Origin of the sequence: Arthrobacter sp. YC-RL1 (assembly GCF_001454985.1) — a bacterium.
GTDB classification, from domain to species: Bacteria; Actinomycetota; Actinomycetes; order Actinomycetales; family Micrococcaceae; genus Glutamicibacter; species Glutamicibacter soli.
Window position 1 is genome coordinate 1417241 of sequence record NZ_CP013297.1, and the last position, 55102, is coordinate 1472342.

Genomic DNA, 55102 nt, shown 5'->3' on the forward strand with positions numbered 1-55102 from the left:
GCGCCCTGGATCTGGGCTACGAACGCACCACCACGCTGGCCTTCACCGCCGCGGGCAACAACTTCGAGCTGGCCATCGCGGTGGCCATCGCGACCTTTGGAGCCACCAGCGGCCAAGCCCTGGCCGGGGTCGTCGGCCCGTTGATCGAAGTGCCGATCCTCGTCGCCCTGGTCTACGTGGCGCTCTGGTCGCGCAAATTCTTCCCCGCCGCTTCTTCGCCGCTGAAAGGCTGACCCATGAATACCAAGCCCTCGGTCTTGTTCGTCTGCGTTCACAACGCCGGGCGTTCGCAAATGGCCGCCGCCTACCTCCACCACCTGGCCGAAGGCCGGATCGAGGTCCGTTCCGCCGGGTCCATGCCGGCCGATCAGGTGAACCCCGCGGCGGTGGAGGCGATGCGTGAAGAAGGCATCGATATGTCTGCCGAAATCCCGAAGATCCTGACCACGCAGGCGGTGCAGGACTCGGACATGGTCATCACCATGGGCTGCGGCGACACCTGCCCCATCTTCCCTGGCAAACGCTACGAGGACTGGAAGCTCGAGGACCCGGCGGGGCAGGGCCTGGAAGCGGTGCGTCCGATCCGCGACGAGATCCGCGCCCGTATCCAGGCCCTCATAGGGCAGCTGCTCCCGCAGCGGTAGGCGTCAGTCGAAGGCACCCATGCTTGTTCCGGGGAGGGAAGACTCCAACCGTTAGCGGCCGCCCTGCGCGAGCTGCGCGAAGTACTCGTCCAGGGTGCGGACCCCGTACGGCGTTGCGGCCGAATCGGTCTGCAGGCCTTCGAGGAAGAACCTGGTCAGCGACGCGGTCCTCGGCCCCAACCGGTCGGCGACCCAGACCGCCGGCGTCTGAATGCCCGGCGGGACGCGCAGATACCGCGGAGCGGTCCCGGCCGCGGCGAAGGCCAGATCAACCACGTCACGGTAGGTCAGAACCTGCGGGCCGCCCACGTCCCAGATCCCGCGCTCACCGCCCAGCTTGTCCACGCAAAACCGGGCCAGGTCCTCGCCGTGGATGGGGGACAGCCGGGTGCCGCCCTCGCCCAGCCCGAGGCCGACACCACGCTTCGCCAGGTCGAAGATTTCGGTCAGGTCCGAAAAATAGCCCGAGGGGTTCACGATCTGCGAGACCACCGCAGAGCGGCGCAGCACCTGCATGAACGCATGTTTCGCCCGCGCCACGGCGGAGGTCCCGGCCTCGGCCGCCATCACCCCGACGTACAGGAACGAGCCGACCTCCTGCTGCTCGGCTAGCTGCAGGTACTTCAGGTTCAGCCGGAAATCGACATCCCACGGGTCGGCTTTCTGGCGTGTGACTCCCAGCGCGGAGAAAACGTGGTCGACACCTTCCATGACCGAGGCATCCACGGTTCGCAGGGGATCAGGGGCGATGACCCATTCATCCACCAGCGCGCGCAGCGCGGGAGTCTGGTGCGCGCCGGGAGCCTCGGCTCGGTTGCGATCCCTGGCCACGGCGCGGACCCGGTAGCCGGAGTTCTTCAGCCGGGCAATCGCGAAGCGGCCGATGTAGCCGGTGGCCCCGATGACCAGCACGGTTCCGCGCACCTCGGGCGAAGTGCGGTTCTGGTCGGAGTCGAAGCCGTGTCCTGGGGAAGTCATCTGGTTGGCCAATCATCGCCGGGGAAAAGCGCGCACGCCGCGCTGCTGCCGTGGCCAGCCTACGCTTTTGCTCTTGCGTAGGTAACCCCGGGGCCGCACTGCTTTAGGGTTAACAGCATGAACGAGCACCTGACGCTCCGCCCGGTGGCCGGAAGCGACGAATACCCGAAGCTGGTGGAGATCTGGGCCAGCGCGGTGGACGCCACCCACGACTTCCTGGCCGACGCGGACCGCGAGCAGATCCGCGGCAAGCTGGCCACCGAATATTTCCCGCAAGTGCGCCTGACCGTGGCGGAACGCGACGGGGAACCGGTGGGGTTCTGCGGCACCGCCGAGGGCAACGTAGAGATGCTCTTCGTCCATGCCGGCTCCAGCGCGACCGGGGTGGGCGCCGCGCTGCTGCGCCACGCGGTCGCGCAGGAGGGCGCCGTCGCGGTGGACGTGAACGAGCAGAACCCGCAGGCGCTGGGCTTCTACGAGCATCTGGGCTTCGAGGTCGTCTCGCGCAGCGAACGCGACGGCCAGGGCCTGCCCTATCCGCTGCTGCACTTGCGGTTGCGCGGACGCTGAGCGGCGGCCGGGGCAGCCCCCGGCTAATCAGATAATCACCAATGGTTGGGGATGTACCGGCGCGCGGAGGCGGGCAGGCTGGGAGGCAATGACGCCGGAGCGCTGTTCCGGCGCGCCGCCTGAAAGGACGTTGCCCATGAGCCCGAGCCGCGAGGACCTGACTGCCTCCTACATCTACGCCTTCCCGTTGGTCTTCAACCTGGAGCAGGTGGCCCGCTACGTGTCCACCGGCGTCGGGAAAAACCCGGCGGCCCCGTGGAACAGCTTCAGCCACGCGCGTTCGCTGGCCGGCCCCGAGGACACCTTCGTGACCATCAACAACGACACGATCTATTCCGTGGCAATGCTGGATCTGGGAGTCGGGCCGGTCCTGCTCGAGGTTCCCGAGGCCGACGGCCGCTACTACGTGCTGCAGTTCGTCAGCGCCTGGACCGACAACTTCGCCTACATCGGCCACCGCGCCACCGGGACCCGGGCCGGACGCTACCTGCTGGTGCCCCCGGGCTGGGAGGGTGAAGCCCCGGCGGATGCAGTTGTAGTGCGGGTGCCGACGCGGATCGCCAGCATCATCGGACGCTGGGCCGTGCAGAACGAGGCGGACCTTCCAGCGGTCCATGCGCTGCAGGACGCCACCACGCTGACCGTGCTGGATGCGCAGGCGGTGCCGGCCGGTATTCCGCAGGTTTCCGCCACCGGCTCGGCGGCGCAGGATTTCTGGACGAAGTTCCGCGCCTACTCCCAGGCCTTCGCCCCGGCGCCACGCGATGCCCAGGTGCAGGCCGCGGCCATGGAACACAGCGCGCCCGGCCAGCTGCCCGCGGCGGAGCTCGAGGAGGCGTTCGCCCAGGGCCGAGCGGTCCTGGAGCAGGCGCTCGCCAGCGGCGGCGGCAACGCCCCGGTCAACGGCTGGAACCTGACCTACCACTCCTTCGACTACAACCTTGACTACTTCGAGGTCGGCTCGCCGGACGATCAGGCGTTCAAGATCGCCGATCCGCAGCAGCGCCTGGTGCAGCGCGCGGCGGCGGCGCTGGGCGGGCTGTGGGGCAACCAGGCCTTCGAGGCCGCCTACATCGCCACCTACGTGGACCAGGACCAGGAGCAGCTCACGGGCGAGCGCAGCTACCAGCTGCACCTGGCCCCGACTCCGCCGGTCGGCGCGTTCTGGTCGCTGACCATGTACGACGTGCCGAACTACTTCCTGGTCGAGAACCCCATCAACCGCTATTCGCTGGGCGACCGCACCGAAGGGCTGCAGTTCGAGGACGACGGGTCGCTGGTCATCCACATCTCGCACGCCGAACCGGCTGACCCGGCGCAGCGGGCCAACTGGCTTCCGGCCCCGGCCGGCGCCTTCCGCCCGGTGCTGCGCATGTACGAGCCGAAGCCGCAGATCCTTGACCTGGAATACACCTTCCCGGCGATCACCCGGATCGACCAGGCCTAGCGGCATCGGGTTCCGGCAGCCATCGCGCGGGATTTAGAATGTGCCCATGAACGAGCAAACTCAGCGCGAACAAGATCCCGCCGTGCGCAACGGGGACCGGTGCACGGTGGTGGCCGGAACCCATCGGGGAAAGTCAGGGACGGTGGAGGACCTGAAGGCCAGCAAGACCGGGGCGCTCACGCTCACGGTCCGCCAGGCCGACGGGGAGCGATTCAAGACGGTGGCTAAAAACGTGGTGGTCGAGGGCTGAGCCGCGCTGCGTTGGCGGCAGCCGAGGCTGGGAGAAGAGCCGGGCCCCTGCCTTCGGAGCGGCGCACGGCCTAGACTGGCTGCAACACGAACGCATCAGTAGCCAAGACCACCCAAGCGAAGGGGAGCACCATGTCCACCGTTGAAGAACGAGCCGCCGACCTGGCCCGCCAGCACGAATCCGGGCAGCTGATGGTGCTGCCCACCGTATGGGACACCTCCAGCGCCGGCGTCGCGGTCCGGGCCGGGTTCACCGGCCTGACCGTGGGAAGCCACCCGGTGGCCGATGCGATCGGCAGCGCGGACGGCGAGCAGATGGACCTGGTCGACTACCTGCAGGCGGTGCGCCGGATCGTGGATTCGGTGGACGTGCCGGTGAGCGTGGACATGGAATCCGGCTACGGGCTGTCCCCGGCGGAACTCTTCAACCGGGTGACCGCCGCCGGCGCGGTGGGCGCGAACATCGAGGACGTGGTGCACCGCGAGGGCGGCCGGGTGCGCGAGCGGCAGGAGCATGCGGACTACATCGCCGGCATCCGCCAGGCGGCCGACGCGGCCGGGGTGGACTTCGTGATCAACGCCCGCACCGACGCGGTGAAGTTGGCCGAGTTGTTCGCCGACCCGATGGGGGAGGCGATCGCCCGCATCCAACTGCTGGAGCAGGCCGGGGCGCGCAGCGTCTACCCGGTGGCGCTGCGCATCGCGGACCAGGTGCGCCAGGCGGTGCAGGCGGTCTCCGTCCCGGTGAACGTCACCGCGCATCCGGTCAACGGCCACGGCGCCGGGGATCTGGCGGCGCTGCGCGAGCTGGGGGTGCGGCGGGTCAGCTTCGGCCCGCTGTGGCAGAAGTGGCTCGAGGAGCTCTCCGCCGCGCAGCTGGAGCACTGGCGCTAGGGCAGCGACATGCGTCTGTTGCCGACGGTGCGCGCGTCGTAGGCTGGGCTCATGAGCCCGCACGCAGCAGCAGAACCGAACGTGGACCAGCCCGGGGCGCCGGGTCCGGCCTCCGAGATTGAACGGCTTTCCCCGGGCTACTTCGCACTGGTCATGGGCACCGGGATCGTCTCGATGGGCCTGCACGAGGCCGGGGCCGCGACGGCCTCGCTGGTGCTGCTGGTGATCGCCGCGCTCTGCTATGCGGTGCTGTGGGTGCTGTACATCTGGCGGGCGGTGAAATACCGCAAGGCCATGCTGCACGATTTACGCAGCCCCGAGACCGCCTTCTCCTACTTCACCGTGGTGGCAGGCACCGGCGTGCTGGCGGTGCGGCTGGCGGCCGAGGGCCTGGTCCCGGCGGCGATGCCGCTGGTGCTGTTTGCCGCGGTGCTCTGGTTCGTGTTCGGCTACGTGCTGCCCTGGCAGGTGCTGATGACCCGCGACGGGGAGCCGATCCTGGCGCGCACCAACGGCACCTGGTTCATCTGGGCGGTGGCCAGCCAGTCGCTGGCCATCTGCATGACGGTGATCCGGCCGCAGCCCGGCGTGAGCCAGGACATGGTCGGGTTGCTGGCGGTGCTGTCCTGGTCGGTGGGCGTGGCGCTGTACGCGGGGATCGCGGTGCTGGTGCTGCTGCGCATCGTGCACTTCGGCATCACCCCGCAGCAGTTCGAGCCGCCCTACTGGGTGGCCATGGGCGCGATGGCGATCGCGGTGGTGGCCGGCACCAAGATCGTGCAGATGGACTCCACCCCGATGATCGACGCGACCCGGGTGCTGATCGCCTCCACCGTGGCGGTGTTCTGGAGCTTCTGCCTGTGGCTGATCCCGATGCTGATCGGCGCCGGGGTCTGGCGCCACCTGGTGCGCAAGGTGCCGCTGGGCTACACGCCGACGCTGTGGTCCATCGTGTTCCCGGTGGGAATGTTCGCGGTGGCCTCGCTGAACCTTGGCCGCGTGGACCAGCTGCCAATGGTGGAGGCGATCGGGCACGGCGCGCTGGCGGTCGCGGTGATCGTCTGGGCGCTGGTGTTCACCGCGATGCTCCGCCACCTGCTGCTGGTATGGATCCGCGGGAGCCGGCGCGCCGCCTAGCCTCGCGGCGTCAGGCTTGGTCTGCGGTGAGCGCACCGGCCGCGTAGGCCGCCTGCCCGACGTGGGCGATGGCGTCGTCCACGATGGACACCAGCCGCACCCCGCGGGTGACCTCCGGAGTCCAGCGCCGGTCCACGATCTCGTCGAGCTCCTCGGCGCCCAAGTGCTCCGCGTAGTCGCCCAGCGCGGTCAGCGAGGCGTCCACGTATTCCAGCAGCAGCTCCTGGTCATCCACCCGGATGGCCTGCGCCTGGGCGGGGGTGTGGCCGTAGCCCATGCCGTCGCCGGCCTCGCCGAGGTTGAAGCGGTCGCGGTAGCGGTGCCACAGCTGCTCCTTGCCCGACAGCGCCGCCAGCTGGATGTCCACCTCGCGCCCGGTGTGCCACAGCAGCCAGGCCACCGAGTTGGGGTGGCCGCCGGGATGCGCGTTCAGCTGCTCGACGCTCAGCGCCGGCAGATTGCGGGCGGCGTCAATGGGGCGGTGGACCATGCCGGTGAGGATCTCGTTGATGTTCATGATCGCCATTCTGCTTGATGGGCCCGTTGCGTGCCAGTCCCCACAGGTGCTAGCGGGAAGGGCTGAAGGTTCGCGGCTGCGGCGGAAACCCACGGTGTTTTTCGTCCCGAGTGCTGCGACGAGCGGTTAGCGGTGAACGAAGTCGACAAGCACGAGCATGCGCTGCGGTCGATCTTCCCGGTAGGCGAACGCGGCAGATAGCAGGTTGCCTATGAATCGTGGAAAACGGAAAGCCGAATCTGCGCTACGGATTCTTGCCGCATCACGCAGTCGTCCACACGTTCGGACGGGACGCGTAGAGGAAATGCACAGCAAGCCGGCACTCATCGAGTGGTAGCAGATTCAAAGAATCCGCGGCGGAATTCAAGCCGAAAGGATAATCGTCATATCGGATACTGGCTAACGGTCAGCAGTTAGCTATCGTGGTAAAGAAAGCGTATTGTCCTTCGCCGAGCTGGATTACGGCGAGGATGGTCAATCGGGAGCAATCCAAAGGCAGTCACCCCATGGTTACCAACAGCCAACCGCAACTTGGAACGCTGGAGCCTGCGATCGATTCCTTGTCGACGATCAGCGCGCCATCCACTATAGGCACGGATGAAGCCGATTCAATGGCCCTCTCAGGACAGGGCTCGGCCGCCAGGACTGAGGCGGCCCCGTCGCCGGCTAAACGTCCCCGCTCGCCATTAACTGGGATGCAGCGCGGAGCTCTGCTCTCGCGCGGTACGGCTCCTGTAGCTCGGACACCGTGGGTGATTTCACTGCCAGCGTCTAATCCATCCGTTGTTTCTTGCCGCTCTGAACCTGGAATTCATTGGATCGATGCCGCGGCCTTACGACGTGATCGGCTTGTTCGGGGCCCAAGTAGCCGTTTCGTCGGGCGGTCCCTCAGCGATCTTGGTCCCTATGGCGGCGCTCCCGGAGTGGCAACGAAGGGGACGTCGTGATTCCCGGCACCCTCATGGCCAATGTCGTGATGCCCGACCCGGAACTTGGATCAAGCGTTGAGCCTGTTTCTTGCTGTGGTCAGGCATACGATTCTGGACCAGCAAATTTCAGCATGGATACTGCGTCCCGGCTCGAGGTTCGTAAACGGCCTCTTTCGGACAAGTGCCGATGCGCACCTCTGTGCTTCGGCTCTCATCGGACTTTCCTTGAAACCCTGAGCACCACGTAAGCCACCTACCGCTAGATCCACTCGGCCTCGGGACAGGAACACTCCAGCATTGGGGGCATGGCGGTCGCAGATGCGCACGCTACGAGACCACGTCCTTGGAACTGCCGAGTCGACGGTTCGTTCCATTAACAGTATTTTCCCCGGTAAACACTCACGAAGGATAAAAATGATATTCACGAATAAGGTTGCACTCGTTACAGCAGCGGGCGCGGGGATCGGCCGCGCAATTTCCTTGCGCCTGGCCGCTGAAGGAGCTGCAGTCATCGTCTCAGATGTGAACGACGAAGCTGGTAGGGAAACCGTCGCGCTCATTGAGGTTGCAGGAGGACGCGCCGCATACAAGCACGCGAATGTCGCTGATGTCGACGAGGTCGGGCAGCTGGTGCCGTTCGCCCTGGACGCCTACGGACGTCTGGACATGGCTGTGAACAACGCTGGACTAGGGGTGAGTCCGAAACCAGTTCAGGAAATCTCCATCCCGGAATGGGACCGCGCGGTGAATGTGACCCTGCGTGGTACTTTCCTGTCCATGCAGTCGCAGATTGCCCACTTCACCCAGCAAGGACATGGAGGAATTGTAAACATCGCCTCCCTTGCCGGAATTAGTGCGACCCCCGACATGACACCTTACGGAGCCGCGAAACACGGCGTGGTTTCGTTGACACGCAGTGTCGCCAAAGAGACTGCCAGTCTTGGTATCAGGGTCAACGCGGTAGCACCGGGCGCAATTGAAACTGCGGCGCTGGCATCCCTGCCGTCTGAGGTCAAGGCAGCACAAATTGCCCGGATCCCCATGAAGCAGATGGGAAAACCCGATGATATCGCAAATGCCGTTGCATTCCTTCTGTCCGACCAAGCATCCTTCATCACGGGAGTGGTACTGCGGGTTGACGGCGGAACCGAGGCATAGAGGATCGGGTCCCAAACTCCATGCCAATGCGTGAGGATTCCTAGACAAGATCCGAATCCACAGGTCCAACGGCTGTTGCAAAACCTGATTAAACAGGAACTGTAACGGCCGTGGCCTATTTAAGCAGGGGAATCAGAAACTTCACGTTTTGTTGGGTTGCACCGTCGCATCTCTACAACCGAGCACCGGTACTTAACAGGAGTCCTAGACCGGCCCACCTTGGTCCAGCTTGGCATGGCGCATGGGAATGTTGGTTAGTCGCGGAAGTCGTCTTCGGAGGGGCGGACCCGGTCATCGGCACGAGGGTAAGACTGAAGCAGGGTGGCAATGCGAGCAACCGCAGGAGGGCGTGAGTACCACCTTGAGAGAGGAGAAACTTTTGGAAATCAACGAGAACCTGGCTTCCGGCGTGCCGTATACCAAGGGCCAAGGGATTCCACTAGTCCTGATTCACGGGCACGGGGTCGACCACCGGATTCTCCTGGCCCTGGACGAGGTGCTGGCGGCGACCGGTGTTTTCCAACGGATCTACGTCGACCTTCCCGGCATGGGAGGCACCGCTGCACTGGACGGCGCCGGCGGCCTGCCGGAAATCGTCGACTGGCTTGAGCAGCTGATCCGGCGGCAGTGCGGGGAACGGCCGTTCGCGATGATCGGCAACTCGCTCGGGTCGCTGCTGGCCCAGGAGATGGCGGACCGCTTCGGCCCCCAGGTAGTCGGCATGGCGATGCTGGCGCCCTTGGTGTATCCCGCGCATTCGCAGCGGACCGTGCCGCCGCGGGAAATCCTGCTGCAGGATCCCGAGCTGCTGGCCGGGCTGCCGACGCAGGACGCGGATCATTATCAACAGATGTCGGTGCTCCAAACGGTGGAGAACTTCCAACGCTTCCGCACCCACGCGCTGCCCGGGATCCGCGCGGTGAACCTGCGTTCGCTGGCCAAGCTGTCCAAACGCTACTTCCTGGACGAGCTGCCGGTCGAGCGGACCTCCCAGCTGGCCTGCCCGGTGCTGATGCTGTGCGGGATGCAGGACCACGTCACCGGTTTCGCCGATCCGGGCAGGCTCGCTGCGAGGTATCCATCGGCCGAAATCGTTGTCGTTCCCGCGGCGGGGCACAACGTGCACCTTGACCAACCCGATATTGCGGCAGAAGAAATTACCGCCTGGAGCCGGGCCGTGCGTGCCTTTGCCGGGTCGTGAGTTGTAACAGTCGGAGATCCCGTGCCCGCTTTCACGGCACAGATGAGTCGGTACTTGTTACCAATCCGTGCTTCTCTGTGGCATCCCACTAGGAGAAAATCATGAGACAACACGCGGAGTATTCCACGGCTGGAAGGAGTTCAGATGTCTGAGAGGCTCGTTCTTCGCAACTGGACCAGCGTGGAGGAAGTACCCGAACTCCTGGATGTCTGGCGCAACTCGGTGGAGGGAGGACGCGACTTCCTCTCGGCCGCCGACGTGGACGCCGTTGCCAACGCTCTCGAAGCGGTCTACTCCCAGCGCGTCTCGGTGCGGATCGCCCAGCTGGGCAAGGAGATCATCGGCTTCGCCGCCTGGAGCGAAACACAGATCGAGCTCTTGTGGGTACGCCACCACGACCGCCACCACGGCGTGGGCAGCGCGCTGCTGAATGACATCCTCGCGCTGTGCCCGGCGGCCTGCATCCAGATCAATGGGCAGAACGCGAGCACCCTCTCGTTTTTTCTCGACCACGGGTTCCAGATCGAAAAGGAAGCCGAGCACACCGACCAGCTGGCCCGGATCCAGCTGCGCCATGTCCGGCTTTCGGCCCCGGACGTGTCACGATAGATCCATGAGCGAAAACACCCGTGAACTGCGTGAAGTCAAAGTCGAACGAGTAGAGTCCAAAAGGTACCGGGCGACCAGCGGCGAAACCGGTGCCAGCCTGGAATTCGGCCAGGGCGAAGGGCTGCTGACCCCGGTGGAGCTGCTGCTGGCGGCCATCGCCGGGTGCTCGGCCATCGACGTCGACGTGGCCACCACGCGCCGCAGCGAGCCGGAGAAGTTCGAGGTGGCCGCCAGCGGCTACAAGCTGAGCGAGGAGGGCGCCGGACGCATGGAGGACATCAAGATGTCCTTCGACCTGAAGTTCCCGGACACCGACGAGGGCCGCAAGGCCGCCGGCATGGTCGAGCGCATCGTGAAGCTCTCCCACGACAAGTACTGCACGGTCTCGCGCACCGTCGAGCTAGGGGCCAAGGTCACCAGCGAGATCGCCGACTAGCGAACCTCCGGCCGCGGCGGGAAGCCGGCAGGGAGCCGGCGCATCACAACGCCGCATCACAACATAGTCAACATGCAACTGCCCGGTGCAGCGGCTCGTGGGGCGGATTCGGGAAGACCGAATCCGCACGAGCGCTGCCCGGGCAGTTGCGCGTGCGCCGCCGCGCAGGGGAGCGTGCCCCGAGCGCGGACGGCGGAAGCCTAACGCTGGGCCAGGACCTGGAAGGTGATGGTTCCCTCGGCATCCACGTTCGCGTCGAGCACCTTGTCATCCAGGGCGTCGGTGACCAGCTCGTCGAGGAAGACGGGACTGCCCTCGCCCTGGATCACCTGGTCCGCCGGCTGCGGGCCGTCGACGACCCGCACGGCGAAACGCGCGGTCTGCTGGCTTTCGGTCTCGTCGGCGGGCTGGATGCGGAGCCCCGCCTCGTTGTCCTCCGTCTGGTTGGTGACCAGCGAGGTCACGATCGCATCGGCCTGATCGGTCAGTGTCAGCACTGTATTCTCCTTCCGGTTGCGGTGCCGCCCGGTTCCGGGCGCCTTCACGCAACGCTTCCGTACGAGCCGGGGCGCGGGCAAACGAACTCATGGATCTTTGAGGATTTACCCATCCGGCACCTTGGAACGAGGCGCGCCCGGGACTCCCGGACCGGCTGCGCCGCGCGCGAAGATGACGCGCCCGCGGCGCAGAGTTGGCATTTGTGGTGCAGCTCATGCCTATAATCGCTTCAACTCCGCGGGAGCCTGAACCGACCAGGCTGAGAGGGCACCGAGCCGACCGCTACACCTGATGCGGGTCATGCCGCCGTAGGAAGGAAGTGCCGTCGTTGCACGTTGCCATCATCGGGGCCGGGATCATCGGCTTGTCCACCGCCTTCGAACTGCGTTCGCGCGGCTGCGAGGTCACCGTCATCGACCCGGATCCCGGGCAGGGGGCCAGCCGCGCCGCGGCCGGCATGCTCGCCCCAGCCGCCGAAACCACCTGGGGCCACGGAATCCTGCACGAGCTGCTCGGCGCCTCCAACCAGGCCTACCCGGACTTCGTGCAGCGCATCGAGCAGGCCACCGGCCGGCGCCCGGACTACCTGCAGAACGCAACCCTGGTGGTCGCCGCCGAACCGGCCGACCGCGACGCCCTGCACGAGCTGGTGCAGCTGCAGACGTCCCTGGGCTTCAGCGCGCAGACCCTGCTGCCCAGCGCCGCCCGCCGGCTGGAACCGGCGCTGGCCAGCAACATCGCCGGCGCGGTGCGCTGCGCCGGGGACCACCAGATCGACCCGCGCTCCGTGGTGGCGATCCTGGCCGGGCACCTGGACGCCCAGCTGGTGCGCGAACCGGCCGTCGAGCTGCTGCAGCGTGCCGGGACCACCCACGCGGTGCGTACCCGCAGCGGCCGGATCATCGAGGCGGACCAGGTGGTGCTCGCCGCGGGCCTGGGCACCGTGGCCGGGACGCCGGAACTTCCGCTGCGCCCGGTCTACGGGGACATCTTCCGGCTGCAGGGCCCTGCGGGCCCGCGGCTGCTCACGCACACGGTGCGCGGGATCGTGCATCGCGACCCGGTCTACCTGGTGCCGCGCGCGGACGGCTCGCTGGTGCTGGGCGCCAGCAGCCGCGAGGACGGCAACGAGGCGGTCAACATCGGGCAGATGCACAAGCTGCTGGACAACGCCCGCCGCCTGGTGCCCGGGATCGTCGACTGCTCGCTGAACGAGGTCATCGCCCGCGCCAGGCCCGGCACCCCCGACGACCGGCCGCTGATCGGGCGGCTGGATGACGGAATGGTGCTCTCCACCGGCTATTCCCGCCACGGGGTGCTGCTCACCCCGTTCGGCTCCTCGCTGACCGCGGACCTGGTCCTGAGCCAGCCGCCGCACGCAGAGCACGCCCGGGCCGTGGACCCCGCGCGCTTCAGCGGCGGGAGTGCGCCGGACCCGGCAGGACTTTCCCGAGCTGAACCGTCCCGAACCGATCCTTCACGACTTGCACCGACCCGAATGGAGCTGCACCCATGACCATCGACATCACGCTGAACTCAACCCCCACCACGATCCAGCAGGGTTCCACCCTGCGCGATCTGGTCTCTTCGCACTTGGGCCGCGAACTTGACGAACAGGGCCAGGCCGCCGACGGCACCAAGCTGGGCCTGGCCGTCGCCGTGAACGGCGCGGTGGTCCCGCGCAGCGCTTGGGCGCAGCGGGAATTGGCCGCCGGCCACACCGTCGAACTCGTCACCGCCGCCCAGGGAGGCTGAACCAATGCAGCGCAGCACGCAGAACACCACTGAAACCACCGCCGCCGCGGACCTCACCGAGCTGGATGCCGTCAACGACGCCTTCGAGGTGGCAGGGCGCAGCTTCGGCTCCCGGCTGATCCTGGGCACCGGCGGGGCCACCTCGCTGAGCACCCTGGAGCAGGCGCTCGCGCTCTCCGGCACCGAATTGACCACGGTGTCCATCCGGCACTACTCGGCCGGCGGCTCGGCCAGCGTGTACGAGCTGCTGCAGCGCCACGGCATCGCCGCGCTGCCGAATACCGCTGGCTGCTTCACCGCCCGCGACGCGATCCTCACCGCCCACCTGGCGCGCGAGGCGCTGGAAACGAACTGGGTGAAGCTGGAGGTGATCGCCGACGAGCACACCCTGCTGCCCGACCCGCTGGAGCTGTTCGCCGCCGCCGAGCAGCTGGTCGCCGACGGCTTCGAGGTCTTCGCCTACACCAACGACGACCCTGCGCTGGCCGCCCGGCTGCAGGACGCCGGGGTCGCGGCGGTCATGCCGGCCGGGGCGCCCATCGGCTCCGGGCTGGGCATCCTGAACCCGCACAACATCGCCACCATCGTCTCCCGCGCCACCGTCCCGGTGATCCTGGATGCCGGGGTGGGTACCGCTTCCGACGCCGCGAAGGCGATGGAGCTGGGCTGCGACGCGGTGCTGCTGGCCAGCGCCGTGACCCGCGCCCACAACGCCCCGCTGATGGCCGCCGCGATGCGCGACGCCGTGCGCGCCGGACGCGCCGCCCGGCTGGCGGGGCGCATCCCGGTGCGCGACACCGCGCTGGCCTCCTCCCCGGGCGAGGGAATGATGCAGGCGCTGATCGGGGACTTCTCGTGAGCGGCCGCGCACCGCTGGTCGCACCGCGCACCGCGCTGGACCCTGCCCAGCTGGCCCGCTATTCCCGGCACCTGACCCTGCCCGGGGTCGGGGAGGAAGGCCAGCGCCGCATCGCCGCCGCGCGCGTGCTGGTCATCGGCGCCGGGGGACTGGGCAGCCCGATCTCCAGCTACCTGATCGCCGCCGGCGTGGGCACGCTGGCGGTCATGGACGACGACACCGTGGAGCTGTCCAACCTGCAGCGCCAGATCATGCACCGCCAGTCGGACGTCGGGGCGCGCAAGGTCGACTCGGTGCCCCGGCTGGCGGCGCAGCTGAACGACCAGGTCCTGGTGGTTCCCCTGGGGCAGCGGCTGACCCCGGACAACGCGCTGGAGCTGTTCGCCGGCTACGACCTGGTGATCGACGGCAGCGACAACTTCGCCACCCGCTACCTGTCAAACGACGCCGCCGAGCTGACCGGAACCCCGCTGGTGTGGGGCACGCTGTTCCAGTTCTCCGGCCAGGTCTCGGTGTTCGACCCGCGCACCGGGCCGATGCTGCGCGACCTGTTCCCGGAGATCCCGGACGCGGACTCGGTACCCAGCTGCGCCGAGGGCGGCGTGTTCGGCGCCCTGTGCGGGGTGGTCGGCTCGATCATGGCCGTCGAGGCGCTGAAGCTGATCACCGGAACCGGTGAAACCCTCTCCGGCAAGCTCTGGCTCTACGACGCGCTGAGCGCCGGGGTGCGCACCCTGTCCTTCGAACGCGACCCGCAGCGTGCCCGGGTGCGCAAGCTGGGGAACTACGCGCAGGAATCCTGCGCCCTGGCCCCGGCCGTTGGCCAGTTGGGCGCGGCGGAGCTGGAAACCCTGCGAGGCAGCCAAGCGGCGCCGGGCCGGGTGCTGGTCATCGACGTGCGCGAGGACTGGGAACGGCAGATCGCCGCCATCACCGGCAGCGTGCACGTGCCGCTGGATCAGGTGCTCTCCCGCGGCTGGGACGCGATCCCCGCCCAGGGCGCCACCCACGTGGTGCTCGCCTGCAAGAGCGGGGCCCGTTCGCTGCGCGCCGCCCAGGCGCTGGGCCCGCAGCCGGCCGGGGCGCAGGTGCTGAACCTGTCCGGCGGCACCCTGGAGTGGTACCAGCAGGTGCGCGGCGAGGCGCTGGCCTATTGACGACGCGGGCCAGCGGCCGGCTGGGATACTGGATCCATGGACGTATTGGGCGAACTGGCGTTTCGCGAACTCACCGACGCCGACGAGCAGCAGGCCATCGACGCGCACCACGCGCTGCTGGCCGACGACTTTGAATTCCTGCCCTCCTGGACGGAGAAGGGAAACTGGGCGGACTACGTGTACCGGATGAATGCCGGGCGGCGCGGGGAGCACGTTCCCGAGGGCTGGGTCCGCTCGGCCCTGTTCGTCGCGGTGGACCAGGACGGCTGGCTCCTGGGACGGGTGTCGGTGCGCTACGCATTGAACTCCTCCCTGGAGCATCTGGGCGGGCACCTCGGCTACGGGGTGCTGCCCGAGGCGCGCCGGCAGGGAGTCGCCGGGGCGCTGTGCCGTTTCGGGCTGGACGAGCTGCGCGCGGCCGGGGTCCAGAGGGCGCTGATCACCTGCGCCGCCGGCAACGTCGGATCGCGCGCCACCATCCTGCGCTGCGGGGGAGTTCCCGACGCGCAACGCCCTCAAGTCGTTGACGGGGACGGAACCGCCCACCTGCGATTCTGGGTGCCGATCGCCTGAACCCGCGGGTTCACCCGGATGCTGCGTGCTTTTTTCTGTATGTTTTGACACACCTCCCCGGTTGGCTTGCCATGAGAGCGTAGAATAAATAGCTGGGTCGACTTTGGCCCCGACTCCATTGACCCTTAACTCGAGCAGAAGTGAGCCTTCACGCATGTCAGATAACATCACGAGCCGCGAAGAACTGCGCAACGTAGCAATCGTTGCGCACGTCGACCACGGCAAGACCACCATGGTCAACGCAATGCTTCAGCAGACCGGCGCTTTCGACAGCCACGGTGAAACCGAAGACCGCGTGATGGACTCGGGCGAGCTGGAGCGCGAAAAGGGCATCACCATCCTTGCCAAGAACACCACCGTGTTCTACAGCGGCCCGGCCGCCAACGGCAAGCAGATGACCATGAACATCATCGACACCCCGGGCCACGCCGACTTCGGCGGCGAGGTCGAGCGCGGCCTGTCCATGGTTGACGGCGTGGTGCTGCTGGTTGACGCTTCCGAGGGCCCGCTGCCGCAGACCCGCTTCGTGCTGCGCAAGGCCCTGGCCGCGAACCTTCCGGTGATCATCGTGGTCAACAAGACCGACCGCCCGGATGCCCGCATCGACGGCGTCATCTCCGACTCCATGGACCTGCTGCTGGGCCTGGCCTCCGATCTGGCCGACGAAGCACCTGACCTGGACCTGGACGCCATCTTGAACGTCCCAGTCGTCTTCGCCTCGGGCAAGGCCGGCTACGCCTCGATGAACCAGCCAGCCGACGGCTCGCTGCCGGACAACGAGGACCTCGAGCCATTGTTCGAGACCATCATCAAGCACGTTCCTGCCCCGACCTACACCGAGGGCGAAGTGCTGCAGGCCCACGTGACCAACCTGGACGCCTCGCCGTTCCTCGGCCGCCTGGCACTGCTGCGCATCTTCAACGGCACCCTGCGCAAGGGCCAGCAGGTTGCCTGGGCCCGCCAGGACGGCACCCAGAAGCAGGTCAAGATCACCGAGTTGCTGGCCACCAAGGGCCTGACCCGCGTTCCAGCCGAATCGGCCGGCCCGGGCGAGATCGTCGCAGTCGCCGGCATCGAGGACATCATGATCGGCGAGACCCTCACCGATCTGGAGAACCCGAAGCCGCTGCCGCTGATCACCGTCGACCCGCCGGCAATCTCCATGACCATCGGTATCAACACCTCGCCGCTGGCCGGCAAGGTCAAGGGCGCCAAGGTCACCGCACGCCAGGTCAAGGACCGCCTCGACAAGGAACTGATCGGCAACGTATCGCTGAACATCCTGCCGACCGAGCGTCCGGATGCCTGGGAAGTCCAGGGCCGTGGCGAACTGGCCCTGGCCATCCTCGTGGAGCAGATGCGCCGCGAAGGCTTCGAGCTGACCGTGGGCAAGCCGCAGGTTGTCACCAAGATGATCGACGGCAAGGTCCACGAGCCGATGGAGCACATGACCATCGACGTGCCGGAAGAGTACCTGGGCGCCATCACCCAGCTGATGGCTTCGCGCAAGGGCCGCATGACCAACATGGCCAACCACGGCACCGGCTGGGTCCGCATGGAATTCATGGTTCCAGCCCGCGGCCTGATCGGCTTCCGCACCCGCTTCATGACCGAAACCCGCGGCGCAGGCATCGCCTCCTCCCTGGCCGAAGGCTATGAGCCATGGGCAGGCCCGATCGAGTACCGCATCAACGGCTCGATCGTCGCCGACCGCGCCGGCGTGGTGACTCCGTTCGCCATGATCAACCTGCAGGAGCGCATGAGCTTCTTCGTGAAGCCGACCGAAGAGGTCTACGAGGGCATGATCGTGGGCGAGAACTCGCGCGCCGATGACATGGACGTGAACATCACCAAGGAAAAGAAGCTCACCAACATGCGTGCGGCTTCCTCGGACTCGTTCGAGAACCTGACCCCGCCGCAGACCCTAACCCTTGAAGAGTCGCTCGAATTCGCCCGCGAAGACGAGTGCGTCGAGGTCACCCCGGAGGCCATCCGCATCCGCAAGGTGCTGCTGAACGCGAACGATCGCGCCAAGGCATCCCGTGCCCGCGCTCGCGCCTAGCAAGCGACCTGCCACTGGCGGCAGCCTCGGCGCGCTGTGGCGCGCGGTGGTTGCCGCCCTCGCGACCGGCTTGTTCGGCACCGGCATCCATGCCTCGCTGTTCTACGCGGGCGACACCCCGATCATCTGGGGTGTCGGCCTGGCCTGGCTGCTGCTGGGGCTGCTGGTCTACTGGGCCGTCGTGGCCTCGGGCAAGATGTGGGCCGGCGCGGTGGCATTCATCGGCTGCTATGTCACGGTGGGAGTGATCTCCTACGTCGGCAACGACCAGATGCTGCTCAGCGCGGGATACTTCAAGTTCCTGCCGGGCCCGACGCTCGCGTCGCTGCTGTGGATGTACGGCATGGTCATCCCGGCGGTCATCGCCCTGATGAGCGCGCTGCGGGTGCTGCGCAAAGCCAACCGCAAGCCATAGAAAAACGGTGTTCCTCCCCTCGGGAGGAACACCATTTTTTTTGGCGGCTAATCCGCGTCTAATTCTCGGTGCGGCTGTTGCCCGTCAGATCCAGATGATGGGCCAGGAAGAGCGAGGTAGGCACGCCGTCTTCTTCTGGCTCGCGCATCGCATAGTCCTCGATGACCGCGCGCAGCCGGGCCATCATTTCCTTCTGGGACTTCTCGCCGAGCTTCAGCCCCACGCGGACCACCTGCATCTCCTGCGGGGTCAGGCCGTTGATTTCCTGCAGGAACGTATCCACCAGCAGCGGGGCCGCGTCCGGGATGCGGGTGCCCCAGGAAAGCTTGGTGCTGCGGTAGGGGACTTCCTTGGCGCCGCGGTTGCCCTTGCGCGGCTCCTCGGCTTCCAGGAAGCCGCTGCTCACCAGCGTGCGCACATGGTGCAGCGAGGTCGCCGGATTCAGTTCGAGGAGGTCCGCGATTTCCTTGTTGGTCCGCGACTCGTGCAGGCACAGGCGCAGGATCCGCAGTCTCAGCGGGGAACTGAGCGCGCGTGCACGGGCCTGGGCAAGCTCATCGGTTGGCATGATGCCAGCATACGCGAAAACCGCTCAGTGATTGGCAGTTTCAAATCACATGTCGCGCAGCGGGCCAAGCCTGCGGCCTACGGTACCCGCGGGGATGCGCCCGGCGCGAGCGACTCGATCAGCTCTGCGGCCCTCGGCGCCCCGCCCAGCCGGTGCAGCTGGTCGCCCACGGCGGCGGTCCTGGTCCGGAAGCCTGGTTCGGCGAGAATCGAGCGCACCGCCCTCAGGATCTTCCGCGGCGTGGGAGTTCCGGTGCGCAAGTCGAGACCCAGGCCAGCACAGGCGACGCGGGCTGCGACCTCGGGCTTGTCCAGGGTGCCGCCGGCCACCACCATTGGTACGCCGGCGGCGGCCATCTGCAGCACCCCGCCCCACCCGCCGTTGGTGACGGCGCAGGATGCCATCGGCAGCAGGTCACCGAACGGCAGGAACTCGTGGACCCGGGCGTTCGGCGGGATCCGCTGCACGCTCCGGCCCGCCGAACTGGCCACCACCAGCAGGTCCTCGTCCCGCAGCGCGTCCAGGGCCGGTTGCAGCAGCTCTTGCGGGTCGGTGTTCAGCGTCCCCTGGGTCACCAGCACCACGGGCCCCTTGAAGGACCGGACTTCCCGCAGCCAGTCCGGCTCGGGGCCGGCGTGAACTATCGGCCGGGCCAGCAGCCCTGCGTAGTGCACGTACCCGGGAAGATCCGGGCGGGGGAACTCGATGCCGGGCGCTCCATGGGCGATCGTCAGCTGCGTGGAGAATCCTGCCTGTTCGAACAGCTGGTGCTCCGGCAGCCCGGCTTGCTTGCGCACTTCGGCCAGGGCGGCGTCCAACGGGCGCATCACCCGGCGGGTGACCCGGCGCAGGAGCGCATCCCTGGCATGGCCAAGGGCTCCGGGCAACGGCTGCAAGCCCAACCCCGACGGCGGCAGGTTCCGGCTGGGCAGCGACAGGGGAAGCACCGAGAGGCTGGCCCACGGCAGGGACTGGAGTTCCGCCAGCATTCCGGCGCCCAGCATCATCTGCTCGCCGACCAGGATGTCGAAGGGGCGCGCGGCGTGGGCCCGTCGCAGATCGTCGAGCTGGCCAGGGGCATTGCCGATGAACACGTGCTCCAGATTGGCGAACACCGCTCTGCGGCCGGTGGATGGCAGCTGGGGAAAGGACGCGGCGAGGTTGCGCTCGTCGTAGTCGGTGGCCGCCTGCCAGGGCAGGATGCGGCAGCCCAGCGCTTCGAAGTCCCGGGCGTAGCGCCGTCCGGTATAGGCGGTGACCCGGTGCCCGCGCAGGAGCAGCGCCTCGGCTACTGCGAGGGTGGGGCGGACATGTCCGGCGAACGGCGAGGACGCCACGAGGATATGCGCCATGCTCTGCTTTCGGCCTCCGGATCCTGGATGGCGGCAAGGAGCTGGAGGCGCTGCGCCGGGCTCCCGCTGGAATCACAGGGTACCGCGTAGCTCGGAGGGTTGCTAGGCTCCGGGAGTCCTGGGCGAGCGGCTGCGCCGCACGGGAGCCGGCGGGATGCGCTTGGCGTGCGTGATGGCTGAACGCCGCACCGCGACCGGGCCGCTGCGGGTCTGCAGGACGATCTGGGTGTCGGAGACCTGCAGGACCGTTCCCAAGGCGTCGGTCAGCGACTCTCCCGCATCGGTCTGCGTTGCGAGCCGGTAGCGCAGCACAATGCGATCGTCGGTGGTCAACTCGTTGAAATTCAGCATTTTGAAGTCACGATCCGTAAAAAGAATTCATCTACCGCGATGCTAGCCGAAATGTGAATCGTCGGTTACGTCACAGGTGAACGAGGGGGTCTTGGTTGTCTTGGCAACAGGACTAGACTGTAGTTTGAGCTTGTCCCGGATTCAATGAGCATCTTGTGATCCAACAGGCTTTTGTTGAAACCACTTTGTGCAAGGAAAGGTCGCAGCTCCCGTGACTTACATCATCGCTCAGCCGTGCGTCGACGTTAAAGACAAGGCGTGCGTCGAAGAATGCCCGGTTGATTGCATTTACGAAGGTGACCGTTCGCTTTACATCCACCCGGACGAATGCGTGGACTGCGGCGCCTGCGAGCCGGTGTGCCCGGTGGAGGCCATCTACTACGAAGACGACGTGCCGGACGAGTGGGCCGACTATTACAAGGCAAACGTCGAATTTTTCGACGAGCTTGGCTCGCCGGGCGGCGCCGCTAAGATTGGAAACACCGGCACCGATCACCCGCTGATCGGCGCCTTGCCACCACAGAACCAAGGCTAGGTTTCGCTTCATGCTTCAGCTCCCCGATTACCCCTGGAACCAGCTCGCGCCGTACCGCGAGCTGGCGGCGCAACACCCAGGCGGGGTCGTGGATCTGTCCATCGGCACGCCGATCGACGACACGCCGCAGATCATCCAGGACGCGCTGGCCTCGGCCGCGAATTCCCACGGCTACCCGACGACCCACGGAACCACCGAAGTCCGCCAGGCGATTGTCGACTGGTTCGCCCGCCGCCGCAACGTGACCGGGCTGGGACTGGACGACGTGATGCCCACCGTGGGCTCCAAGGAAATGGTGGCCTGGCTGCCGTTGTTCCTAGGCCTCGGGGCCGGCGACATCGTGGTGCGTCCGAAGATCGCGTACCCGACCTACGACATCGGCGCGCAGCTGGTGGGCGCCACCCCCGTCGCGACCGACGACCTGTCTGAATTGACCGACGAGCAGCTGGCCAAGGTCAAGCTCATCTGGGTGAACTCCCCGGGCAACCCGACCGGCAAGGTCCGCGATGTGCAGGACCTGGCCGACATCGTCCGGCAGGCCCGCGAGCTGGGCGCCGTGGTGGCCTCGGACGAATGCTACGCCGAACTGGGCTGGGACGACGTCCGCGGCCAGGTGCCGAGCATCCTTGACCCTCGCGTCAATGGGGGAAACCTCGATAACCTGTTCGCCCTGTACTCGCTGTCCAAGCAGTCGAATCTTGCCGGCTACCGCGCGGCCTTCATCGCCGGTGCGCCGAATCTCATGCCTGAGCTGGTCAACAGCCGCAAGCATACCGGGATGATCGTCCCGGGCCCGATCCAGCACGCAATGGTCGTCGCCCTGGGCGATGAAGAGCATGTCAGGGTGCAATACGATATCTATCGGGCGCGCCGCGAAGCGCTGGCGCCGGCGCTGCGGAACTTCGGACTGCAGATTGATGATTCGGTCGCCGGCCTGTACCTCTGGTGCACCGAGCAACGGCCAAGCTTCGAAACCATCCAGCGCCTGGCAGAGTTGGGAATTGTCGCAGGTCCCGGTGTTTTCTACGGCACCGCCGGCGAGCAGCACGTACGCATCGCACTGACGGCCAGCGATGAGAGGATCACCGCTGCCGTTGAGCGCTTGAATTCTTCCGTCAACCGCTGAACATGACACCCTGATTAGCGCCATGGGGACATATCACGGTATGTTCTAGGGTGACGACTGACCTTTCGGAACTACACGCTTTCCGGTTAGGAGATGCAATGACAGACACGACGTCTGCACAGCTACAATTCAACGGGTCCAATCTCGAACTGCCGGTTATCCCGGCTACCGAGGGCAACAATGGATTCAACGTAGCACCACTTTTGAAGACCACCGGTAACGTCACCTACGACCCTGGCTTCATGAACACCGCGGCTACCAAGTCCGCAATTACTTACATCGATGGCGATGCCGGCATCCTGCGTTACCGCGGATACCCGATCGAGCAGCTGGCAGAGCACTCCAGCTTCACCGAGGTCTCCTACCTGCTGATCAACGGTGAACTGCCGACCCCTGAGCAGCTGGCAAACTTCGATGGCAGCCTGCGCCGCCACACCCTGCTGCATGAAGAGCTCAAGGGCTTCTTCGGCGGCTTCCCGCGCGATGCACACCCGATGCCGGTGCTGTCCTCGGCCGTTTCGGCCCTGTCAACCTGGTACCAGGATTCGCTGGACCCATCGGACAACGAACAGGTTGAGCGTTCGACCCTGCGCCTGCTGGCCAAGCTGCCGGTACTGGCGGCCTACGCCCACAAGAAGTCCATCGGTCAGGCTCTGCTGTACCCGGACAACTCGATGAACATGGTCGAGAACTTCCTGCGCCTGTGCTTCGGCACCGCCGCCGAGCCATACGAGCTGGATCCGGAAATGGTCAAGGCACTTGACCTGCTGCTGATCCTGCACGCAGACCACGAGCAGAACTGCTCGACCTCCACCGTCCGCCTGGTCGGCTCCTCGGACGCCAACCTGTTCGCTTCGGTGTCCGCAGGCATCCACGCCCTGTCCGGCCCCGCCCACGGCGGCGCCAACGAGGCAGTGCTGCGCATGCTGCGCGACATCAAGGCCCAGGGCATCGCTCCTGAGACCTTCATGGAGAAGGTCAAGAACAAGGAAGACGGCGTCCGCCTGATGGGCTTCGGCCACCGCGTGTACAAGAACTACGATCCGCGCGCGAAGATCATCAAGCAGACCGCCCACGACCTGCTGGCCAAGCAGGGCAACAACGAGCTGCTCGATATCGCGATGAGCCTTGAAGAGAAGGCACTGAACGACGATTACTTCATCTCGCGCAAGCTCTACCCGAACGTGGACTTCTACACCGGGTTGATCTACACCGCGATGGGCTTCCCGGAGAAGATGTTCACCGTGCTGTTCGCCATCGGCCGCCTGCCGGGCTGGATTGCCCAGTGGCGCGAAATGATCAGCGATCCGGAAACCAAGATCGGCCGTCCGCGCCAGCTGTACATGGGCGAAACCGCCCGCAACTACCCGGGCGTCTAAGACCGCCAGGTAGCCTGTACCCAGCCGTTGGGCCGGGACTCCATCCGCAATGGGGTCCCGGCCCAACGCTGTTTTAACCCCGGAATCAGGCGTATTGTGTCGTTATGGGGATGCTTTCGACACGTCGGCATGTCAGGTGGTTTGGATGTATTTTCGTCGTGGTAATAACTGGTCGCTGAGCATATATACAGATCCTCATCTGCTGATGGCCCTGTATCTGCGGGAGCTGGCAGGCGTGAATCCCGCCGAGGTAGGTCCGAACTGCAGACTCGAACCGGACGTCAAGGAACGCACCGGTTCGCATTCAGAGCATGGGCAGATCAAGCAGGAATGGAGCTCATGGTGGGATTCGCTGACAACTCGCGATACCTCCCCGCAAACTCCGGTCCAGGTTCCTGACAATCTCTTGGAGTGGCTTGAGGTCAACGGGTATCCCGAGCTAGCCCGGCTGGCCCGGCCGCACTACGGCCAGGCAACGTTGTTCGCCCACCAGCATGCCGAAGACTTCGAACGGCGCAGCCAGGACTACATCCCGGACCGCATGGACGAAATTGAACAGCTGCTGATCGAACGGGGCATCGAGCATGCGCCGGTTGCGGAGGAAAAGCAGATCAACGTAATTGAGGTGCCCCTGAAGGAGCCGAGGGCCTGGCTGACCGGAGGATCCACGATCCTGGCCAGTTCGGCGCTCCTGCGCGACTCAACGGCATTTCAGGGTTTTCTCCAGCCCATGGTCACCATCATCTTTCCGATTTAGCCGAATGCGCTGCAGGAGAAAAGAGGCCGGAGAACCCGCATGGTGGGGTTCTCCGGCCTCGATATTCGGTGCAGCGCCAGCCTAGTTGGCGTGCAGCGCGTCGTTCAGCTCCACAGTCTGGCCTGCGCGCGGCAGGGCCTCGACGGCTCCGGAAATCGAGTTGCGGCGGAAGAGCAGATTCGGCACGCCGGAAAGCTCCAGGGCCTTGACGGTTTTCCCGCCGAGGGCGATACGGGTGCCGGCGGTGACGTACAGGCCGGCCTCCACCACCGAGTCGTCGCCGATGGAAATACCCACGCCTGCATTGGCTCCGAGCAGCACACGTTCGCCGATGACGATGCGCTCCTTGCCGCCGCCGGAGAGTGTGCCCATGATGGACGCGCCGCCGCCCACGTCCGAGCCATCGCCCACGACGACCGAGGCGGAAATGCGGCCCTCGACCATGGAAGCGCCCAGGGTTCCGGCATTGAAGTTCACGAAGCCCTCGTGCATCACGGTGGTGCCCGCGGCCAGATGCGCGCCGAGGCGGACGCGGTCAGCGTCGGCGATGCGCACACCCGATGGCATGACGTAGTCGACCATGCGTGGGAACTTGTCCACGCCGTACACGTCGACGTTGCCGCGGCTGCGCAGCTTCAGCCGGGTCATTTCGAAGTTCTCGACCTGGCACGGGCCGAAGTTGGTCCACGCCACGTTGGCCAGGTGGCCGAAGATGCCGTCCAGGTTGATGGTGTTCGGCTGCACCAAACGGTGCGAAAGCAGGTGCAGGCGCAGCCAGACATCGGCGGTATCCGCCGGGGCGACGTCCAGGTTGATGGTCAGGGACACGACCTTCTGCGTGGTGCCGCGGGCGGCATCGTCGGCCGCGGCGGCGGCCAGTTCGCCGGCGAGCTGTTCCGCTGCTGCGAGTTCACCGAGCGTCGGTGCCGGGTACCACACGTCCAGGACGGTGCCGTCGGCGGCGATGGTGGCAAGGCCGTGGCCTGATGCCAATCGTACGGAGGATTCGCTGGATGAGGTCACAGGTTCTGAAGTCATACACTGATCGTATCGCTGATGGGAAAGGTAACGTTGTTAGATGACAAGCTAGTGAAGCGATGATTGTAGGACCATGAATACCGTGAACGACCTAGACCTGCGGCAGGACGTTGCAGTGCTGACTGAGCAGCTCATGAACATCAATTCGGTCTCCGGCAACGAGCAGGAACTGGCCGACAAGGTGTACGCCGCGCTGCTGGAATTCGACCACCTCGAGGTGCATCGTGACGGGGACTCGATCGTCGCCCGCACCACCCTGGGCCGCGACCGCCGCGTCGTGTTGGCCGGCCATCTGGACACCGTGCCCTTGCCACGCACCGACGGAGCCAGGGGCACCGTCCCGGCGCAGGTGATCGACGGGGTGCTCTACGGGCGGGGCGCCACCGACATGAAGGGCGGGGTCGCAGTGCAGCTGGCGCTGGCCGCCGAGCTCACCGAGCCGAAGCACGACATCACCTACATCTTCTACGACCACGAGGAAGTCGCCGCATCCAAGTCCGGCCTGGGACGCCTTGCCCGCAACAGCCCCCAGCTGTTGGCCGCCGACTTTGCGATACTGCTCGAGCCCACCAACGGCACGGTGGAAGGCGGCTGCAACGGCACCAGCCGCTTCGTGATCCGCACCCACGGCACCGCCGCGCATTCGGCCCGCGCCTGGATGGGGCACAACGCGATCCATGATGCCTCTCAGGTGCTGCGCCGGCTGGCCGAGTATCAGCCGCAGACCATCAACGTCGAAGGCCTGGAATTCCGCGAAGGCATGAACGCGGTGCGCATCACCGGGGGAGTGGCCGGCAATGTGATCCCGGACCACTGCGAGGTGGAGGTGAACTACCGCTTCGCCCCGGACAAGACCCTGGAGCAGGCCGAAGCCGTGGTGCTGGAGCTGTTCGAGGGCTTCGACATCGAACGCACCGACGGCTCCAACGGCGCCCGCCCGGGCCTGGACCAGGAGATCGCCGCCGAGCTGATCTCCATCCTGGGCCAGGAGCCCAAGCCGAAGTACGGCTGGACCGATGTCGCCCGCTTCTCCGCCCTCGGCGTTCCCGCGGTGAACTTCGGCCCCGGGGATGCGCTGCTGGCGCACTCGGACGATGAACACGTGCCGCAGCAGGCGATCCGGGACTGCCTGTCCTCGCTGCGCTCTTGGCTCGGCTAGGCGTGAAGATTAAAGACCTCGGGTCACGTTCCGCAAGGGAACGCGACCCGAGGTCTTTGTGCGGTCGGCGAGGAATCAGAGCTGGCCGCGCGAGCTGAGCCGCGAGGACACCACGGAAGCCAGCTTGGACAGGGCGAAGTTCAGGATGATGAAGATCGCCGCAACGATGACCAGCGACTGGAACATGTTCGAGTTGCCGGTACCCACCAGCTTGCCGTTGAACAGCAGCTCGTTGAAATTGATGATGTAACCCAGCGCGGAGTCCTTCAGGATCACGATGAACTGGCTGATCAAGGCCGGCAGCATGGCGGTCAACGCCTGCGGAATCTCGATCAGGCGCAAGCTCTGGCTGCGGGTCAGGCCGATGGCGATGCCCGCCTCGCGCTGCCCCCGCGGCAGCCCATGCACGCCCGAGCGGATCAGCTCGGCAATGACGGAACCGTTGTACAGTGTCAGGCCGATGACCACCGCGTAGAACGGCGAATCCTGGGGTTCCACCCAGCCGGAGCGGGCGAGCATGATCCACAGGAACAGCATCATCAGCAGGACCGGGACCGCACGGAAGAACTCGACGACGATCGTGCTGATCCAGTCGATCACCTTGTTGTGGGACAGGCGCCCCATGCCGAAGATGAAGCCGAAGAGCAACGAGGTCACGATGGAGATCGCGGCCGCCTGCAGGGTCTTGAGCAGACCCGGCAGGATGAAGTTGCTCCAGACCCCGCCCTTGAGGAAGACATTCCATTTCTCCGGTGCCAGTTGTCCTGCGGATTTCAGGCCGAGGACCAGATAGACGAGCAAACCCAGCAGGGCGAGCACACCGAGGATGTTGATCAGCAGGATGCGCCGCTTGGCCTTGGGCCCCGGGGCGTCGAAGAGGACCGACTGCTTTGCCGCGCTCATCGTGCCACCGCCAGCTTCTTGGACAGCCAGGTCACCAGTATGCCGATCGGCACCACGATGACCACGAACATGAGGGCGATGGTCAGGAAGATCAGGATGCCCTGGTCGGCCCGGTACTCGATCATGGTCTTCATGAGGCCCGAGATCTCGGCCACGGAGCCTGCCAGGGCGACCGTGGTGTTCTTGATCAATGCGATGAGCACGTTGCCCATGGGAACGATGGCCCCGCGGAATGCCTGCGGGAGAATGACTAGCCGCGCGGCCGGCAGGAAGCCCAAGCCGATGGCGCGGGCGGCTTCGGCCTGGCCCAGCGGAACGGTGTTCACGCCCGAGCGGATGGCTTCGCAGAAGAACGCCGCATGGTAGATGGTCAGGCCGATGATGGCTATCTGGAAGAAGTTGAAATTGAAATCATCGGACAGCTGGAGCTGGAAGACGCCGAACAAGACCAGGACGCCGAAGGTCATGATGATGGTCAGCGGGGTGTTTCGGAAGATGTTTACATAGGCGGTGCCGAATGCTCGCAGGCTGGGGATTGGCGAAATTCGCATGATTGCGAGAATCGTGCCCAGGATTGCGCAGGCAATAAACGCCCAGAAGGTGAGCTGCAGGTTGGCCCAGAAGGACTCCATGATGCGCGCACCGTATTCATCCCAAAGACTCAAATAGCCTTGCACGGCTTGTTCTCCTTGGTAGATGGATGAGCTGGTTGCCTGCGGTGCTGCACCCGGGCTTCGCAGTCCGGTGCAGCACCGCAGGTCGAGGGTCTAGCTAAGAAGTTAGCTGCAGGCTTCGAACTTGGTTGGCGGGTTCAGATCCGAGGCCTTGTAGCCGGTGCCTTCGGTGTTCTTGTCCAAGGCCTTCTGCCACTCGCCGGAATCGATCATCTTCTTGATCGCCGTGTTGATGGACTCGCACTTGTCGTTGGTCTTGTTCAGACCCACGCCGTACGGCTCCTCGGAGAATGGGTTGCCGACAACCTTGAACTTGCCCTTGTTGGCGGAGGTCGCTGCCAGGCCGGCGAGAATGATGTCATCGGTGGTGATGGCGTCGATGCTGCCGGTCTCCAGCAGGCCCAAGCAGTCTGCGTAACCCTGCTGCTCAACCAAGCTCACACCGGGTACGTCCTTCTTGACGTTCTCGGCCGAGGTCGAGCCGGTGACCGAGCACAGCTTCTTGCCGTTCAGCGAGTCCTTGCCGGTGATCGAGCTGTCATCGGCGCGGACCAGCAGGTCCTGGCCGGCGATGAAGTACGGGCCGGCGAACGCGACGCGTTCCTTGCGCTTGTCGTTGATGGTGTAGGTCGCGAAGATCATGTCGACCTGGTTGGTCTCCAGCAGGGTTTCGCGGTTGGCCGACGGGGCCGAGACGAATTCGATCTTGTCTTCCGAGTAGCCCAGCTCGTTGGCCACGTACTTGGCGACATCGACGTCGAAGCCGGTGTAGGAGCTGCCGTCTTGGAAGCCGAGGCCCGGCTGGTCGAACTTGATGCCGATGCGAACCTTGTCGCCGCCTTCGTCGCCGGCGTTGTCAGAGCCGCCGCAGGCGGTCAGGGTCAGAGCCGCGACGGCCGCCATTGCAGCAATTGCGCCAAAACGATTTTTCCGCATTGTTCCTCCTGGTGAGTGGGTGATGAGAGCTAGTGGTTGGTGATGAGCTTGCCGAGGAAATCCTTGGCTCGCGCACTCTGGGGATTGGTGAAGAATTCTTCCGGGGTGGCCTGTTCGACGATCTGCCCGTCTGCCATGAAAATCACGCGGTCCGCGGCCTTGCGGGCGAAACCCATCTCGTGGGTCACCACCAGCATGGTCATGCCTTCACGGGCGAGCGAGACCATGGTGTCCAGGACCTCGTTGATCATTTCCGGGTCCAGCGCACTGGTCGGTTCGTCGAACAGCATCACCTTCGGCCGCATGGCCAAGGCGCGCGCGATGGCTACACGCTGTTGCTGGCCGCCGGAGAGCTGAGCCGGCAGCTTGGCCGCCTGGTTGGCGACGCCGACGCGTTCGAGCAGCTGCATGGCCAGCTTGTCCGCCGCGGATTTCTTCATGCCCTTGACCTTGATCGGCCCGAGGGTCACGTTCTCGAGGATGGTCTTGTGCGCGAAGAGGTTGAAGGACTGGAACACCATGCCGACATCGGCCCGCAGCCGGGCCAGCGCCTTGCCTTCTTCGGGAAGCTTCTTCCCGTCGATGGTGATGGTGCCGTCGTCGATCGTCTCCAAACGATTGATGGCGCGGCACAGGGTTGACTTGCCGGAGCCCGAAGGGCCGAGGATCACGACAACCTCGCCCTTCACGACATCCAGGTTGATGTCATTCAAGACGTGCAGCGCACCGAAGTGCTTATTGACCCCAGCCAGACGGACAATGGGGCCATCAGAAGAAGCTTGAGCCTGATGATCGCTTTTCATGTTCTCGACATTACTCGATGTGACGCACGCTAAGCGACTATTCGTTCAGGTCACACCAAGTTGTTATCAAACTGTTCTTAAATACCGTCCCCAAGGTTGACGTGGAACGCGACACGCAGCAGATAGAGTGAAGCTATGGTTCATAAGCGTAAGAGTGAAGAGAGTGCTCGTGCTGGCGGACGGAGGCACGTCGAGGCGAGCTGGCCTGGCAAGAAGTCCGAAGAGCAGCTTGACCGCTACCTGCTTGAGAGCCCGCAACCGGATGTAACGCATACCGATGTGTGGCGCGTGTTGCGCATCCAGTCCGAGTTCGTCAGCGGTTTCGGCACCCTGTCCAGCACCGGCCCTGCCGTTGCCGTGTTCGGTTCGGCGCGCACGGATCCCGACAGTCCTTACTACAAACAGGCCTACCGCGTGGGGGAGCTGCTGGCGAAGGCCGGCGTCACCACGATTACCGGCGGCGGTCCGGGAACCATGGAAGCCGCGAATATGGGCTCGGCCGACGCCGAAGGCATTTCCATCGGTCTGGGAATTGAACTGCCCTTTGAAACCGGGCTGAACGCCTGGGTGAACAAGGGCATCAACTTCCGCTACTTCTTCGTGCGCAAGACCATGTTCGTCAAGTACTCGCAGGGCTTCATCGTCCTGCCCGGCGGTTTCGGCACCTTGGATGAACTATTCGAGGCGCTCACGCTGGTCCAGACGCAGAAGATCACGAGTTTCCCGATCGTCCTGCTGGGCACCGAGTACTGGGGCGGCCTGGTGCAGTGGCTCAAGGACACGGTGGCCAGAGAGCGCTGCATTTCGGAAACCGACCTCGACCTGTTCACGGTGACCGATGATCCGGACGAGGCGGTGCAGATCGTGCTGAACGCAGAGCGTGCGGCATCCAAGCGCCCGTCAATGGACAGGAGCTAGCTGGATGCCGTTTGTACTGGTTTTCCTTGCGCTGCTACTCGTCGGCGGGACCGCCCTGTTGCTTTCCGGGCGTCGTCGGGCCGCCGATGCGGGGCGTCATTTCGAAGCGGTTCCCGAACCCATCGCGGGTTTGGCGGAGCCGGAAGCCTCGCTGCCGCCGGTGCTGCTGCCCGAGCATCCGCGGGCCAGCGATATCGACAAGGTGCGCTTCTCGCTGGGTCTTCGCGGCTATCGCTGCGACCAGGTCGACGACACCCTGGATGTCCTCGCGGCGGAAATCACCCGGCTGGAAAATGTGATTCGTGACATCGAGTCACGGCGTGTGATTAGCGACACGGCGGAAAATTCGCAATAATAGGAGACAAGTGGCCCCTAATCAGAGATGAATTACACCTGAAGATGGGCCAGGCATGCGGTTGTGCGGACGGCGAATGAACTTGCCGCTCCGTACCAGCCACGGACGAAGGGAATTGCTTACATGGCTGCGATGAAGCCACGCACCGGTGACGGTCCGATGGAAGTCACCAAGGAGGGGCGAAGCCTGATCCTGCGACTGCCAATTGACGGCGGTGGACGCCTCGTTGTCGAGCTGAACAACGATGAAGCAACTGAGCTGCGCAACTGCCTGGTTGATGTCACCGAATAGCTAGAGCCGCCGGTTCGCAAGCCGGCCGAAACAAGTAAGGACCGACAATCTGTCGGTCCTTTTTGTGGTTGCGGAAGATTCTTAGCGCACCCGGGCCGCCGGGAGCGCCGAAGCGACGAACAGCCCCTGCTCGCTGGGCAGCAAATGGGTCTGGATCTTGGGGTCCTCACGCAGCAAACGCAACGCGTCGCGGGTGGCTACCGTGGACGGGCGGCGCACGGCCGGCTTGGACAGCCGGTGCTCGTCGAACGCGTTGTTGATGATGATGACCCCGCGCGGGCCGACCAGCCGCTTGGCTTCGGCCACGTATTCCAGCAGCAGCTCGGCACCTGCGTCGATCAGCACCAGGTCGTAGGCGTGGTCCGCCAGGCGTGAGAGCACGTTCTCGGCCCGCTCGTTGATGATGCGCGCGTGGGCCGACGGAACTCCGGCCTCGCGCAGCGACTGGCGCATCGCATTGGCGTGCTCAAGATTGGATTCGATGGCTGTCAGCGTGCTCTCCGGGCCTAGGACTTCGAGCATCGCCAGCGACGCCACGCCCACGCCGGGGCCGATCTCCACGAGGTTGCGCGGCTGGCGCAGCGAGCAGATCACCTGGAGCATCGAGCGGCCGGCCGGATCGATGCAACGCACGCCCAGATCGGCAGAGCGCTCGCGAACCTGCGCCACGTGCTCCTTCTCGTGGACCTGGGTCTGGGCATAGCTCCAGCTCGCAAGAAGTTCTGGATTCATGGAAGGCATCGGGGACAAGTCCTAGGGATCGTGCGTATCGGGACAACACCAATGTTACCCACACGACCGGCATTGCCCCGAAGAACTTGATATCCTCCGCGCAGGCGATTCTTAGCTGTAGCTCAGCTTCGGCGCACATACTTTAAGTGTGAATGATGCACAAAATGACTCAGCAGCCAACGTGGCAGTCCTCGAGACTGAGGTTCCGTCCTGGGACCAGATGGTTCACGAGCATGGAGAGCGCGTCTTCCGGCTGGCCTACAGGCTCACCGGAAACCGCCAGGATGCCGAGGACCTGTCGCAGGAGGCATTCGTCCGTGCGTTCAAGGCTCTGGACAAGTACACCCCGGGCACCATGGGCGGCTGGCTGCACCGCATTACCACCAACCTGTTCCTCGATCAGGCACGTCGGAAGAGCAAGATTCGCTTTGACCGGTTTGCCGAAGGATCCGAGGACCGATTTCCAGGAGAGGTGCTCTCCCCGGAGCGCTACTTTGAATTCCACAATCTCGACGTGGATGTTCAGGCGGCGCTGAAGGCGCTGAGCCCGGAATTCAGGGCAGCAATCGTCCTGTGTGACATGGAAGGGTTCTCGTACGAAGAAGTTTCCCGCATCCTGGAAGTGAAGCTTGGCACCGTGCGTTCACGCATCCACCGTGGACGGGCGATGCTGCGCGATGCCCTGGCGCACCGCAACCCGTCCAACAAGCCGGCCAAGACCATGTCGCTGCCGCGCATTCCGTTGGGCCGCCGCACTGCGGCGCAGGGCTAGGACACCTTTCGGCCGCAACGCCGGTGGCTTAGTGAGTTGGTCTCGGACAAGGTAATCTTGGTGTTGTGGATTTTCTAGGTATCAATGGCGGCGAGTTCGTTATTCTCGCCATTATCGCGGTCGTCGTGCTCGGCCCCGAGAAGCTTCCTGAATACGCCAAAAAGCTGGCGAACCTCGTCAAGGAAATTCGCCGCATGGCCAACGGAGCCAAGGAGCAGTTGCGCGAGGAAGTCGGCGACGAAGTTGCCGACATGGACTGGCGCAAGCTGGATCCGCGCCAATACGACCCTCGGCGCATCATCAAGGAAGCGCTCATCGACGAATTCGACGACGCGGTCAACGTAGCCAAGGGCAAGCCTTCCTCGGTCGAGGCAGCCCCGGTGCGCACCCCCGTGGCCACCCACACCGCCACCCAGGCTCCGCTGGGCGTGAACGAGAGCGCCCCATTCGACGACGAAGCCACCTAGGCGGGAATCCGCCACAGGCGACAAAAGATCCCCGGCCCTGCAGCTGGAAAACTGCGGGGCCGGGGATCTTTTTTATGCCTCGTTCGTCAGCTTCCGGTGCGTTTCGCGCGGACCGCCCGGGAATGTTGCCCGGCCGCTACTGGATTGACATCGGCAGGCTGCGCCCGGCCAAGCCGCGGGGACGCTGGCCCAATGATTCGGCCAGCGCGGACAGCACCATGGCGCTGGGGGACTGCGGGGCGGAGAGCACCACCGGGGTGCCCTGGTCCGAGCCTTCGCGCAGGGCTTCCTCCAGGGGCAGCTGCGCCAGCAGCGGCACCGAGTAGCCCAGCTGGTCGCTCAGCGATTCGCTGAGCTTGGCGCCGCCGCCGGAGCCGAAGATTTCCATCCTGCTGCCGTCGGGCATTTGCAGGTGGCTCATGTTCTCCACCACGCCGATGACCTTCTGCTTGGTCTGCAAGGCAATGGTGCCGGCGCGCTCGGCCACCTCGGTGGCGGTTGACTGCGGGGTGGTGATAACCAGCAGTTCGCTGTTGGGCAGCAGCTGGGACACGGAGATCGCGATATCCCCGGTGCCCGGCGGCAGGTCCAGGAACAGGAAGTCCAGATCCCCGAAGTACACGTCGGACAGGAACTGCTCCAGCGCGCGGTGCAGCATGGGCCCGCGCCAGATCACCGGCTGGTTCGAATCCAGGAACATGCCGATGGAAATGACCTTCACCCCGTGCGCCACGGGCGGCAGGATCATGTCATCCACCCGCGTGGGGTTCTGGTTGATGCCCATCAGCGACGGGATGGAGAAGCCGTGCACGTCGGCGTCGATCAGCCCGACCTTGAAGCCTCGGGCGGCCAGCGCGCTGGACAGGTTGGCGGTGATGGAGGACTTGCCCACCCCGCCCTTGCCGCTGGCCACCGCGATGACGCGGGTCAGCGAGGCGGGATCGGAGAACGGGGTGCGGCGGCCGGCCAGCTGCTCGCGCAGGGCCGCGCGCTGCTGCGGATTCATCACGTCCAGAACCACCTCGACCTGGTCCACGCCCGGCAGCGGCAGCAGGGCCGCGCGCACGTCGGTCTCGATGGTGGAGCGCAGCGGGCAGCCGGCGATGGTCAGCAGGATGGTAACCTCGGCGCGGGTGCCGTCCAGCCGGGCGCCGCCCACCATGCCCAGCTCGGTGATGGGCCGGCGCAGTTCCGGGTCGATGACCGTGGCCAGCGCCTTGAACAGCGCTTCGTTCGAACTCACGACTAGATGTTCTTTCGGTTGGAATTCTGGCCCGGCTGCACCGTGTCGATGAGGCCGGTCTGCGGGTTGCCGCCCTTGGACTTGCGCTTAGCGCGCAGGTTCAGCTCTTCGCCGTCGGCGGTTTCCAGCAGCTCCTCCAGCACGTTGCGCAGCTCCGAGCGCACGTAGTCGCGCGTGGCGACATCGCGCAGCGCCAGGCGCAGGCTGGCCAGCTCGCGGGTGAGGTACTCGGTGTCGTAGAGGTTGCGTTCGGCCCGCGCCCGGTCTTCGGACAGCGACACGCGGTCGCGGTCGTCCTGGCGGTTCTGCGCCAGCAGCAGCAGCGGCGCGGCATAGGAGGCCTGCAGCGAGAGCATCAGGGTCAGCGCGGTGAAGCCGATGGAGGCGTCGTCGAAGCGCCAGGCCGCGGGGGCCACGGAGTTCCAGATCAGCCAGAAAGCGCAGAAGATCGTCATGTAGAGCAGGAACTGCGGGGTGCCCATGAAGCGCGCGAACTTCTCCGTCGTGGAGCCGAACGCGTCGGGGTCCGGGGAGAACTTCGGCCAGAAGCGTTTGCGGGCTGCAAGGGGAGTGTCCAGGCCACTGGTCTTGCGCTGTTCAGCCATGGTGGTGAACTCCTTTGCTACTGATCTGTGTCGTTCGGCTCCGGGCTGCGCCGGGGCCGGGTGAACCGGCGAGCCGGTTCCAAAGTTCTTAGTCCTGCGAACGCCAGTCGTCGGGCAGGATGTGGTCGAGCACGTCGTCCACGGTGATCGCCCCGACCAGGCGGCCCTCCTTGTTGGTCACCCCGACGCTGGTCAGGTTGTAGGTGGCCAGGTGGCGCACGACTTCTGAGATGTTCGCCAGGTCGGACATCGGCTCCAGCTCGGTGTCCAGGATGTCGCCCAGCGGTTCGGGCGGGGCGGCGCGCAGCAGCGCCTGGATGTGCACCTGGCCCAGGTAGCGGCCGGTGGGGGTCTCCAGCGGCGGGCGCACCACGTACACCGTGGAGGCCAAGGCGGGGGAGAGCTCCTCCATGCGCACCGAGGCCAACGCCTCGGCGACGGTGGATTCGGGGGTGAGGATCACCGGAACCGGGGTCATCACCGAGCCGGCGGTGCCTTCCGGGTAGGCCAGCAGGCGGCGCACGTCCTTGGCCTCCTCCTCGTTCATGAGCTCCAGCAGCTGGTGCTTGGTTTCCTCGGAGACCTCGGAGAGCAGGTCGGCGGCGTCGTCCGGGTCCATTTCCTCCAGCACGTCGGCGGCGCGCTCCAGGCCCAGCGCGGAGAGGATCTCCACCTGCTCGCGGTCAGGCAGCTCCTGCAGCACGTCGGCCAGGCGCTCGTCCTGCAGGTGCGCGGCGATTTCCAGGCGGCGCTTCTCGTTCATCTCATGCAGCGCGTCGGCGAAGTCGGCGGCCTTCATGTCGTCGTGCGTGGCCACGAAGGTGTCGGCTGACTGCGGCTCGCTCTGGTTGCCGTGGCTGATGTCCTCCCAGGAGACCAGCACCTTGTCGCGCTTGCGGCTGCGCAGCCCCAGCAGTCCCGGCGCTGCCACGCCGCGCTGCACGTAGTACTGGTTGATTTCCCAGTCGCCGCGGCGGGTCTGGGCCAGGCCGATGTCCTCGATGACGCCGCGGCCTGAGCCGTCGGTGAAGGTGATGGTGCGGTCGAACAGCTCGGCCACGACCAGCAGCTCCTGGCCGCGCTGCTGGAAGCGGCGCATGTTGACCAGGCCCGAGCAGATGATCTGCGTGGATTCCATGGACTGGATGCGGGTCATGGGCACGAAGACGCGGCGCTTGCCGGGGACCTCGACCACGACGCCGACGCAGGCCGGCGGCTTCTTGGGTCCGCGGGAGACCACGACGACGTCTCGCAAGCGTCCCAGGCGGTCGCCCAGGGGGTCGAAGACGTCCAGCCCGAGCAGCCGGGCGACGAAGATTTTAGACACTTGTGAGCTCACCCTTCTAGGTTATCGTGCCCGGTGCCTTCGCGCGGTGCGCGGTGACACACCCGTGGCGCGGATTCTTTCGCCCACAGTGATCCCCGCTTCACTACTGGGTGCAAACACAGCATCACCGTGCACAATATAGATATGACCTCGCCACAAGGAGTAAATTCGATCAGCACCAACGGCTTGCCGCGCGGCGAGCTGCTGGGGCGCTACACCAGCTACCTCGACGCCCAGAAGCTCGTGGACTACCTGGCCGACAACGACTTCCCGGTGGCCTCCGTGACCATCGTGGGCAACGACGTGCGCACCGTTGAGCGCGTGACCGCCAAGCTGTCCTACCCGAAGGTCGCGTTGGCCGGCGCCGCGCAGGGTGCCATGATGGGTCTGTTCGTCGGCCTGCTGCTCTCGCTGTTCGGCGGCGGCAACGGCATCTACCAGATCCTGTCCGCCATCGGCCTAGGCATGGCCATCTGGATGATCGCCGGGGTGATCAGCTACTCGACCCGCCGCGGCAAGCGCGACTTCGCCTCCTCCAGCCAGTTCGTGGCCACCAGCTTCGACGTGGTCGTCGACTTCGAGAACGCGCAGGCCGCCCGCCAGCTCGCCTCCAAGCTGCCGATGCGTCCGCACGCCCCGGCCCCGAACATCCCGGGCTCGAATCTTCCAGGGCAGCAAGCGCAGCCGACCGCCCCGGTCCAGCCGGCGGCTCCGGCGACCGTGCAGGCTCCAGGCGCAACCCAGCAGCCGGCCCCGGCTTCCGCCGATGCCCCGAACGGCCAGTTCCCGGACCTTCCGGATGGACGTCCGCGCTACGGCGTACGCGTGCAGCCGACCCCGCCGGCAACCGGGCAGCCGGCAGCAACCCAGCAGGCCCAGCCTGCCTCCCCGGCCCAGAACCTGTCCGAGGTCGAGCCGACGGTTGAGATCGGCCGCCGCAAGGACCAGGCTTCCGATCAGGACGGCACGGATGAGCCGGCGCAGCAGCACTCTGCTGCGGACGCGCCGGAGGAAACCCGCCAGGACAAGAACTCCTAGCCGCAAGCGGCAACACGAAAGTCCGCTGGCCTTCATCCAGCCCCTCGGGGCGGATGAAGGCCAGCGGACTTTAAGCCGGGGTGCCTAGCCGCGCAGCTTGGCCATCCAGGCCTCGACGTCGTCGGCGGTGCGCGGCAGCGCGGCGCTCAGCGACTCGCCGCCGGTGGCGGTGACCAGGATGTCGTCCTCGATGCGCACGCCGATGCCGCGGTACTCCTGCGGGATCGCCAGGTCCTCGTTCTTGAAGTACAGGCCAGGCTCGATGGTGAAGACCATGCCCTCTTCCAGCTCGGCATCCAGGTACAGTTCCGCGCGGGCTTGGGCGCAGTCGTGCACGTCCAGTCCCAGGTGGTGGCTGGTGCCGTGCGGCATCCAGCGGCGGTGCTGCTGCCCCTCGGGGCTCATGGCCTCGTCCACGGAGACCGGCAGGATGCCCCAGTCGGCCAGGCGCTCGGCCAGCACGCGAGTGGCGATCTGGTGCAGGTCGCGGAACTTCAGGCCCGGCTTGACCGCGGCGAAGGCGGCGTCGGCGGCGTCAAGCACCGCCTCGTAGACGCGGCGCTGGACGTCCGTGTACTTGCCGGAGACCGGCAGGGAGCGGGTGATGTCCGCGGTGTACAGCGAGTCGGCTTCCACGCCGGCGTCCAGCAGCAGCACCTCGCCCTCGTTCACGGCGCCGTTGTTGCGGATCCAGTGCAGGATGGTGGCGTTGTTGCCACAGGCGGCGATGGTGTCGTAGCCCAGGTCGTTGCCTTCCAGGCGGGCGCGGGCGAAGAACGAGCCTTCGACGATGCGTTCGCCGCGATCATGGGCGATGGCCGAATCCAGGTTGCGCACCACGTCCTCGAAGCCATTGATGGTCGCCGCCACCGACTTGCGCAGTTCGGCGATCTCGTAGTCGTCCTTGACCAGGCGCAGCTCGGAGAGGAACTCGGCCAGCTCGTTGTCCAGCGCGTCGGAGGCTTCCAGATCCTGCGAGGTGTTGATGCGGCTGGTGTCCACCAGCGCCTCGACGTTCAGGTCCACCTGGCGCACCAGGCGGATGCGGATGCCGCCCATGGCCTGCGGGCCGGAGTTCTTGGTGATCGCCAGTTCCAGCTGCTCCAGCGAATCGGTGGGCATGCCGGTGCGGGCGGACATGGTGCTCAGGGTCGGGCGCGGGCCCACCCAGAACTCGCCGGAACGCGAATCCAGGTAGAAGTCCGAGGAATCGCGGCCCGCCATCGGGGCGAAGTACAAGGTGGCTGAGTGGTTGCTGCCGTTGTCGCCGGCGCCGTCGTCGGTCGGCTCCAGGATCAGCACTGCGTCCGGCTCGTGGTCGACGCCCAGGCCGGTGAGGTGGGCGAAGGCCGAGTGCGGGCGGAAGCGGTAGTCGGTGTCATTCGAGCGGACCTTCAGCGGGCCGGCGGGGATGACCAGGCGCTCGCCCGGGAAGGCGGCGGAGAGCTTGGCGCGGCGGGCGGCCGCGTAGTCTGCGGACGGATCGGCGTCCGGCAGAGCCGAGGTGTCGGCGGCCCAGTTCGAGGCCATGAACTGCTTGAAGGATTCGGAGGTCGGACGCTGCGAACGGTTGTTCACGCGGTCTTCCAATGGCTGGTCGCTGCCCGAAGGCGATGAAACTTGATTGGTCATAACTTCAAGTGTGTCACCATCAGCTATGCGCCACCAAAGAACGTGTGCACTTCGATATTCTAGGGAGTATGCGAATCGACCTGCACACCCATTCCAACGTTTCCGACGGCACGGAAACCCCGGCCGAGCTGATCACCGCGGCGGCCGCGGCGGGGCTGGACGTGGTGGCGCTGACCGACCACGACCAGACCAGCGGGTGGGACCAGGCACGTGTTACCGCGCGGGAACTGGGGATCGGGTTCATTCCCGGCATGGAGATCACGTGCCAGGATTCGCACGGGATCAGCGTGCACCTGCTGTCCTACCTGCACGACCCGTCCTACCAGCCGCTGCTCGACGAGCTGGCCGTGTCGCTGAATTCGCGGATCGTGCGCGCCCAGCGCATCGTGGAACGGTTGGCCGAGGACTACCCGATCAGCTGGGAGCTGGTCACCGAGCATTGCCAGCCCGGGGCCACGGTGGGTCGACCGCATATCGCCGACGCGCTGGTGACCGCAGGGGTGGTGGCCCATCGGAACGAGGCGTTCGCCAACATCCTGTCCTCGCGCTCGCGCTACTACGTGTCGCATCCTGCCATCAACCCCGCCGCGGCGGTGCGCCTGGTGCGCGAGGCCGGCGGCGTGCCGGTGTTCGCCCACCCGAAGGCAGCGCTGCGCGGACGGGTGGTGCCCGAATCGACGGTCCACGAAATGATCGAGGCCGGGCTGGGCGGGGTGGAGGTCTACCACCGGGACAACAGCGCCGAGGGCAAGGAGCAGCTGCTGGCGCTGGCGTCGGAGCACGACTTGATTGCCACCGGATCCTCGGACTACCACGGCACCGGAAAACTGAACCGGCTCGGCGAGAATCTCACCGAGCCGGCCATGCTGGAGCGCATCCTGGCGCAGGGCACCGGAACCAGCGCTCTGCTGCAGTCCTAGTCGGCGGGGCGCGGCACCGGGGCCGGGGAGCCGTCCAGGGTGGCGAACACCGTGTTTTCGGGCAGCCGGGCGTGCATGACCTCGATCGCCTGAGTGTTCTGGTCGATCAGCACGAAGCGGCGTTCCATCTTCGCGGCCACCGCACCGGTGGTGCCGGAGCCTGCGAAGAAGTCAAGCACCCAGTCGCCGGGCCGCGAAGAGGCCGCGACGATGCGCCGCAGGATGCCCTCGGGCTTCTGGGTGGGGTAGCCGGTCTTCTCCTTGCCGGTGGGGGACACGATGGTATGCCACCACACGTCGGTGGGCAGCTTGCCCTTCTCCCGCTTTTCCGGGGTCACCAGGCCTGGTGCCATATAGGGCTCGCGGTCGACTTCCGCCGAATCGAAGTGGTACTTCTTCGGGTTCTTCACGTACACCAGGATGGTGTCGTGCTTGGCAGGCCAGCGGCTCTTGGCCCGGGCCCCGTAGTCGTAGGCCCAGATCAGTTCGTTCAGGAAGCACTCGCGGCCGAAGATCGTATCCAGCAGCACCTTGACGTAGTGCACCTCCCGGTAGTCCAGGTGGACGTAGAGGGTGCCGTCCTCGGCCAGCAGCCGGTAGGCCTCCAGCAGACGCGGCTCGATGAAGCTGAGGTAGTCCTCGAAGCTGTCGTGGTAGGAGCGCGACTGGCCGATTTCCGCTGTGTAGCTGCGGCCCTTGAACCCCACGTGGGTGCCTTCGCCTTCGTCGGCGCGGACCATGGTGCGTTCGGCGCGGGTCTGCTTGCGCCCGGTGTTGAAGGGCGGATCCACGTAGATCAGCGTGAAGCTTTCATCGGGCAGGGTTGCCAGCACCGACATGTTGTCGCCGTGGAACACGGTGTTGCCCGCGGCCGGGGCGCTCACCGGGGAACCGGAGTGCGCCGCGGCCGCGGACAGGGTTGAATCTTCAGGTTGTGCGAGCACCTGGGTACTGAATCCTTTCGGAGTGCTGCGAGCGGGGGCTCGCAGGACTAGTCCTGCAAGCCTGCCTCGCTGCTTCCGCCGGTGCGGCGGCGCGGACGGCGGCGGCGGGGCTTCGAGGTGCCCTCCGCTGCGCCTTCCTCGCCGGAGACGCGGGATTCGCGATGGCGCTCGGCTTCGCGGCCCGGACGGTCCTGGCGGCCCTTGGAGTGGCCGTGGCGTGCACCGGCCTGGTCCTCGGCGCCGGAATCCTGCCGCGCGCCGCGCTCCTGGGCCTGCCCGTTCACGGTGCGGGTGCGGGTGCGCGAACCGTTGCGGCGGCGCGGGGTGCGTTCGCGGTTCTCTCGGGGCTCGCGGGAGGACTCGCGCGGCGAGCCGTCGCCTTCGGCAGCGGCCGACTTCTTGGCGCGCGGCAACCGGCCCTTGGTGCCCTTGGGGATGTTCAGGTCGGTGAAGAAGTGCGGCGAGGAGGAGTAGGTTTCCACCGGCTCGGGCACGCTCAGGCCCAGGGCCTTGTTGATCAGCGACCAGCGCGGCACCGAATCCCAATCCACGAAGGTCACCGCGGTGCCGGTGTTGCCGGCGCGGCCGGTGCGGCCCACGCGGTGCAGGTAGGTGTTCTCGTCATCCGGGCACTGCAGGTTGACCACGTGGGTGACGTCGTCCACGTCGATGCCGCGGGCGGCGACGTCGGTGGCGACCAGGATCTCCACCTTGCCGGAGCGGAAGGCCTTCAACGCCTGCTCGCGGGCGCCCTGGCCCAGGTCGCCGTGCAGCGAACCGGCGTTGAAGCCGCGGTCGATCAGCTCGTCGGCCAGCTTGGCAGCCGAGCGCTTGGTCTGGGTGAAGATGATGGTTTTGCCGCGGCCCTCGGCCTGCAGCAGGCGCGCGACCATCTCGTCCTTGTCCAGGTTGTGCGCGCGGTAGACCAGCTGGCGGATGTTGCGCTTGGTCAGCGAGCCGTCGTCGTCCGGGTCCTGGGCGCGGATGTGCGTCGGGCGGGACATGTAGCGGCGGGCCATGGTGATCACGGCGCCCGGCATGGTGGCGGAGAAGAGCATTGCCTGGCGTACCGGCGGCAAGGCGGCGAGGATGCGCTCCACGTCGGGCAGGAATCCGAGGTCGAGCATCTCGTCGGCCTCGTCCAGCACCACGGTCTTGATCTGCTTCAGGTTCAGCACGCGCTGGCGGTTGAGGTCGATCAGGCGTCCGGGGGTGCCCACGACGACGTCGGTGCCGGCCTTCAGGGCTGCGATCTGCTCCTCGTAGGGGCGGCCGCCGTAGATGGTGGTGATGGAGATGTTCGAGTGCTTGGAGGCCTGGGCCAGGTCGGCGCCGACCTGGATGGCCAGTTCGCGGGTTGGGGCCACGATCAGGGCCTGCGGGGCGCCGGGAAACTGCAGGTCCCCGTAGCCGGCGTCGCCCGCGCGGATGACACGCTGCAGGGCGGGGATGCCGAAGCCCAGGGTCTTGCCGGTGCCGGTCTTGGCTTGGCCGATGATGTCATTGCCGCCCAGGGCCACCGGAAGGGTCAGCGCCTGGATGGGGAAGGGGTATTCGATGCCCGCTTCGAGCAGCGAGGCGACGATGTCCTCGCGCACGTCCAGCTCGGCAAAGCTCTGCTTCGCCGCTTCGGGGGTGCTGTTCTCTTGGGGGGTGTCGGCAGCTGGTGCCGTTAGCGTCGTGTCGCTCACGATGTCTTCAGTCTCATTTCATGTTGGCCTCCCGGCGGGGTCGACCTGCCCTGCAAATCCAGGGGGTGCGCCCGAAGGGAGGCGGGTCCAGCGGAGCCGATCGCTCGATGCACGCGGGAGCCCACGTGGGGGTCCTGCGGAATGATGACCGCTGGGAAGTCATCAGGTAACTGGTCGTACTTTCAGCGCTGTGCGATCGGGCATCCTCAGTAGTAATACTGACCAGCATAACTTGTTTGGCCGGATTTCAGCGGTTCGTCAGCCGCGGGGCACCGTTTCGAAGTGGATCCGGCGGGTGCGCGGGTCGGCTTCCACCAGCTTCACGCTCACCAGCGTGCCGGCTTCCGCGCTGCCGCTGAAGCTGCCGGTGACCGGTTCGGTGACCAGCTGCAGCTGCCCGGGCCGCGGCTTGCCGTTGCCGTTCTCCCCGTTGGCCGCGCCCTGCGCGGCGGTGAGCACAATGGCCTGGAATTGCTCGCCGATGCGGTGCTGCAGGGTGTAGGCCTCCAGCAGGTCCACCGCGGCCCGGGCCACCTTGTTGGCGGCCGCGGAGCTGGTCCGCATCAGCTCCGGCAGCAAGGGCAGCGCCTGGTCGAGTTCATCGGGCAGCGGCTGCCCGGTGCTGAGCAGATGGCAGGTCAGCAGCACGAAGCGATCCACCAGGCGGCGCAGCGGGGCGGTGGTGTGCGCGTAGGGCGCGGCTAGGGCGGCCTGGACCAGGTCGGATTCCGGCTGGCCGGCGATGACCTGGTAGTCGGCGCCGCGGAAGAGCGAGGCGGCGCGGTGCATGATGACCAGCTGGCGCGGGTCGCTGACATCAAGGGTGTGCAGGTACTCGCCGTAGCTGATGTCCTCGGGCCAGGGGCTGCCCAGCAGCCGGGTCTGCTGCCTGAAGGCCTTCAGGTCCCGCGGGTCAGGCGGCGGCATGGTGCGCAGGATCCCGGTGCCGGCCTTGAGCATCAGACGGGCCGCGGCGATGCCGGTGAGCAGCGAGATCTGCGCGTTGAATTCCTCCAGCAGCAACGGGGTGCGGCTGACCAGCTTGTACCCGCCGCCCTCCGGAACGATTTCCTGGTCGGGCAGGTTCAGGGAGGCGCCTCCGCGCAGCCGTTCCTGCACCAGCCGGGCCTGGCCGATCTCCGCGAGCAGCTGCAGCTGTCCGTTGTCCTCGCCCGAGTCGAGGCGCCGCTGGGCGGTTTCGTAGTCCAGCTGCGCGCGGGAGCGGATCTGCGAGCGGGTCAGCTGCACCTCGCCCAGGGCCCCGTCGGCGTCCAGGGCGATGCGCCAGTGGAAGGCGGGCCGGGGCACGTCGGGCAGCAGCGAGCCGCGGTCCTCGGAAATCAGCGGCGGGTACAGCGTGATCTTGCGCTGCGGCAGGTAGAAGGTCTGCCCGCGCTCGCGGGAGACCATGTCGAGCAGGCCGCCGAGCCGGACGAACGCCGGCACGTCGGCGATGGCATAGTGCACCAGGTAGCCGGTGCCCTTGCGTTCCAGGTACATGGCCTGGTCCAGGTCGGTGGCGCCCGGGGGATCGATGGTGAAGAACGGCAGGTCGGTATCGTCCGCGTCGGGCTCCGGCAGATCGGCGACTGCCTGCTGGGCGGCCTGCAGCGTTTGCTCGTCGAATTCGCCGGGGACCTCGAACTCGCTTTCCAGTGCGAGCAGCAGGTCGCGCAGGTCGCTGGCGGCCACCTGCCGCGGTGCGTGGATTCGTTGATCGGTCACGGTACGCCGCCTGCCTGTTCCAAGTTGAACGCTTTGCCGGGATGGTACTACCTCAACCTACACGCCGGAGCCGGGGTGAACCTAGGACCGGGGGTTCAAACGCAAAGGCCGGCCCCGCGGGATGCGGGGGCCGGCCGAGGCGCTGGCGGCGTGGTGCGCCGCCGAAAGCCAATTACTGGGCGAAGCCGACGCGGCGGACTTCCTCCGGGCCTACCTCGACGTAGGCGATGCCTGAGGCCGGCACGAGAACCTCGCGGCCCTTGGGGTCGGTCAGGGACAGCACCGAACCGCCGGCAATGGCCGCAGCAACCTTCTCGTTGACTTCTGCATTGCTCAGTTCCGACTCGAGTACGACTTCGCGGGCTACGTTCTGAATGCCAATCCGGATTTCCATGATTGTCGTTGATCCTCTCGAAAAATGTGTGCCCCTACAAGAAGGGTCCCTCAGCCACTAATCTAGCTACTTTTCCTTGGGGAACTGGGAAATTCCGCGCCAAGCTAAACGCGAGATCAGGTCGACGGCGGTCTGCTGATCCACCGAGTCGTCGCTGGTGGCCCAGTAGCGCGCCGAAACCTGGGACAGGCCGGCCAGCGCGCGCCCGGCGAGCAGCCCTTCGGCCTCGTTCAGGTCGGTGTCCTTGACCACGACCTTGGAGATGGAGGTGGACAGGTTGTTGTTGAATTCCTCGATGCGCGCGGCGATCAGCGGGTCGGAGAGCACGTCGGATTCGAAGATCAGGCGGTAGGCCTGGGACTCGCTCTTGATGTACTGGTAGTAGGTGTTGATGGTGGCGAACACGCGCTGCCGGTTGTCGTCCGTGGACTGGATGGCCTCGTCCAGCCGGCGGCTGAAGTCCTCCAGATGCGAGTCAAGCAGCGCCAGGTAGAGTTCGCGCTTGCCGGGGAAGTGCTGGTACAACACGGGTTTGGAAACCTTGGCCACGTCGGCGATGTCGTCCATGGAGGCGCCGTGGTACCCGTTGCCGACGAAGACCTCGTGGGCCGCCTGCAGGAGCTGGCGTCGCCGTGCTTCCCTTGGCATTCGCTGCGTGCGATGTCCCTTGAGCGATTCCACTTCAGCCATGTCGACCTCGACCTTTCCAGCTACTGCAAGGCTCCGCCCACGTCATCGTGGATTTTGCAGATGACCCTGGAGCCTACTTGCAAGTAGTATTCCACGCATCGCGGTGGAAAGGTAACTTCGCGAGAAAATTAAGGGTGCGGCTACGCGGTGCGCGCGGAGGTCTCCACGGGGCAGACGGCAGGCGCCGGGGCGCTGGCCTGCGCCTGGGGTTCGCCCAGTTCAAGGCCGTAAAGCGTCTGAAGCGCGGTGACGTAGTCCGCGGTGCGTCCCTCGGAGGCGAGCTCCCGGGCGCGGACGGTGGGAATGTGCAGCAGCTGGCGCATCATGCGGCGCATGGCCAGTTCGACCTCATCCGCGGCGGCGGTGCAGCCGTGCTGGGCGCGGACCCGGGCCACCTCGGCGTCGAGCACCGCCTTGGTGTGCTGGCGCAGGGCCACGATAGCGAAGTCAGCTTCGCGCTCGCGCTGGGCGGCGGCGAATTCCCTGGCGGCGGTCTTCACGATGCGGCTGGCGGCGTGCACCGCCAAGGCCTGGTCGGTCGGGGCAGCCATGCGCACCGACTCCAGGGTGATCAGCTCGACGTCGGCCATCTCGACCAGCGCCGGATCGAAGTCGTGGGTGAGCGCCATGTCGATGGCGATCAGCGGGTGGTTCTTCACGCGCACTTCCTCCAGGGCCGCGCGGTCCAGGCGCTGTCCGCCGCCGGAGCAGCCGACGATGATGTCGGCTTCGCGCAGGGCCTGGGGGAGCAGCTCGTCGGTCAGCGGGAAGCCGCCGCGCTTGCCGGTGAATTCGGCGGCGCGTCCGGAGCTGGAGTACACCGAGATGCGTTCCACGCCGCGTTCCTTCAGCAGCGCCATGGTGGCGCCGGCGTAGGAGCCGGTGCCGAAGAGCACGACGTTCTGGTCGGCCCAGGCGGTTGCCTCGTCGGTGAGTTCCTCGGCCAGGTCCAGGGCGACCGCGACCACTGACTTGCCCTGGGTGCCCAGGTTGGTGTTGCTGCCGACGTCCTTGGCGGCGCGGGTGGCGTTCTGGAACAGCCGGGTGAGGTTGCTGGTAGTGGTTTTCTCCTGCTGCGCCTGCGCCAGCGCGCGGCGGACCTGTCCGGCGATTTCGCGTTCGCCCACGACGGCGGAGTCCAGGCCTGCGCCCACGGAGAAGAGGTGCTCGATGACCGGGTCGCCTTCCAGCGCGGTCAGCTGGCGGGCCAGGAAGTCGGCGCTGAGCTCGGTGGTGGCTGCGAGATGGGCAACGAGGTGCTCGGTGGCATCCTCGACGTGCTCCACGTCCGCGTAGACCTCGAAGCGGTTGCAGGTGGCCAGCACGACGGCGCCGTTGATAGCTGCCGAACCGTTGACGGAGGCAGCAGCGAGCCCGCTGGCCGAGGCGCTGATTTGTGCCACGGTCTCAAGGTCGAGCTGCGAATGCGATGCGACAAGAGATAAGAAAACCACAATGTCCCTAGGTTAAGCTCAACGGGCCGGTTAAACAACGCAGGTCTACCTAAGGCCATCCCCCGTTAGGCGCTTAATTTCAGCGCAGAGTGAGCAAGTGTCCGGCCAAATGGGATTTCAAGGCAAGAGTTGGCAGAATTGAAGCATGACTCTGTCGCAGAACCATCCGATGATCGATGGACGTACCCAAGATTCCGCATTGATTCAGGCCTTGACCGGCCGCGAGCCCTCGCACCACCCGGTGTGGTTCATGCGCCAGGCAGGGCGTTCGCTGCCCGAGTATCTGAAGCTGCGCGAAGGCGTGAGCATGCTGGACTCGTGCCTCGACCCGGCGATGGCAAGTGAGATTACTCTCCAGCCGGTGCGTCGCCACAAGGTCGACGCGGGAATCTTCTTCTCCGACATCGTCATCCCGCTGCGTCTGGCAGGCATCGGCGTGGACATCGTCCCGGGTGTCGGCCCGGTGCTCGACACCCCGATCCGCACCGCCGAGCAGGTCGCGGCCCTGCCTGAGCTGACCGACGAAGCCCTGGAGCCCATCCGCCAGGCCGTGGCCCTGACCGTCGCCGAGCTGGGCAGCACCCCGCTGATCGGCTTCGCCGGCGCCCCGTTCACCGTGGCAGCCTACATGGTCGAGGGCAAGCCGAGCCGCGACCACCTGGGCCCGCGCACCATGATGCACTCCGAGCCGGAGGTCTGGGACGCGCTGATGAAGTGGGCCGCCGACGCATCGGGCAAATTCCTGCGCGCGCAGGTCGAGGCCGGAGCCTCCGCCGCCCAGCTGTTCGACTCCTGGGCCGGTTCGCTGTCGCTGCCGGACTACCAGAAGTTCGCCGCACCGTACTCCGCCCGGTCGCTGGACTTCGTGCGCGATCTGGGTGTGCCGCTGATCCACTTCGGCACCGGCACGGGCGAGCTGCTGACCGCCATGCGCGACGCCGGCGTGGACGCCGTGGGCGTCGACTACCGCATCCCGCTGCCCACCGCCATCGAGCGCCTGGGCCAGGATGTCTCGGTACAGGGCAACATCGACCCGGCGCTGCTCTCCGCCCCGTGGGAAGTCCTCGAAGCGCATGTGCGCGAGGTCGTCGCCAGCGGCAAGGCGGCGCGCGGACACGTGGTGAACCTGGGGCACGGCGTCCCGCCGACCACGGATCCGAGTGTGCTCACCCGTGTGGTGGAGCTCATCCACTCCCTGTAGTCCGGCAGGACTAAGCTGGGAATGACAGGCGTCATCGCGGTGGCGGGCGCCTCGGGGGACGACCCCGGGCGCGCGCACCGCAGCAAACGATTCAAAGGCAGAAGGTGCATCGGTACGTGAGCAAGGATCAGCGCAGCGAGAACGTGGCAGAAGCTTCAACCCGGGCTGAGACGCCCAAGGCACGCCGCGTCATCGCCTCCGACGCCGCCGCCCATGCGCTGCGGCTGCTGGAGAAGGTGCGCAGCGCCACCGAAGCGCAGGCCCACAAGCGCGCCGCCAAGGACGCGGCCGACCCGGCCCCGCATGCGGTGGTCATCGGCGGCGGCGTCGCCGGCCTGGTGGCCGCGCGCGACCTGCGCCAGACCGGGCACCGTGTCACCGTGCTGGAAGCCGCGGACGGCTTCGGCGGGTGCGTGCGCCGCGCCGAGGTCGCCGGGCTGCAGCTGGATGCCGGAGCCGAGTCCTTCGCCGTGCGCGGCGGGACTGTCGGCTCCTACCTGGACGAGCTGGACCTGTCCGGCTCCATCGCCGCCACCTCCGGGGCCAGCGCCTGGCTGATCCAGGGCGAGGGGGAGAAGATCCTGGCCAACCCGCTGCCTGCCACCTCGCTGATGGGCATCCCCGGCCACGTGCGCACCGACGAGGTGCGCCACCTCATCGGCCGCGCCGCCACCGTGCGCGCCGCGGCGGACCTGATCACCCCGATGAGCAAGAAGTGGGCCACCGAGCCGCTGTCGCTGGCCGAGGTGGTGCGCTCGCGCATGGGCCAAGCTGTGCTCGACGAGCTGGTGGCTCCCGTGGTCAACGGCGTCTACTCCACCGACCCGGCGCAGATCGACATAGACGCGGCCGCACCGGGCCTGCGCGCGGCCATGCAGTCCACCGGTTCGCTGGCCCGCGCCGTGGCCCAGCTGCAGTCCTCGGCCCCGGCCGGATCCCGCGTGGCAGGGCTGGACGGCGGCATGTACACCATGATCGAGGCGCTGGCCGGCCAGCTGCAGGCCGCCGGGGTGTCGCTGGTGCGCAACTCGCCGGTCACCGCGATCAGCCGCCAGCCGCAGGCCGAGCAGCCGTACACCGTGCACACCCTGGGCCAGGAGCTGAAGGCCGACCGCGTGGTCATCGCGACCCCTGCCGAACCAGCCCTGGGCCTGCTGAACCCGCTGCTTCCGGCTGACCAGCAGATCGAGGGCCGGTCCGAAGCCAACGCCATCGTGCTGGCCACCCTGGTGGTGGACAAGCCGGAGCTGGACGAGGCCCCGCGCGGATCCGGCGTGCTGGTCTCGCGCGGCGCCCCGCTGGTGGCCAAGGCCCTGACCCACGCGACCGCCAAATGGCCGTGGCTGGCCGAGCAGGCAGGGCCGGGCACGCATGTGGTGCGCCTGTCCTTCGGCCGCATCGGCGAGCATGAGCCGATCGTCGAATCCGGCGATGACGCGCAGCTCATCGCGCAGGCGGTCAAAGACGCCTCAAAGATTCTCGGTGTTCAATTGCAGCAGGAAGACGTGCTCGGCAGCGCGGTGTCCCGCTTCAACGACATGGTGCCGCTGCAGGGCGGCGCCGCGGCGCAGCGCCGCGCCCAGGTCCAGCAGGCTCTTGACGACCTGGACGGCGTGGACGTGGTGGGCGCCTGGCTGGCCGGCACCGGCCTGGCCCGCGTCATCGCCCAGGCCCGCCGCGCGGTGGCCATCAGCGCCCGCTGAGCCCCGGAGCGGACGACCAGCGCCGAAGACCCGCGCCGCCCGGCGGCGCGCCGACAAACTTGCAGACCCAACCCAGATCAGCAGATCCAAGGAGAAACACCAGTGAGCAACGCACCGGAGCATAATTCGCCCGTTATCCGCGAACGCGAAAACGCCGGGGAGAACCCGACCTTCTTCTACACCCTGTGGACCATCTTCAAGCGCTCGGACGCAGTCCAGCGCACCGACGCCGCGGCCGCCGAATTCGATGCGCTGACCGAGCAGCTGGCCGCCGAGGGAGCCGTCGTGCGCGGCATCTACGACGTCTCGGCCATGCGCGAAGACGCGGACATCATGATCTGGGTCCACGGCCCGTCCGCGGCGCTGCTGCAGGCCTCGATGCGCAAGATCCGCCGCTCGGCGCTGCTGGCCGGCACCGAGATCGTCTACTCCACCATGGCGGTGCACCGCGAGGCGGAGTTCGCCAAGGACCACTCGCCGGCCTTCGCCCGCGGCGTGGCGGCCAAGGAATGGATGACGGTCTACCCGTTTGTCCGCTCCACCGACTGGTACACCATGGACCCGGCGGTCCGCGGCAAGATGCTGCGCGACCACGGCATCCTGGGCCGCGAATTCCCTGACGTGCTGGCCAACACCGTGGCGGCCTTCGCATTCAGCGACTACGAGTGGCAGATCTGCCTGGAAGCCGACGACATGATCGACCTGGTCGACATGATGCGCCACCTGCGCTACACCGAGGCCCGCCACCACGTGCGCGAGGAAACCCCGTTCTACACCGGCCGCCGCATCTCGGCCGCCGAAGCCCTCGAGGTGCTCCAGTGAGCCAGTCTTTCGACCCGCGCACCGGCTACGACCGGAACGGGCGCATGATCCCGAAGGCCTATGACGCGGTGCTGCTCGCCTCCTTCGGCGGGCCAGAGGGACAGGACGACGTCATCCCGTTCCTGCGCAACGTCACCGGCGGGCGCGGCATCCCGGACGAGCGCCTGGAAGAGGTCGCGGTGCACTACCGCACCAACGGCGGCGTCTCGCCGATCAACGCGCAGAACCGCGCGCTGAAGGCCGCGCTCGAAGCCGAGTTCGCCGCCCGCGGCATCACCGTGCCGATCTACTGGGGCAACCGCAACTGGCACCCGTTCGTGAACGACACGTTGGAGCAGATCGCCGCCGACGGGCACCGCACCGTGCTGCTCATGGGCACCGGCGCCTACTCGGGCTACTCGGCCTGCCGCCAGTACCGCGAGGATTTGGGCATGGGCCTGCGCGCCACCGGGCTTGAAGGGGTGGTGGAAGTCGACAAGCTGCGCCAGTTCTTCGACACCCCGGCCTTTGTGCAGCCATTCATCCAGGAGCTTCCCGGCTCTCTGGCCTCGGTGCGCGAGCAGCTGGCCGCCGCCGGGAAACCGGAGGGGAAGATCAAGATCGTGTTCGTCACGCACTCGATCCCCCTGAGCGATGCGAACGCCGCAGGTCCCGAAGCCATCCGGAGCACGCTGGACGAGAACCTGTACACCGCCCAGCACCGCGCAGTGGCCGAGCACATCCTGGCCAACGTGCCCGAGGCCGCCGGCCTGGAGCATTCCCTGGTCTACCAGTCCCGCTCCGGATCCCCGCACACCCCGTGGCTTGAACCGGATATCAACGACGCGCTGGAAGAGGACGCCGCAGCCGGCGTGGCGGGCGTGGTGGTGGTGCCGATCGGCTTCATCTCCGACCACATGGAGGTGCTCTGGGACCTGGACACCGAGGCCAAGGACACCTGCGCCGAACTGGGGCTGGCTTTCGCCCGCGTGCCCACCCCGGGCACGCACCGCGCCTTCGTCTCCGGCCTGGTCGACCTGGTCGAGGAGCGGCTGGCCGGCCCCGACGGCAAGCCGCTGCGCGAAGGACGCCTGTCCGAAACCGCGCTGGGCCCCTGGTTCGACGTCTGCCGCCCTGGCTGCTGCGAAAAGCTTGCCATGGACGGCACCCTGCGCCCGACCATCGGCGCGGTGGATTCAGAGGTGGGAGTGCCGCAGCCATGACCCAGTCCTTCCGCGTAGGAACCCGGGGCAGCGCGCTGGCCACCACGCAGACCGGATGGGCTGCCGACCAGCTGGCGCAGCTGTCCGGCCTTGAAGTCGACACCGTGCTGGTGAAGACCGAGGGCGATGTGGTGACCGGTTCGCTGGCCAACCTGGGCGGCACCGGGGTGTTCGCCGCCGCGCTGCGCCAGCACCTGCTGGACGGCGGCTGCGACCTGGCGGTGCATTCGCTCAAGGACCTGCCCACCGTGCAGCCCGAGGGCCTGGTGCTCGCCGCCATCCCGCCGCGCGAGGACGTGCGCGACGCGCTGTGCGGCCGCGACGGAATGACCCTCGACCAGCTGCCCGAAGGCGCGAAGATCGGAACCGGATCCCCGCGACGCGCCGCGCAGCTGCGCGCCTACCGCCAGGATCTGGTGATCGTGGACATCCGCGGCAACGTGCCCACCCGGCTCGGCCGGGTCAAGGGCGTGGGGGACACCCACGACGACGGCAGCGTGGGCCGGGCCACCCAGGGCGACCTGGATGCGGTGATCCTTGCCGCTGCCGGCATGCGCCGCCTGGGCCTGGAGCAGCACATCACCGAGTACCTGGATCCGTCCATCATGCTCCCGGCCCCCGGCCAGGGCGCGCTGGCGCTGGAGACCCGCACCGCGGGCACCGGCCATGCGGAACTGGACCAGGCGCTGGCCCGCTTCGATGACCTGCACACCCGTTTGCAGGTGGAAGCCGAACGCGCACTGCTCAACCAGCTGGAGGCCGGCTGCGCCGCGCCGATCGGCGCGCTGGCCAGCGTGCAGGACGGCGAGCTGGTGCTGGACGCCGTGGCCTGCAACCCCGACGGCTCCGAGGTCATGCGCCGCAGCGCCAAGGCCCCGCTGGCCGACGTCGCCGCCGCCCAGGCGCTGGGCCGCGGGCTGGCCAACGGCATGCTGGCCGACGGCGCGGCGGTCGTCGCAGGGCTGGCCTGACCGGCCCATGGTCTACCAGGCTCTGATCCTGCGCGATGCGGCCCGCGCCGCGGCCACCGTGCGGGAATTCGAGAAGCTGGGCATCACCTCCTGGTGCTCCCGGCTGATCGACACCATCTGGCCGCAGGACACCGCGTCGCTGTCGTCCATGGCGGCGGCGCTGCGGGCCGGATCCTACGACTGGCTGGTGCTCACCAGTGCCACCACCGTGGCGGTGCTGCGCGAGCTGCTGGACGGGCGGCCGTTGCCGCGATCCCTGAAGCTCGCGGTCGTCGGAGCGAAAACGGCCCAATCGGCCAGCGAACTGCTGGGCCTGGAGACCGATTTCCAGCCCGAGGTGCAGTCCGCCGCGGGCATGGCCGCGCAGTGGGCCCCGCCGGCCGGGGCGCGCATCTGCTACCCGCACGGGGATCTGGCCAGCAGCACGCTGGGCGATTTCCTGGCCGGACTGCCGGTGCAGGTGGACGAGGTCATCGCCTACCGCACCGTGGATGCCGGCACCCAGGGCCGCCCGGTGCCCGGCCCGCCCGCGCCGGAACACGTCACATGCCTTGATCCAGCGCTTATCGGTGCGAAACTGGAAGAACTGGATTTAGTGGTGTTCAGCGCCCCGAGCATCGTGCGGCGCTTCGCGCAGCTGGCCGGAGGCCGGTTGCCTGCGCGCGTCCACACGCTGGCCATCGGCCAGCCCACCGCCCGCGCGCTGGAAGCCGCAGGGCTGCCGGTGCACGGCACCGCGCAGGACCCCGGACCGGCCGGACTGGCCAGGGCAGCGCGCAGCGTGCTGGGAATCGGCTAGGCCGCGCCGGCGCACGACCGCGCAAGACTTTTCAAGAAGCAAGAGTAGAACTGGAGATACGAAGCCATGGGTTTCCCTCAGCATCGACCACGCCGCCTGCGGCAGAACCCGGCCATCCGCGCGCTGGTTGCCGAAAACGAGCTGTCCGCACGCCAGCTGATCCTGCCGGCGTTCGTGCGCGAGGGACTGAGCGAGCCCAACGAGATCACCTCGATGCCCGGCGTCTACCAGCACACCATGGACAGCCTCAAGGCCGCCGCGGCGGATGCGGTCAAGCTGGGCCTGGGCGGCATCATGCTCTTCGGCATTCCGGCCGAACGCGATGAGAACGGCTCGGCGGGCATCGACCCGCAGGGCATCCTGAACCGCGGCATCGCCGCGGTGCGCGCCGAGGTCGGCGACGACCTGGTGGTCATGTCCGACGTGTGCCTGGACGAGTTCACCTCGCACGGCCACTGCGGCGTGCTGGACGCCGACGGTGCCGTGGACAACGACGCCACCTTGGAGATCTACGGCCAGATGGCTGTCGCGCAGGCCCAGGCCGGCGCCCACATGCTCGGCCCGTCGGGCATGATGGACGGCCAGATCGGCGCGATCCGCGAGGCCCTGGACGCCGAAGGCCACCTGGACACCGCAATCCTCGCCTACAGCGCCAAGTACGCCAGCGCCTTCTACGGACCCTTCCGCGAAGCCGTGGACTCCCAGCTGAAGGGCGACCGCCGCACCTACCAGATGGACGCCGCCAACCGCCGCGAAGCCATCCTGGAAGCCGAGCTGGACATCGCCGAGGGCGCCGACATGATCATGGTCAAGCCGGCCATGAGCTACCTGGACATCGTGCGCGACGTGGCGGAGATTTCCCCGGTGCCGGTTTCGGCCTACCAGATTTCCGGCGAGTACTCGATGATCGAGGCCGCCAGCGCCAACGGCTGGATCGACCGCAGGGCCTCGGTGCTCGAATCCCTGCTGTCCATCAAGCGTGCGGGCGCCGAACAGATCCTCACATACTACGCAGCCGAAGTTGCCGGCTGGCTCAAGGAAGGTAAGTAAGACGCATGTCGAACTCTGAAAAGCTTTTTGCCGAGGCCCGCGAGGTCATGCCCGGCGGCGTGAACTCCCCGGTGCGCGCCTTCGGCTCGGTCGGCGGCGTCCCGCCGTTCATGGTCGGCGCCAAGGGCGCCTACCTGACCGACGCGGACGGCAAGGAATACGTGGACCTGGTCTGCTCGTGGGGTCCGGCGCTGCTGGGCCACGCCCACCCGCAGATCCAGGCGGCAGTACACGCAGCGGTGGACCGCGGCCTGTCCTTCGGCGCCTCCACCCCGGACGAGGCGAAGCTCGGCCAGCTGATCAAGAACCGCATGGGCGGCGTGGAGCGCCTGCGCATGGTGTCCACCGGCACCGAGGCCACCATGACCGCCGTGCGCCTGGCCCGCGGCTTCACCGGCCGCGAACTGATCATCAAGTTCTCCGGCTGCTACCACGGCCACCTGGACGGCCTGCTGGCCGATGCCGGTTCGGGCGTCGCCACCCTGGC

General features: G+C 66.6%; 60 protein-coding genes and 1 riboswitch (2 of these 61 cut by a window edge). Of the genes, 38 read left to right on the top strand and 22 right to left on the bottom strand.

Going from position 1 to position 55102, the window contains the following annotated elements; all coding sequences use genetic code 11:
• Positions 1–233, top strand: partial view of an ACR3 family arsenite efflux transporter gene (gene arsB / locus ATC04_RS06670; RefSeq protein ID WP_047119590.1) — the end only. 853 nt of this gene lie to the left of the window's left edge; 233 of the gene's 1086 nt are visible here — the last part of the coding sequence; the start codon falls outside the window, past its left edge; its stop codon occupies positions 231–233.
• 3 nt (positions 234–236) lie between these two features.
• Positions 237–644 (top strand): arsenate reductase ArsC, encoded by a 408-nt coding sequence (locus ATC04_RS06675; RefSeq protein ID WP_047119589.1) that lies wholly within the window; start codon positions 237–239, stop codon positions 642–644.
• Between the two features lie 51 nt (positions 645–695).
• Here the strand turns inward: ATC04_RS06675 and ATC04_RS06680 are convergent, their stop codons facing one another.
• On the bottom strand, positions 696–1622 hold the full coding sequence (locus ATC04_RS06680; RefSeq protein WP_052772422.1) for an NAD(P)H-binding protein: 927 nt from the start codon (positions 1620–1622) through the stop codon (positions 696–698).
• A 117-nt stretch (positions 1623–1739) separates the two neighbouring features.
• Here ATC04_RS06680 and ATC04_RS06685 point away from each other — a divergent pair, with 117 nt between their 5' ends.
• The 5 genes from ATC04_RS06685 (at position 1740) to ATC04_RS06705 (ending at position 5919) form a co-directional block, all read left to right on the top strand.
• Complete coding sequence (locus tag ATC04_RS06685; protein ID WP_047119588.1) at positions 1740–2192, top strand: acetyltransferase; 453 nt, start codon at positions 1740–1742, stop codon at positions 2190–2192.
• A 136-nt stretch (positions 2193–2328) separates the two neighbouring features.
• The gene (locus ATC04_RS06690) at positions 2329–3639 is read left to right on the top strand and encodes a DUF1254 domain-containing protein (RefSeq protein ID WP_047119587.1); all 1311 of its coding nucleotides are present in this window, start codon (positions 2329–2331) and stop codon (positions 3637–3639) included.
• Between the two features lie 46 nt (positions 3640–3685).
• Positions 3686–3889: a KOW motif-containing protein gene (locus ATC04_RS06695; RefSeq protein ID WP_047119586.1), complete on the top strand. Its 204-nt coding sequence runs from the start codon at positions 3686–3688 to the stop codon at positions 3887–3889.
• 131 nt (positions 3890–4020) lie between these two features.
• The gene (locus ATC04_RS06700; RefSeq protein ID WP_047119585.1) at positions 4021–4782 is read left to right on the top strand and encodes an isocitrate lyase/phosphoenolpyruvate mutase family protein; all 762 of its coding nucleotides are present in this window, start codon (positions 4021–4023) and stop codon (positions 4780–4782) included.
• A gap of 51 nt (positions 4783–4833) precedes the next feature.
• On the top strand, positions 4834–5919 hold the full coding sequence (locus ATC04_RS06705; protein ID WP_082123935.1) for a tellurite resistance/C4-dicarboxylate transporter family protein: 1086 nt from the start codon (positions 4834–4836) through the stop codon (positions 5917–5919).
• A gap of 10 nt (positions 5920–5929) precedes the next feature.
• On the opposite strand, the gene ATC04_RS06710 is transcribed toward ATC04_RS06705, so the two are convergent.
• On the bottom strand, positions 5930–6436 hold the full coding sequence (locus ATC04_RS06710; protein ID WP_047120818.1) for a DinB family protein: 507 nt from the start codon (positions 6434–6436) through the stop codon (positions 5930–5932).
• Between the two features lie 1247 nt (positions 6437–7683).
• On the opposite strand from ATC04_RS06710, the gene ATC04_RS06715 reads away from it, so the two are divergent.
• The 4 genes from ATC04_RS06715 to ATC04_RS06730 all read left to right on the top strand — a co-directional run bounded on the left by ATC04_RS06715 (position 7684) and on the right by ATC04_RS06730 (position 10769).
• Positions 7684–8523: an SDR family NAD(P)-dependent oxidoreductase gene (locus tag ATC04_RS06715; RefSeq protein ID WP_197413520.1), complete on the top strand. Its 840-nt coding sequence runs from the start codon at positions 7684–7686 to the stop codon at positions 8521–8523.
• Between the two features lie 349 nt (positions 8524–8872).
• Positions 8873–9724 (top strand): alpha/beta hydrolase, encoded by an 852-nt coding sequence (locus ATC04_RS06720; protein ID WP_160309087.1) that lies wholly within the window; start codon positions 8873–8875, stop codon positions 9722–9724.
• 144 nt (positions 9725–9868) lie between these two features.
• Entirely contained in the window at positions 9869–10333 is a 465-nt protein-coding gene (locus ATC04_RS06725) for a GNAT family N-acetyltransferase (RefSeq protein WP_047119583.1), read from the top strand.
• 4 nt (positions 10334–10337) lie between these two features.
• Positions 10338–10769 (top strand): OsmC family protein, encoded by a 432-nt coding sequence (locus ATC04_RS06730; RefSeq protein WP_047119582.1) that lies wholly within the window; start codon positions 10338–10340, stop codon positions 10767–10769.
• Between the two features lie 200 nt (positions 10770–10969).
• Here ATC04_RS06730 and ATC04_RS06735 read toward each other — a convergent pair whose 3' ends face one another.
• Positions 10970–11266, bottom strand: coding sequence for a hypothetical protein (locus tag ATC04_RS06735; protein WP_047119581.1), 297 nt, complete (start codon positions 11264–11266; stop codon positions 10970–10972).
• A gap of 228 nt (positions 11267–11494) precedes the next feature.
• Positions 11495–11599: riboswitch (TPP riboswitch) on the top strand.
• Between ATC04_RS06735 and thiO the strand changes: the two genes are divergently transcribed.
• The 7 genes from thiO (at position 11587) to ATC04_RS06770 (ending at position 18088) form a co-directional block, all read left to right on the top strand.
• Positions 11587–12783: a glycine oxidase ThiO gene (gene thiO / locus ATC04_RS06740; protein WP_231735926.1), complete on the top strand. Its 1197-nt coding sequence runs from the start codon at positions 11587–11589 to the stop codon at positions 12781–12783. (Overlaps the previous riboswitch by 13 nt.)
• Positions 12780–13022, top strand: a complete 243-nt coding sequence (gene thiS, locus ATC04_RS06745) for a sulfur carrier protein ThiS (protein ID WP_231735927.1) — start codon at positions 12780–12782, stop codon at positions 13020–13022. Before thiO ends, thiS begins: the two co-directional genes overlap by 4 nt.
• 4 nt (positions 13023–13026) lie before the next feature.
• The gene (locus tag ATC04_RS06750) at positions 13027–13881 is read left to right on the top strand and encodes a thiazole synthase (protein ID WP_082123933.1); all 855 of its coding nucleotides are present in this window, start codon (positions 13027–13029) and stop codon (positions 13879–13881) included.
• Positions 13878–15038, top strand: a complete 1161-nt coding sequence (locus ATC04_RS06755; protein WP_047119580.1) for a ThiF family adenylyltransferase — start codon at positions 13878–13880, stop codon at positions 15036–15038. Before ATC04_RS06750 ends, ATC04_RS06755 begins: the two co-directional genes overlap by 4 nt.
• 36 nt (positions 15039–15074) lie before the next feature.
• Complete coding sequence (locus ATC04_RS06760; RefSeq protein WP_047119579.1) at positions 15075–15611, top strand: GNAT family N-acetyltransferase; 537 nt, start codon at positions 15075–15077, stop codon at positions 15609–15611.
• A 154-nt stretch (positions 15612–15765) separates the two neighbouring features.
• A complete protein-coding gene (typA, locus tag ATC04_RS06765) occupies positions 15766–17673 on the top strand; it encodes a translational GTPase TypA (RefSeq protein WP_047119578.1) in 1908 nt (635 codons plus the stop codon).
• Complete coding sequence (locus ATC04_RS06770) at positions 17654–18088, top strand: hypothetical protein (RefSeq protein ID WP_047119577.1); 435 nt, start codon at positions 17654–17656, stop codon at positions 18086–18088. Before typA ends, ATC04_RS06770 begins: the two co-directional genes overlap by 20 nt.
• A 58-nt stretch (positions 18089–18146) precedes the next feature.
• Here the strand turns inward: ATC04_RS06770 and ATC04_RS06775 are convergent, their stop codons facing one another.
• From ATC04_RS06775 to ATC04_RS06785, 3 genes are all read right to left on the bottom strand, one after another.
• Positions 18147–18656: a helix-turn-helix domain-containing protein gene (locus ATC04_RS06775; RefSeq protein ID WP_047119576.1), complete on the bottom strand. Its 510-nt coding sequence runs from the start codon at positions 18654–18656 to the stop codon at positions 18147–18149.
• Between the two features lie 77 nt (positions 18657–18733).
• Positions 18734–20008: a glycosyltransferase gene (locus ATC04_RS06780; protein WP_047119575.1), complete on the bottom strand. Its 1275-nt coding sequence runs from the start codon at positions 20006–20008 to the stop codon at positions 18734–18736.
• 102 nt (positions 20009–20110) lie between these two features.
• Positions 20111–20359 carry a hypothetical protein gene (locus ATC04_RS06785; RefSeq protein ID WP_047119574.1) on the bottom strand — a complete coding sequence of 83 codons (249 nt, stop codon included), beginning with the start codon at positions 20357–20359 and terminating at the stop codon, positions 20111–20113.
• Positions 20360–20570: 211 nt separating this feature from the next.
• Here ATC04_RS06785 and fdxA point away from each other — a divergent pair, with 211 nt between their 5' ends.
• From fdxA to ATC04_RS06805, 4 genes are all read left to right on the top strand, one after another.
• A complete protein-coding gene (fdxA, locus tag ATC04_RS06790) occupies positions 20571–20894 on the top strand; it encodes a ferredoxin (RefSeq protein WP_047119573.1) in 324 nt (107 codons plus the stop codon).
• 10 nt (positions 20895–20904) lie between these two features.
• Positions 20905–22020: a succinyldiaminopimelate transaminase gene (dapC, locus tag ATC04_RS06795; RefSeq protein WP_047119572.1), complete on the top strand. Its 1116-nt coding sequence runs from the start codon at positions 20905–20907 to the stop codon at positions 22018–22020.
• Between the two features lie 98 nt (positions 22021–22118).
• Positions 22119–23399 (top strand): citrate synthase, encoded by a 1281-nt coding sequence (locus ATC04_RS06800; RefSeq protein WP_047119571.1) that lies wholly within the window; start codon positions 22119–22121, stop codon positions 23397–23399.
• 205 nt (positions 23400–23604) lie between these two features.
• A complete protein-coding gene (locus tag ATC04_RS06805; RefSeq protein ID WP_047119570.1) occupies positions 23605–24156 on the top strand; it encodes a hypothetical protein in 552 nt (183 codons plus the stop codon).
• An 81-nt stretch (positions 24157–24237) separates the two neighbouring features.
• On the opposite strand, the gene dapD is transcribed toward ATC04_RS06805, so the two are convergent.
• On the bottom strand, positions 24238–25194 hold the full coding sequence (dapD, locus tag ATC04_RS06810) for a 2,3,4,5-tetrahydropyridine-2,6-dicarboxylate N-succinyltransferase (RefSeq protein ID WP_047119569.1): 957 nt from the start codon (positions 25192–25194) through the stop codon (positions 24238–24240).
• 73 nt (positions 25195–25267) lie between these two features.
• Between dapD and dapE the strand changes: the two genes are divergently transcribed.
• Positions 25268–26353, top strand: a complete 1086-nt coding sequence (gene dapE / locus ATC04_RS06815; protein ID WP_047119568.1) for a succinyl-diaminopimelate desuccinylase — start codon at positions 25268–25270, stop codon at positions 26351–26353.
• A gap of 75 nt (positions 26354–26428) precedes the next feature.
• On the opposite strand, the gene ATC04_RS06820 is transcribed toward dapE, so the two are convergent.
• From ATC04_RS06820 to ATC04_RS06835, 4 genes are all read right to left on the bottom strand, one after another.
• Entirely contained in the window at positions 26429–27256 is an 828-nt protein-coding gene (locus ATC04_RS06820; protein ID WP_047119567.1) for an amino acid ABC transporter permease, read from the bottom strand.
• Entirely contained in the window at positions 27253–27933 is a 681-nt protein-coding gene (locus tag ATC04_RS06825; protein WP_047119566.1) for an amino acid ABC transporter permease, read from the bottom strand. The genes ATC04_RS06820 and ATC04_RS06825 overlap by 4 nt, the downstream gene beginning before the upstream one ends.
• A 102-nt stretch (positions 27934–28035) precedes the next feature.
• Complete coding sequence (locus ATC04_RS06830) at positions 28036–28866, bottom strand: glutamate ABC transporter substrate-binding protein (RefSeq protein ID WP_047119565.1); 831 nt, start codon at positions 28864–28866, stop codon at positions 28036–28038.
• A gap of 29 nt (positions 28867–28895) precedes the next feature.
• Positions 28896–29627 carry an amino acid ABC transporter ATP-binding protein gene (locus ATC04_RS06835; protein ID WP_181728028.1) on the bottom strand — a complete coding sequence of 244 codons (732 nt, stop codon included), beginning with the start codon at positions 29625–29627 and terminating at the stop codon, positions 28896–28898.
• Between the two features lie 177 nt (positions 29628–29804).
• Between ATC04_RS06835 and ATC04_RS06840 the strand changes: the two genes are divergently transcribed.
• The 3 genes from ATC04_RS06840 (at position 29805) to ATC04_RS18765 (ending at position 31233) form a co-directional block, all read left to right on the top strand.
• Entirely contained in the window at positions 29805–30587 is a 783-nt protein-coding gene (locus ATC04_RS06840) for a TIGR00730 family Rossman fold protein (RefSeq protein ID WP_047119563.1), read from the top strand.
• Positions 30588–30591: 4 nt separating this feature from the next.
• Positions 30592–30942: a DivIVA domain-containing protein gene (locus tag ATC04_RS06845; protein ID WP_047119562.1), complete on the top strand. Its 351-nt coding sequence runs from the start codon at positions 30592–30594 to the stop codon at positions 30940–30942.
• Between the two features lie 123 nt (positions 30943–31065).
• Positions 31066–31233, top strand: a complete 168-nt coding sequence (locus tag ATC04_RS18765; protein ID WP_082123932.1) for a DUF3117 domain-containing protein — start codon at positions 31066–31068, stop codon at positions 31231–31233.
• A gap of 81 nt (positions 31234–31314) precedes the next feature.
• Here ATC04_RS18765 and ATC04_RS06850 read toward each other — a convergent pair whose 3' ends face one another.
• The gene (locus ATC04_RS06850) at positions 31315–31965 is read right to left on the bottom strand and encodes a class I SAM-dependent methyltransferase (protein ID WP_047120813.1); all 651 of its coding nucleotides are present in this window, start codon (positions 31963–31965) and stop codon (positions 31315–31317) included.
• Between the two features lie 148 nt (positions 31966–32113).
• On the opposite strand from ATC04_RS06850, the gene sigE reads away from it, so the two are divergent.
• Complete coding sequence (gene sigE, locus ATC04_RS06855) at positions 32114–32737, top strand: RNA polymerase sigma factor SigE (RefSeq protein WP_047119561.1); 624 nt, start codon at positions 32114–32116, stop codon at positions 32735–32737.
• 65 nt (positions 32738–32802) lie between these two features.
• Positions 32803–33204 carry a sec-independent translocase gene (locus ATC04_RS06860; protein ID WP_047119560.1) on the top strand — a complete coding sequence of 134 codons (402 nt, stop codon included), beginning with the start codon at positions 32803–32805 and terminating at the stop codon, positions 33202–33204.
• A gap of 136 nt (positions 33205–33340) precedes the next feature.
• Here the strand turns inward: ATC04_RS06860 and ATC04_RS06865 are convergent, their stop codons facing one another.
• From ATC04_RS06865 to ATC04_RS06875, 3 genes are all read right to left on the bottom strand, one after another.
• On the bottom strand, positions 33341–34447 hold the full coding sequence (locus tag ATC04_RS06865; RefSeq protein WP_047119559.1) for an Mrp/NBP35 family ATP-binding protein: 1107 nt from the start codon (positions 34445–34447) through the stop codon (positions 33341–33343).
• 2 nt (positions 34448–34449) lie between these two features.
• Entirely contained in the window at positions 34450–35052 is a 603-nt protein-coding gene (locus ATC04_RS06870) for a DUF1003 domain-containing protein (RefSeq protein WP_047119558.1), read from the bottom strand.
• 88 nt (positions 35053–35140) lie between these two features.
• Entirely contained in the window at positions 35141–36391 is a 1251-nt protein-coding gene (locus tag ATC04_RS06875) for a CBS domain-containing protein (RefSeq protein ID WP_047119557.1), read from the bottom strand.
• Positions 36392–36523: 132 nt separating this feature from the next.
• Between ATC04_RS06875 and ATC04_RS06880 the strand changes: the two genes are divergently transcribed.
• Positions 36524–37417, top strand: a complete 894-nt coding sequence (locus ATC04_RS06880; protein ID WP_197413521.1) for a general stress protein — start codon at positions 36524–36526, stop codon at positions 37415–37417.
• Positions 37418–37501: 84 nt separating this feature from the next.
• Here ATC04_RS06880 and ATC04_RS06885 read toward each other — a convergent pair whose 3' ends face one another.
• A complete protein-coding gene (locus tag ATC04_RS06885) occupies positions 37502–39049 on the bottom strand; it encodes an aminopeptidase P family protein (protein ID WP_047119556.1) in 1548 nt (515 codons plus the stop codon).
• A 68-nt stretch (positions 39050–39117) separates the two neighbouring features.
• Here ATC04_RS06885 and ATC04_RS06890 point away from each other — a divergent pair, with 68 nt between their 5' ends.
• Positions 39118–39969 carry a PHP domain-containing protein gene (locus ATC04_RS06890; RefSeq protein ID WP_047119555.1) on the top strand — a complete coding sequence of 284 codons (852 nt, stop codon included), beginning with the start codon at positions 39118–39120 and terminating at the stop codon, positions 39967–39969.
• Here the strand turns inward: ATC04_RS06890 and ATC04_RS06895 are convergent.
• The 6 genes from ATC04_RS06895 to ATC04_RS06920 all read right to left on the bottom strand — a co-directional run bounded on the left by ATC04_RS06895 (position 39966) and on the right by ATC04_RS06920 (position 46867).
• Complete coding sequence (locus ATC04_RS06895; protein ID WP_047120811.1) at positions 39966–40808, bottom strand: site-specific DNA-methyltransferase; 843 nt, start codon at positions 40806–40808, stop codon at positions 39966–39968. The two genes, ATC04_RS06890 and ATC04_RS06895, sit on opposite strands and share 4 nt — an antisense overlap.
• Positions 40809–40960: 152 nt before the next feature.
• Positions 40961–42604 carry a DEAD/DEAH box helicase gene (locus ATC04_RS06900; protein WP_047119554.1) on the bottom strand — a complete coding sequence of 548 codons (1644 nt, stop codon included), beginning with the start codon at positions 42602–42604 and terminating at the stop codon, positions 40961–40963.
• Between the two features lie 258 nt (positions 42605–42862).
• Positions 42863–44329 (bottom strand): RNB domain-containing ribonuclease, encoded by a 1467-nt coding sequence (locus tag ATC04_RS06905; RefSeq protein WP_047119553.1) that lies wholly within the window; start codon positions 44327–44329, stop codon positions 42863–42865.
• 172 nt (positions 44330–44501) lie between these two features.
• Positions 44502–44723, bottom strand: coding sequence for a DUF3107 domain-containing protein (locus ATC04_RS06910; protein ID WP_047119552.1), 222 nt, complete (start codon positions 44721–44723; stop codon positions 44502–44504).
• Positions 44724–44789: 66 nt separating this feature from the next.
• Entirely contained in the window at positions 44790–45413 is a 624-nt protein-coding gene (locus ATC04_RS06915; protein ID WP_047119551.1) for a TetR/AcrR family transcriptional regulator, read from the bottom strand.
• Positions 45414–45553: 140 nt separating this feature from the next.
• Positions 45554–46867: a glutamyl-tRNA reductase gene (locus ATC04_RS06920; protein WP_047119550.1), complete on the bottom strand. Its 1314-nt coding sequence runs from the start codon at positions 46865–46867 to the stop codon at positions 45554–45556.
• A gap of 145 nt (positions 46868–47012) precedes the next feature.
• Here ATC04_RS06920 and hemE point away from each other — a divergent pair, with 145 nt between their 5' ends.
• The 8 genes from hemE to hemL form a co-directional block, all read left to right on the top strand.
• On the top strand, positions 47013–48068 hold the full coding sequence (hemE, locus tag ATC04_RS06925; protein ID WP_047119549.1) for a uroporphyrinogen decarboxylase: 1056 nt from the start codon (positions 47013–47015) through the stop codon (positions 48066–48068).
• Between the two features lie 116 nt (positions 48069–48184).
• Positions 48185–49771 (top strand): protoporphyrinogen oxidase, encoded by a 1587-nt coding sequence (hemG, locus tag ATC04_RS06930; RefSeq protein ID WP_160309086.1) that lies wholly within the window; start codon positions 48185–48187, stop codon positions 49769–49771.
• Between the two features lie 135 nt (positions 49772–49906).
• Positions 49907–50593 carry a hydrogen peroxide-dependent heme synthase gene (gene hemQ / locus ATC04_RS06935; protein ID WP_047120809.1) on the top strand — a complete coding sequence of 229 codons (687 nt, stop codon included), beginning with the start codon at positions 49907–49909 and terminating at the stop codon, positions 50591–50593.
• Positions 50590–51795 carry a ferrochelatase gene (locus tag ATC04_RS06940; protein ID WP_231735929.1) on the top strand — a complete coding sequence of 402 codons (1206 nt, stop codon included), beginning with the start codon at positions 50590–50592 and terminating at the stop codon, positions 51793–51795. Before hemQ ends, ATC04_RS06940 begins: the two co-directional genes overlap by 4 nt.
• Complete coding sequence (gene hemC, locus ATC04_RS06945) at positions 51792–52766, top strand: hydroxymethylbilane synthase (RefSeq protein WP_047119548.1); 975 nt, start codon at positions 51792–51794, stop codon at positions 52764–52766. Before ATC04_RS06940 ends, hemC begins: the two co-directional genes overlap by 4 nt.
• Before the next feature lie 7 nt (positions 52767–52773).
• Entirely contained in the window at positions 52774–53565 is a 792-nt protein-coding gene (locus tag ATC04_RS06950) for a uroporphyrinogen-III synthase (protein WP_047119547.1), read from the top strand.
• A gap of 66 nt (positions 53566–53631) precedes the next feature.
• On the top strand, positions 53632–54615 hold the full coding sequence (gene hemB, locus ATC04_RS06955; RefSeq protein ID WP_047119546.1) for a porphobilinogen synthase: 984 nt from the start codon (positions 53632–53634) through the stop codon (positions 54613–54615).
• Between the two features lie 5 nt (positions 54616–54620).
• Positions 54621–55102 carry the 5' portion of a glutamate-1-semialdehyde 2,1-aminomutase gene (hemL, locus tag ATC04_RS06960; RefSeq protein ID WP_047119545.1) on the top strand. Its footprint extends 826 nt past the window's final position, so the window shows 482 of its 1308 coding nt (coding positions 1–482); the start codon lies at positions 54621–54623; its stop codon lies beyond the right edge, outside the window.

What these genes read in the sequence shown, in the direction of transcription:
- ATC04_RS06705 (WP_082123935.1), top strand. Translation starts at nt 4,834, where the DNA reads ATGAGCCCGCACGCAGCAGCAGAACCGAACGTGGACCAGCCCGGGGCG.
- ATC04_RS06895 (WP_047120811.1), bottom strand. Translation starts at nt 40,808, where the DNA reads ATGTCGGTGCTGGCAACCCTGCCCGATGAAAGCTTCACGCTGATCTAC.
- ATC04_RS06750 (WP_082123933.1), top strand. Translation starts at nt 13,027, where the DNA reads ATGCAGCGCAGCACGCAGAACACCACTGAAACCACCGCCGCCGCGGAC.
- ATC04_RS06680 (WP_052772422.1), bottom strand. Translation starts at nt 1,622, where the DNA reads ATGACTTCCCCAGGACACGGCTTCGACTCCGACCAGAACCGCACTTCG.
- thiS (WP_231735927.1), top strand. Translation starts at nt 12,780, where the DNA reads ATGACCATCGACATCACGCTGAACTCAACCCCCACCACGATCCAGCAG.
- ATC04_RS06820 (WP_047119567.1), bottom strand. Translation starts at nt 27,256, where the DNA reads ATGAGCGCGGCAAAGCAGTCGGTCCTCTTCGACGCCCCGGGGCCCAAG.
- dapD (WP_047119569.1), bottom strand. Translation starts at nt 25,194, where the DNA reads ATGACTTCAGAACCTGTGACCTCATCCAGCGAATCCTCCGTACGATTG.
- ATC04_RS06880 (WP_197413521.1), top strand. Translation starts at nt 36,524, where the DNA reads ATGACCTCGCCACAAGGAGTAAATTCGATCAGCACCAACGGCTTGCCG.
- ATC04_RS06690 (WP_047119587.1), top strand. Translation starts at nt 2,329, where the DNA reads ATGAGCCCGAGCCGCGAGGACCTGACTGCCTCCTACATCTACGCCTTC.
- ATC04_RS06890 (WP_047119555.1), top strand. Translation starts at nt 39,118, where the DNA reads ATGCGAATCGACCTGCACACCCATTCCAACGTTTCCGACGGCACGGAA.
- ATC04_RS06915 (WP_047119551.1), bottom strand. Translation starts at nt 45,413, where the DNA reads ATGGCTGAAGTGGAATCGCTCAAGGGACATCGCACGCAGCGAATGCCA.
- ATC04_RS06700 (WP_047119585.1), top strand. Translation starts at nt 4,021, where the DNA reads ATGTCCACCGTTGAAGAACGAGCCGCCGACCTGGCCCGCCAGCACGAA.
- ATC04_RS06870 (WP_047119558.1), bottom strand. Translation starts at nt 35,052, where the DNA reads ATGGCTGAACAGCGCAAGACCAGTGGCCTGGACACTCCCCTTGCAGCC.
- hemB (WP_047119546.1), top strand. Translation starts at nt 53,632, where the DNA reads ATGGGTTTCCCTCAGCATCGACCACGCCGCCTGCGGCAGAACCCGGCC.
- ATC04_RS06785 (WP_047119574.1), bottom strand. Translation starts at nt 20,359, where the DNA reads ATGCTGAATTTCAACGAGTTGACCACCGACGATCGCATTGTGCTGCGC.
- dapC (WP_047119572.1), top strand. Translation starts at nt 20,905, where the DNA reads ATGCTTCAGCTCCCCGATTACCCCTGGAACCAGCTCGCGCCGTACCGC.
- ATC04_RS06730 (WP_047119582.1), top strand. Translation starts at nt 10,338, where the DNA reads ATGAGCGAAAACACCCGTGAACTGCGTGAAGTCAAAGTCGAACGAGTA.
- ATC04_RS06780 (WP_047119575.1), bottom strand. Translation starts at nt 20,008, where the DNA reads ATGGCGCATATCCTCGTGGCGTCCTCGCCGTTCGCCGGACATGTCCGC.
- hemC (WP_047119548.1), top strand. Translation starts at nt 51,792, where the DNA reads ATGACCCAGTCCTTCCGCGTAGGAACCCGGGGCAGCGCGCTGGCCACC.
- typA (WP_047119578.1), top strand. Translation starts at nt 15,766, where the DNA reads ATGTCAGATAACATCACGAGCCGCGAAGAACTGCGCAACGTAGCAATC.
- ATC04_RS06715 (WP_197413520.1), top strand. Translation starts at nt 7,684, where the DNA reads ATGCGCACGCTACGAGACCACGTCCTTGGAACTGCCGAGTCGACGGTT.
- dapE (WP_047119568.1), top strand. Translation starts at nt 25,268, where the DNA reads ATGAATACCGTGAACGACCTAGACCTGCGGCAGGACGTTGCAGTGCTG.
- ATC04_RS06775 (WP_047119576.1), bottom strand. Translation starts at nt 18,656, where the DNA reads ATGCCAACCGATGAGCTTGCCCAGGCCCGTGCACGCGCGCTCAGTTCC.
- ATC04_RS06845 (WP_047119562.1), top strand. Translation starts at nt 30,592, where the DNA reads ATGCCGTTTGTACTGGTTTTCCTTGCGCTGCTACTCGTCGGCGGGACC.
- ATC04_RS06840 (WP_047119563.1), top strand. Translation starts at nt 29,805, where the DNA reads ATGGTTCATAAGCGTAAGAGTGAAGAGAGTGCTCGTGCTGGCGGACGG.
- ATC04_RS06685 (WP_047119588.1), top strand. Translation starts at nt 1,740, where the DNA reads ATGAACGAGCACCTGACGCTCCGCCCGGTGGCCGGAAGCGACGAATAC.
- ATC04_RS06950 (WP_047119547.1), top strand. Translation starts at nt 52,774, where the DNA reads ATGGTCTACCAGGCTCTGATCCTGCGCGATGCGGCCCGCGCCGCGGCC.
- ATC04_RS18765 (WP_082123932.1), top strand. Translation starts at nt 31,066, where the DNA reads ATGGCTGCGATGAAGCCACGCACCGGTGACGGTCCGATGGAAGTCACC.
- ATC04_RS06695 (WP_047119586.1), top strand. Translation starts at nt 3,686, where the DNA reads ATGAACGAGCAAACTCAGCGCGAACAAGATCCCGCCGTGCGCAACGGG.
- ATC04_RS06710 (WP_047120818.1), bottom strand. Translation starts at nt 6,436, where the DNA reads ATGAACATCAACGAGATCCTCACCGGCATGGTCCACCGCCCCATTGAC.
- ATC04_RS06830 (WP_047119565.1), bottom strand. Translation starts at nt 28,866, where the DNA reads ATGCGGAAAAATCGTTTTGGCGCAATTGCTGCAATGGCGGCCGTCGCG.
- ATC04_RS06805 (WP_047119570.1), top strand. Translation starts at nt 23,605, where the DNA reads ATGGCCCTGTATCTGCGGGAGCTGGCAGGCGTGAATCCCGCCGAGGTA.
- hemE (WP_047119549.1), top strand. Translation starts at nt 47,013, where the DNA reads ATGACTCTGTCGCAGAACCATCCGATGATCGATGGACGTACCCAAGAT.
- ATC04_RS06850 (WP_047120813.1), bottom strand. Translation starts at nt 31,965, where the DNA reads ATGAATCCAGAACTTCTTGCGAGCTGGAGCTATGCCCAGACCCAGGTC.
- ATC04_RS06725 (WP_047119583.1), top strand. Translation starts at nt 9,869, where the DNA reads ATGTCTGAGAGGCTCGTTCTTCGCAACTGGACCAGCGTGGAGGAAGTA.
- ATC04_RS06885 (WP_047119556.1), bottom strand. Translation starts at nt 39,049, where the DNA reads ATGACCAATCAAGTTTCATCGCCTTCGGGCAGCGACCAGCCATTGGAA.
- ATC04_RS06800 (WP_047119571.1), top strand. Translation starts at nt 22,119, where the DNA reads ATGACAGACACGACGTCTGCACAGCTACAATTCAACGGGTCCAATCTC.
- ATC04_RS06910 (WP_047119552.1), bottom strand. Translation starts at nt 44,723, where the DNA reads ATGGAAATCCGGATTGGCATTCAGAACGTAGCCCGCGAAGTCGTACTC.
- ATC04_RS06675 (WP_047119589.1), top strand. Translation starts at nt 237, where the DNA reads ATGAATACCAAGCCCTCGGTCTTGTTCGTCTGCGTTCACAACGCCGGG.
- ATC04_RS06760 (WP_047119579.1), top strand. Translation starts at nt 15,075, where the DNA reads ATGGACGTATTGGGCGAACTGGCGTTTCGCGAACTCACCGACGCCGAC.